The organism is Leucobacter komagatae (assembly GCF_006716085.1).
Classification (GTDB): Bacteria; Actinomycetota; Actinomycetes; order Actinomycetales; family Microbacteriaceae; genus Leucobacter; species Leucobacter komagatae.
The window spans coordinates 171,348-228,449 of the sequence record NZ_VFON01000001.1 but is presented as its reverse complement, the minus strand read 5'-3'; the positions used below and the strand labels follow the sequence as shown (position 1 = coordinate 228,449).

The window sequence follows — 57,102 nt, the reverse complement described above, 5'->3', positions numbered from 1 at the left end:
CGTTGCGCGCATCGATTTCCTCGGCCGTCGAGAAGCTCTCGTAGAGGTAGCCAGCGTCCTTCAAACGCTCGGCGATCTCGCGGTAAATGTCGCCGCGCTCAGACTGGCGGTACGGGCCGTGGGGGCCGCCGACGTCGATGCCTTCGTCCCAGGTCAGGCCGAGCCAGCGCAGCGAGTCGAGGATCTGGCCGTAGCTCTCCTCGCTGTCGCGCGCCGCGTCGGTGTCCTCAATACGGAACACGAAGGTGCCGCCCGTGTGCCGGGCGTACGCCCAGTTGAACAGGGCCGTGCGCACCATACCGACGTGGGGTGTACCCGTCGGCGAGGGGCAGAAGCGAACGCGAACGTCGCTGCCGGTTGCGGTTGAAAACTGGGGTTCGACGGTAGTAGACATCGCACCCAGTTTAGCCGTTTATGGCGGGCTCGGCTCAGTGCTGCCTGGCGACTCGCAGCTTCGGGTACATTGACGCGATCGCGCCGAGCGCCAGCACCGCGAGTGCGACCAGCGCAAGGATCGAGAAGTCACTCACGGCGAACACGATTCCGGCGAGCACACCGGCCGCCGCGCCAGAGGCGCTCATGAACGTATCCGCGCGCCCCTGCCACTTCGGGCGCTCACCAAGCGCGGTGAGGTCGGTGAGCAGCGCCGCTCCCGCAACGGTCACGGCGCTCCAACCGACGCCAACGAGCGTCATCGCGATCTGCACCCAGAGGCTGTTCTCACCAGACAGGTAGGCGAAGTAGATCGCGACGAGCAGGATCACCCACCCGCCGACGATCACCGGCAACCTGCCGATCTTCCCGGCAAGGATGCCGAAGACCGGCGACAGGGCGTACATGCCTGCGATGTGCAGGCTGAGCGTGATCCCGACGAGCGCGTCGCTGCCGCCGTGGTGTTTCAGGTGCAGCGGGGTCATCGCCATGAGCCCCACCATGATCGCCTGCGCGGTACCGATGATGACGATCGCCAGTACCTTGGCGCGGCGTGAGGCGAACACCTCGGCCGTCGTCTCGGGCGCGTCAGCGGGGCGCGCCGCGACAGCCGCCGCCTGGATCTCCCGCGCCGTGAGCAGCGGATCGGGCCGCAGGCCGAAGAAGTTCACGCACACCGCCGCGAGCTGGGCGAAGAACGTGAACACGAACACGCCGGCGAGCGACGGCACCCCAATCGCCTCCCCCACGACAGCCCCCGGGCCCATCAGGTTCGGCCCGATCACGGCGCCGACGGTGATCGACCACACCACGAGCGAGAGGTCGCGGGCGCGGTTCTTCGGCAGTGCAAGGTCAGTGGCGGCGAAGCGCGACAGCAACTGCACGGCAGACGCAACGCCGAGGATCCCGATCCCGAGCGCGAGAACCCACCACAGCGCGAGCGCCGCTCCTGAGATCGCGAAGAGCGCGCCGACCATCGCGATCGAGCTGCCGAGCACAACGGCGGTGCGGCGCCCCTTGCGGGCCGCGATTCTCGCGAGTGGGATCCCGGCCGCGGCAGCCCCCGCGTTTGACATGGCGGCAGCGAGACCCGAGATCGCGTCGTTGCCGCTCACCTCGGCGAGGAGCAGAGCGCCGACCGAGGCCGACGCGCCGAACCCGAGACCACCGAGAATCGTCGCCGTCGACAGCACAATGAGCGTGCGCCGCTGGAGTGGGCCGCCAAGTTCGCGCGGGAAGCGGTCGCGGTATCCCGTTGGCTGCGTGTTGCGTGCGGGCTGCGCTGCCGCGTTCGTCGTCACTCGACGTCTCCTTGATGTGGTGGTGCGTTCGGCGGGGTGATGCTGGGGTCGGCGCGGCTGCGGCTCGCGCTACTGCGGGGCCGGTGTGAGCCCCCAGCAGGCGCTGTCGATGCCCGACAGGAGGCGCCTCGCGAGGCGAACCTGCGGGCTCTCATTTGCGGTCGCCATCGCGATGAGGCCGATGGTGCGGTGGCGCTGCGGATCCAGCTCGACGAGCACCGCCTCCTCGGGCAGCGTGCGGGCCGCAGCGAGCGCGAGGCCCGGTACGAGGGCGACCGCGCCTCCGGCTGCCGCCATCGCGAGCATTGCGGGCACGTTGTCGGTTTCCTGGATGATCTCGGGATCGAAACCGGCGTCGCGGGCGGCCGCAAGCAGGTGCCCGCGGCATTTCTCGCAACCGGCGATCCAGTGGTCTGCGGCAAACTCGCCGAGCTTCGCCGGGCCGCCTTCTGCACCGAGCCCCTCGAGCTCCGCAGCCCTGCGCTCGGAGACGACGAGGTGCACCTCCTCTTCCCAGAGCGGGAAGAACGCGGAGCCCGCGGGGAGCTCTGCCGCCCCCTCGTAGTCGAAGATGAGCGCGCAATCGACCTCACCGTCGCGCAGCATCTCGGTCGCCTCGGGCGGCTCTGCCTCGCGGTACTGGAGCGCGACCTCGGGGGCCTCTGCGGCGAGCTTGCGCATGATCGCGGGAACGATCGTCGCGGAAGCAGACGGGAAGCCGACGAGCCTCAGCGTACCGGCCCGCTCACCCCGGAGGTCGTCGATCGCGGCGAGGGCCGCGTCGATCTCGCTCACGACCGTGCGGCCGTGGTCTGCGAGGATGTTGCCGGCGGTCGTCAGCCTGATGCCGCGGCCAAAGCGTTCGATGAGCGGCACGGCAAGGCGCGTCTCCACGCGCTTGATGCGCTGGCTGACGGCGGGCTGGCTCAGGCCGAGCGCCGCCGCGGTCGCGGTCAGTGATCCCGTCACCGAGAGCGTGTGCAAGATCCGAAGCTCGGTCGAGTCGATCGAGCCGAGGGGATCGGTGGTTCGTGTCGCGTTCACAGCACCCACTATAACCCAGGCGCAAGTCTTTCATAAGAATCATTCCCTATTCTTATGTTTGGGTTGGTCATAGCCTGGCAGCATGACCACTTCACCGGCAACGCTGCCCACGTCACCAGACTTCTCGAGCCACTTCGCACCGACCCGCGGATACCTCTCGGCGTGCACCGGCGGGCTCCCCACGCACGAGACGCTGCGAGCCAGCCAAGAGTTCAACGACGCGTGGGGTCGGGGCGCGCTCGACGCCCGCGCCATCGGCGACACCGCTGAGCGAGTGAGGGGGCTCTACGCCACGCTCGCCGGAGTTGCAGCCTCGCGCGTCGCGCTCGGGTCTCAGGTATCGCAGCTCGTGTCGATCGTGGCAACTGGAGTGCCCGCCGGTGGCGAGGTGCTCTGCGCTGCGGGAGACTTCGCATCGCTCTCCCACCCGTTCGAACAGCTCGCCTCACGCGGCGTGACGGTCAGGTACGCGCCTGTCGCGTCTCTGGCTACCGCGGTGACGGAGTCGACGTCGCTCGTCGCGTTCTCGCTCGTGCAGTCTGCGACGGGTGAGGTTGCTGACTACGAGGCGATCGCGTCGGCGGCGGCCGCGGTCGGTGCGCGCACCTGCGTCGACCTCACCCAGTCGCTCGGGTGGCTGCCCGTCGGCGCGGCCCACTTCGACTACACGGTCTGCCACGCCTACAAGTGGTTGTGCTCGCCGCGCGGCACCGCCTTCCTCACTGTGAGGGAGGGCCTCGACGAGACGCTCACGCCGCTCGCCGCTGGCTGGTGCTCAGCTGACGACGTGTGGAGCTCGTGCTACGCGGGCCACACCCCGCTCGCCGCGGGGGCGGGGCGGTTCGACCTCTCCCCACTGTGGCCGCTCGTGCCGGGAACCGCGGCGGCCCTTGAGCTGTTCGTGTCGCTCGACTCTGCCGCGGTTCACGATCACGCGGTGGGGCTCGCGAACGCCGCGCGCGCAGTGCTCGGGATGGAGCCCGGCAACTCCGCGATTGTGACCTGGCCAGACCCTGACGGAGCCGACCTCGCGGCAATGCAGCAGGCAGGGCTCGTCGCCTCGGGGCGGGCTGGGAACGCGCGGGTGTCGTTCCACCTCTGGAACACGCCCGAAGACGTGGAGCTGCTGGCGGGGGCTTTGGGGCGGTAGGTAGGCTGGGCGGGCTGCCGGCCCTGCCCGCCGTCGCCGGCTGCCAGCTGCCGGCTGCCAGCCCAGAAGACTTTCTCTTCGTCTTGACGTAGTTAGACCCACCCGAAGTACGTCAATCCGCAGACAAAGTTGCGGGCCTGGGCACTGGGGCTGGGCTGGTTGTGGGGTTTGGGGCTGGTGGTTCGTCCACATATGGTGATCCCTGAATTGGGAGACCCGATTCTCCACAGGTGTGCGCACTCGCTCGAGCTGTCAGACCCGAAGCCTGCAGGATTGCCGCATGGATCGACGCCAGCACCCTCTGCCCGCCACCCTCGGCAACGTGTTCACGGCCGGCGCTGCCCGCGCTGCCGGTGTTGATAGCCGCCGCCTGCACGGCGATGACGTGGTGCGGATTGCCCCGGGCACCTACGCCCGGGTTGATGGCGGGATTGCCGGATACCCTCCAGGCCAGGACAGCGGCCGTCAGCCCCACCCGCACGAACGATGGCGGCAGTCGATCGCTCTCCGAGCGACCAAGCTCCGTGAGGTGATGAAGCCGCACGCGTTTTTCTCGCACCACACAGCCGCGGTGCTGTGGAGGCTCCCCGTCGCCCCACCGTTAGGCGACGCCCAGCTTCGCGTTGACGTTGCCTCGTGCGAGGGAAAGCGGTCTCACGAACTCTGTGGCGTCAAGTACCGGACGCTGTCGCCCAGGCAGGTCAGAGTGGTCGTGCTCAGAGGCATCCCAGTGGTAGACCCAGCAACGACATGGGCGCAGCTCTCACCTGGCCTCCCGCGCTCCGACGCGGTTGCACTCGGTGACGCCGTACTCCGGCACCCGCGATATCCGGGAACCAGCCGGTACAAGCGCGACGCTTTGGCGACGCTCCCCCAGCTCGAACAAGCAGCCACCACGCCATACCGTCGCGGCGGGCACTCGCTTCGGGAGACACTGCCGGCGCTCACGCACCAGAGCGCCTCGCCGCCCGAAAGCCACATTCGCGTGTTGCTCGAGGCGTGGGGAGCACCGCGACCAATGCTCGACTACGACGTTTACTCCCCCGACGGGCGTTTGCTCGGCTGCAGTGAGTTCGCCTATCCGCACCTGAGGCTCGCGATCGAGTACGAGGGCGAGCACCACTTCAGTCTGGCGAACCAGTTCGTGCGCGACGTCGAGAAGTACCAGGCGTACGCCGAGCACGGGTGGCGCGTGCTCAGGGTCACGAGCTCACTGCTCTACCGCCAACCGCTTGAGCTCAAACGGCAGCTCTTCGCGGCCCTCAGCCAGCGCAGGGAGGTCAGCAGTTAAGCAGTGGTCTGGCGTCGCGAGGGCAGCGAAGCACTGACCAGGCGTTGGCAAGGCAGTGGCAAGGCAGTGGCTGGGCAGCGGCCGGGCAGCGAAGCGCTAGGCCGTGGCGAACGCCTCCGCGTCAGCGCGATCCTGCTCGGTTGCCACGAGCTGGCCGCACGCGCCGTCGATCTCTTTGCCCCGGGTGTCGCGCAGCGTCGTTACGACGCCGGCAGCGTTCAGCCTGTCGACGAACTCCCGCGTGACCTCCTTCGTTGAGGATGTCCAGATCGAGCCGGGCGTCGGGTTGAGCGGGATCGGGTTCACGTGCGCCCAGCCGCGCCCGCGCTGGTTCAGCCTGTCAGCGAGCAGGTCCGCGCGCCAAGCGTGGTCATTCATGTCCTTGATCAGCGCATACTCGATCGAGACACGCCTGCCGGTCTTCTCGTAGTAGGCGTACGCGGCGTCAAGCACCTCGTCGACCTTCCACCGGCTGTTGACCGGGATGAGCTCGTCGCGCAGCTTGTCGTCCGGGGCGTGCAGCGAGAGCGCGAAGGTCACCGGAATGTCCTCGTCCGCGAGCTTACGAATAGCGGGCGCGAGGCCAACAGTTGAGACCGTGATGCCACGTGCGCTCATGCCGAGCCCCTCGGGCGACGGCGCCACCATGCGACGCACAGCGTTCATGACGCGCTTGTAGTTCGCGAGCGGCTCGCCCATACCCATGAACACGATGTTGTTCACGCGCTCGGGCTCGGCACCGTTGCCAGCGCGGCGCTTGTGTCCAAGCCCACCCTCGGCGATGAAGCGGTTCGCCTGGACGATCTGGTCAAGGATCTCGGCGGTCGACATGTTGCGGGTGAGGCCAGCCTGCCCCGTCGCGCAGAACGGACAGTTCATCCCACAGCCGCACTGGCTCGAGACACAGAGCGTGATGCGCCCCGGGTACCGCATGAGCACCGACTCGACGAGCGCGCCGTCGAACAGGCGCCACAAGAACTTCACGGTGTTGCCGTCGTCGGTCACAAGCTTCTTCACCTCGCTCAAGAGCGGCGGGAAGAACGCCTCAGCGAGTTCGTCTCGCCGGTCCTTCGGCAGGTCGGTCATCTCTTCGGGAGACGTCGTCCGGTGCTCGAAGTAGTGCACCGAGAGCTGCTTCGCGCGGAACTTTGGCAGGCCCATTTCGACGACCTTCGCTTCGCGCTCAGCGAGCGTCATGTCGGCGAGGTGCGTGTCCGGCTGCTTCACGCGCGGGGATGCGAACTGCAGCGTCGGGCGACCGTCGGGGTTGGTGATCTGCGTCCACCCCTCGGTCTTCGGCCGCACCTGGGGTCGCCGAGCGAGCCCGCCAGTATTCGGGCGAGTCTTAATGAGCTTCGACTCGCCGGTGGGCGGGGTGTGGTTGAGCTTGTTCGGATCCATCGTGCTCCTATTGTCTCACCTCACAGCTGATGCTGCGCCCGGCCCCTAAAATGGGGGCAGCACCGATAGGAGGAGCCCCGTGGACCGCAAGACCATCAATGCCGAGTTCCGGCGGCAGTTCTTCCCGCTCTTGAACGCGGGCGGATTCGTCCGGTCGGGCGACGTCGCCCGCCGCGTGCTCCCCGGAGGCGTCACGCACGTCGTCGAAATTCAACATCGCCCTCGGGCCGACGTCTTCCAGGTCGGCCTTGGCGTGCACTTGAGCCCGCTCGACGAGGTCGCTGCAACTTCGAGCACCCCTGCCGACCAACTCCGGGAGCACGACTGTGCCTGGCGTAGCTCGATCATTTCAGGCTTCCGCAACGGCTCCGATGCCGAGTTCGCCTACGGCCAGAGCGCAGCCGAGGCTGCTGAATCTGTCGCGTTCTTTGTCTCGGAATGGCCGCGTCAGTCAGAGGAGCTCTTCGGCCCGCTCACCGCGTTCCCGGAGGATTTCCGAACCGGCGCCGAGGCTGCCGCATCGGACGAGAGCATGCACCCCGCGCACCTCCTCACCTGGGCCCGGGTCGCGGTGCTACTTGAGGACGGCCAACTTGCCCGAAGCATTTCCGCGCAGGCACTCCCCCGAGTCCCAGAGCGAGCGACGAGTTTGCGGGATGATCTGGAGGGCCTCAGCCAGGGCTGAAACAGCTGAGTCCCCCACGGATCAGTGAGGGACTCAGCCGGCACGCGCGGCGCGCTATGCGACGGTGTTGCGCAGGATCCCGATGCCCTCGACCTCAACCTCGACGACGTCACCGGCCTCAAGCAGCCCGACGCCCGCCGGGGTGCCTGTCAGGATCACGTCGCCCGGCAGCAGCGTGAACGCCTGCGACGCGTGCGCGACGATGCGCGCAAGCGAGAAGATGAGCTGCGACGTCTTGCCGTCCTGGCGCGTCTCGCCGTTCACTCGCGTCGTCACCCGCACGTCAGAAAGGTCGGGGTCCGTCTCGATGACCGGCCCGAGCGGGCAGAACGTGTCGAAGCCCTTGCCGCGCGTCCACTGGCCGTCGGCGATCTGAATGTCGCGGGCTGAGACGTCGTTCGCGCAGGTGAAGCCGAAGACGTACTCGAGCGCGCGATCCTCAGGGACGTCCTTCGCGATCGCACCGATCACCATCGCGAGTTCGCCCTCGTGCTCAACCCGATCCGAGATCGCGGGGCGCACGATCGTGCCGCCCGGGCCAATAACCGAGGTGTTCGGCTTCAGGAAGAGCAGCGGCTCTTTGGGCGCGTCGCCGCCCGTGACACCCTTCATCTCCTCAATGTGGTCGGCATAGTTCTTGCCGACGCACACAATCTTCGAGCGCGGAATCACGGGGGCGAGCAGCCGCACGTCCTCGAACCGGAAGCGCTTACCCGTCGTGTCGTAGCCCGCGACGATGGGGTCGCCTACGAGTTCGACGATCTCGACGCCGTTGCCATCCTCCGCTGGGTCGAGAATGCCAAACGAGATCTCGCCGTCAGCCTCAAATCGTGCGATCTTCACTGCCACTCCTCCAGTGCGTTAGGCGGCGACGCCGGCGGTCGGGATCTCGGTGAGCCAGCCGTGGCGATCCTCATGGGTGCCGTACTGAATCCCGGTGAGCTCCTCGCGCAGGGACAGCGTGAGCTCTCCCGGAGCCTTGTCGCCGAAGTCGATCGTGAAGTCGGGCGACTTCAGCTGCCCGATCGGCGTGATGACGGCCGCGGTGCCGCAGGCGAACGCCTCGACGATCGACCCGTCGGCGACTCCCTCCCGCCACTCGGTCACGGTCACGGCCCGCTCCTCGACGGCGTATCCGCGATCCTCCGCGAGCTGAATGAGGCTCTTGCGCGTGATTCCCGGCAGAATGTTGCCGTTGAGTGCCGGCGTGAGCAGCGTCTTGTCAGCGCGAACGAGGAAGAGGTTCATGCCGCCGAGTTCATCGATAACGTCGGGGTTGCCCGCGTCGGTGAAGAGCACCTGCTGGCAGCCGTTCTCTGCGGCGACGTTCTGCGGGAGCAGCGAGGCGGCGTAGTTGCCGCCGCACTTCGCGGCGCCGGTGCCGCCATGGCCCGCGCGCGCGAAATCCTGCGACAGCCAGATCGAGACAGGCTTCACGCCGCCGGTGAAGTACGGGCCGGCGGGGCTCGCGATGACCATGAAACGGGCGCGCTGGGCAGCCCGGACGCCGAGGAAGCTCTCATCGGCGATCATGAACGGGCGCAGGTAGAGCGACTGGTCGGCGCCGCGGGGCACCCACTCCGAATCGATCTCGACCAGGCGCTTCGTCGCCTCGACGAACAGCTCGACGGGAAGCTCGGGCAGGGCGAGGCGCACCGCCGACTCGTTCAGGCGGCGCGCGTTCTCCTCCGGGCGGAAGATCACGATCGAGTCGTCGGCGCGACGGTACGCCTTCATTCCCTCGAAGATCTCCTGGCCGTAGTGCAGCACTGAAGACGCGGGGTCCATGGCGATCGGGCCGTACGGCAGTACCTGCGCGTCGTGCCAGCCGTCTGCCGCGGTCCAGATGATTGAGACCATGTGGTCGGTGAAGTGGTCGCCGAACCCGGGGTTCGCGAGGATCGCGTCACGCTCTGCTGCGGGAAGGCGCTCGGCTTCGGTAAGGGTGAAGGTTGAGTCAGTCATGACACGCCTTTCTGGTCAGTGTGAGAAGTGTGGGTGGCTGTCGCCGGGGGTGTGGTTAGGCGCGGGCCGGGATCTGCGCGATGATCGCGTCGCCGACCTCGGTCGTCGAACGAGCCTGGGCTCCCGCCGCGGCGCGGTCGGCGCGGACGGCCGCGCGCAGGCGCTCTGCCTCGGCGTCAAGCCCGAGATGGTCGAGCATGAGACCTGCCGAAAGGATCGCGGCCGTGGGATCGGCCTTCTGCTGCCCGGCGATGTCGGGTGCGGAGCCGTGTACCGGCTCAAACATGCTGGGGAAGGTTCCGTCGGGGTTGATGTTGCCCGATGCCGCGAGACCGATGCCGCCGCCGATGGCGCCGGCAAGGTCGGTGAGGATGTCACCAAAGAGGTTGTCAGTGACCAACACGTCGAACTGTGCTGGGTTTTGCACCATGTGGATCGTTGCCGCGTCGACGTGCATGTAGTCTACTGCGACTTCGGGGTACTCCTCGCGCACCGCTTCGACAACGCCCTGCCAGGTGGCACCAGCGTGCACGAGCACGTTGGTCTTGTGCACCCAGGTCAACTTCTTGCGGGGGCGCGCCATCGCCGTCTCGAACGCGTAGCGAACGACTCGCTCGATGCCGAACGCGGTGTTCACCGACACCTCGGTCGCGACCTCTGCCGGGGTACCCGGCCGTAGGCGGCCGCCGTTACCGACGTAGGGGCCCTCAGTGCCCTCACGCACGACGACGAAGTCGACAGTGCCGGGGTTCGCGAGCGTCGATTCGACGCCCGGGAACAGCACGCACGGGCGCACGTTTGCGTAGTGCTCGAAGTCGAAGCGCAGCTTCAGCAGTAGGCCACGCTCGATGTTTGCGGAGCGGAGGCGCTCGTCTCCGGGCACGCCGCCGACCGCGCCGAAGAGGATCGCGTCGTGGCTCGCGATCGCGGCCTGCTCGATTTCAGGCAGCGTGTCGCCGGTCTCGAGGAAGCGCTCGGCGCCGAGCTTGAACTCGGTGCGCTCAATCGTAATGTCGCCCCCAGCTACGACCGCGTCAATGACGCGGTTTGCCTGCTCGATCACCTCCGGCCCAATACCGTCGCCTGGAATCACTGCAAGCTTGATCGTGCGGGTCACTACGTGCTCCTCGTTGTGCGTTGAAATGGTGGTTCAAGCATACTCCCGAGGGGCGCTACTCAACCGCGCTCCCCTTCCGCCGCGCGCGGCCACCGCCAGTCCCAGATCCGCGTGGCAGACGTTCCGGAGGGCTCCGCAAGCCCCGCACCCGTTTCGCCGGTCAGCACCCCTGTAGCAGCGCAGCATACTGAGCGTGGGGGAAGATCTCGGCGAAGTTGAGAGAAATCTCACCATTGACCTCCCCGAAGAACTCGGCGCCATCTTGCACGATGTCCGTAAACTCCGAGACAGCTTCTCTCTCTGAAGGGTACGAGCAACCCTCTACGAGTCCCTCCACCGCCGTATGCTCGACCTCCGAGTTGGTGACAACGAACCAGGCGGTACCGTCTTCAAAACCCGGCGCCGCGTCCTGGGACTCGTACACGCATGCTTGCCCAAGCAGCCGCCTCAACTGAGGCGGGTTGATCACACTCGGGGACACAGTTTGAAACGGCCCGTCGTCGAGGTCCATCAGGTCAGACTCGGAGAGCCCCATGCCGCTGGCCAGGAGAAGCGTGTTGAACCTCGAATTTACCTCAGAGGCCGGCGCACACCCAGCCGCAGATCCAAAGGGCAGCCCGGAGAGGCTCGTGCAGCCAGACACCCCAGTTAGCACAAGCAGAAATGCGGGAAGCGCTATAACAGTTTTCCGAAACATGACCGATCTCCTTGCCACACAACTCGGCGTACTCGAACTGGCTTTGACGGCGTTACACCGGCAGTCACGGGAGCAGGGCTACCGCTGGGTATTCACTGTTTGTGACGCAACAGTGGCGTCGCGATGCGCGCCATCAGTACCGAGCATCGAGGTCGATGTCAGCTGGGGTCTCCACACACGGGCTAAAACTCGACACCGAGACCGTTTTCAAACCTTCACGATTGGGCTCAGTGCTAACACGCACGTAGTACTGGTAGCCGTCCGGTGAAGTGAAGACGACCAGGGTACTCGTGAGTGGATCATCGAGCTGATCTCCCGACCGCGTGCTCCAGCCAGACTTTGCGGCGTAGTTTGCTCGGATCTCTTCGACTATCGTTTCCAGGTCCGTCTCGGCGGCAGCCAACGCACGCCAGCGGCCTGCAAGTTGCACTCCGCTATCCGAGGTAATCGGCTGAGCATCCAATACGTTGCACGACATCGCCCTGCGTGGTGGCGAAATGCCGTAATCCTTGACGATGATGTCGGACGGCACGAGCTCTCTAAACCGCTCAAGCTCAGCATCTTGGGTTGCGCGGAGTTCTGCGAGGCTGATCTTTGGAAGCACGTATTCCTCCTGGGGAGATAAGTCGGGAGCACACCCCGAAGCTGACAGCATGACACCACACACGAGCGCGACAAGAACCGCTGAACTACGGATAATCATCTTGACTCCTCAAGGATTCCTACAGCTCGTTCCAGCGGCTCGGCGTTGGTGCCAGGTCCTTGAGCGATGCGGTTATGCGCAGGAATCTTACCGGTGCCCTCACCGTCAAAGATGTGTTGCGTAAACACACCCGTCAGCTTATGCGGGGTGCCGTGAACCGCGAGATCGTCAAGCAGGTTGATCGCCTCGTTGTCGTACTGCATGTGATGGTATTTTGTTCCTTCGACCGGACTCCAGCCCGGCATGACATACGAGCCAGACAGCGAGATGACGTTGTCAAATTTCACCCGTTTACGCTCAGCGGCCGTGGTGATCGTCAGCCCGGCGCTGTGCGTGATCCCGTTCTGCGGAATCGCCCCACCGGTCGGGTCCAGCCCAATCACACCGTTTTGGAACGAAGCAACCTTGTCACCAAGCGCCTGCATTGCCGCAGCGCTGGAGTTGCGGCGGCTTCCGGCCCACGTCGCCCACGGGCCATCCTTGTAGACGAACGCGACCGTTTCGCCCGCGCTCTCTTCCACGAGGTGTTCTGCAAAGGCCTGGATACTGCGCCCGTAGAAGTCCTTCATGCTCGCTCCCGTGCCAGGGATATACGTAACTGTGTTTTTGGTAGCCGGGGTGAGTGTCCCTACCATCTCAATGATGCGATAGTTCGCCGGGTCACTCGACACGAGTATTCGGGAACCCTTTGCGACAGCCTCCCAGTAGGTTCGCTCGTTCTTCGTGAGGTCAGGTCTGCTTGCGAAGTAATTCGCGGTCAACGCGTTCGCCTCAATTCGGGTAGAGATCGGGATCCCGTCGAGGTTGCCAATCACTAATGGCACCGACGCAAGTAGCTTCGCACGCTGCGCTTCCGTCAGGCCTGCCCACCACAGCCCCACGGCTTCGGGCGTCGGAGTAGCTTTGAGCTGCCCGCCGGGCTTAAACGGGTCACCAAACAGCTCTTCGAGTAGCGGGTGATACCGGTTGGTCCCGATACGCGCGTCATACTTCGCGAGAGCGGTCTGAATGACCGTGTTCGGGAGGGATCCCAACCCCCCAGCCTTCTCGAACGCCTCCGCGATATGTCCCACCCAGACGACGTCGAGCTGGTTCTCGCGCAACATCGCGGTAAATCCGTTCAGAAACGAGATCGTCCCGAACCTCACCCAGCCGCAGTTTGCCGTAAATCCAGACCATGCGGTCTGCGTGCGCAAGATCAAGTCGTCCATTGCGGTGTTCAGGCCACGACTCTGTGTCGCAAACGCACGGAGCTTCTCTGGATCAGCGGAAGACTTCCCGGGGCTGCTCCCGCCGGCGCGGGAACGCTGTCCCTGTCGAAACACCGCCGTGATTGTCGGAGCCGCTACCCGCGGGGTGGAGGGCTCAGGATCACCTGCTGCCTCCGCCGCGTACTCGCTTCCAGTTGGATCTGCCGCCTGGGCCGCAAGCCTCTGCTCCTCACGAGCACGCCACTCAGCTCTTGCTTGCAGGCGTGACCGCTCCTCCTGCGCTTTCACGCGGGCACCATCTACCTGGTCCGCGACCGCGTGCAGCGCCCCAGCTAAGCGACCACGATCCTGCGATTCAGTCCAACATGCCAGGCCAAACGCTACCGCATACGCGCCCGCAAAATCGGTCGCAGCCGCATGCGCCGCATCACTACGAAGCACGGCCTGCGACCGCAGTTCATCAGCAACACTCCGAACTGTCTGAGAGAGCGCCCCAGCAAGCCCGTCATCGAATTCGATGTCACTCATCGTCCGCCCTTCAGCCCATCAGATCTGCAAACGGCCCACAGATACAAAAGGGAGAAACCGGACATCCGGTTTCCCCCACTGCCTGGCAACACTACACCAACGCCGAGCACAAACGAAGAAAGCCTCACCCGAAGGTGAGGCTTTCTTATCCGGTGACCCCAGCGGGATTCGAACCCGCGTTACCGCCGTGAGAGGGCGGCGTACTAGGCCGCTATACGATGGGGCCGGACGCTGTTGTCTCCTTCCGGCCTAGGCCGTCGTTGACAACTCATATATATTCCCACGTACCCCGCCCCTGCGCAAATCGAGGGCCCAAAACCGGTGCACCCGCGCGTGTTGCGCCGCCGCTACTTCTTGGAATGCGCAATTTTCCTCGCCAAATCGCGCTTCTCGAGCCTGCGGTCGATCACGAACTTTCCGACGATCCAACCGCCGAGCGCGGTGATGACCCACACGATGGCGGGCGCAAGCAGCCAGGCCTGCAGGCCGGAGATGACGATGCCTCCTTTGAACAGCGTCGCGATCCACAGCGCGAGCAGCGTAGCGACGAGGCCGACTCCCCCGGTCAGCGGCGCCGCGTAGCGCTCCGCGAGCTTCATCACGACCGGGCGGAGGATCGCGTGCGCGAGCGTGAAGACGCCGAGCGCGATGAAGAACCCGGCGAGGTGGAGCGTCACGCCGGAGAGCGCGAAGTGGATCACCACGAGCGCGATCGCGGCGAGCACGATCTGCGCGAGGATGTTGAGGAGAAAACGCATGGCGTCCTTTCGGGTGCGGCGGCGCACCGTGCGCCGCCGGAGATTACGCGCGCTGTTCGCGCGGGCGGAAGGGCTTCGCGGGGAGGTTCGGGCCGTCCCACACCTGGATGATGCCCCAGGCAACGGCGGCGATCGGCACGGCGAGCACCGCGCCGAGCACACCGCTGAGCACCGTGCCAATCGTCAGGGCGAGCAGAATCACGAGCGAGTGCAGCTTGAGCGCGCGCCCCATAAGTACGGGCTGCAGGAAGTTGCCCTCGAGCTGGTTCACGAGCACGACGACGCCGACGACGAGCACCGCGCTGATCGGTCCGTTCGCCACGAGGGCGACAAGGGCGGCGAGGATGCCGGCCACGGTCGCACCGACGATCGGGATGAACGCGAGGATGAAGACGAGCGCCGCGAGCGGCAGGGCGAGCGGCACGCCGAGGATCACGAGGCCGATCCCGATACCGATCGCATCGACGGCGGCGACGGCCGCCGTACCGCGCACGTACGATCCGAGCGTCGACACGGTCTTCGCGCCTGCGCGTTCCGCCCGAGCGAGAGCGTCGCCGCGGAACGGGCGGAGGATAAACTGCCAGATTTGCGGGCCGTCTTTGAGGAAGAAGAAGAGCACGACAATCATGAGCACGAGCCCCGTGACGAAGCTCGTGATCGCCCCAACGCCGGCGAGCGCGCCCGAACCGAACTGTGAGCTCGTGACGAAGTCAACGACGGCGTCCTGCCACTCAGAGATCTGCTCTGAGCTGGGTGCGAACGGCAGCGTCTGCACCCAGGCGACAACCTGTTCGAACCCGCTCTGCGCTTGCTCTGCGAGTTCGTCCCACTCATCGCGAACGGCCCAGACGATGAGCCAGCCGACGCCCGCGAGGAGCAGCACGATCGCGAGCAGTACGAGCACCGTCGCGAGCGCGGAGGGCACGCGCCGCTCCCGGAGCCAGCGCATCACCGGCGCGAACGTGCTCGCGAAGATCAGGGCGAGCAGGATCGGGATGAACACCGTGCTCAGGGTTCGCAGCCCGAACACCACGGCCGTCGTCAGCACGAGCACGATGATGACCTGCAGCGAGCGGGTCGCGATCATGCCGAAGGTGTCACCCCAGGCCCCGCCTGCGCGCGACCTGGCCTCGCTCGAGGTCGGATCGGGCTTCGATGGCTCGGTGGCGCCGTCGGACGGCACGCGAATGCCGCTCCGGCGCTCTAGTTCAACAATGCGTCGTGTGAGTACCTGCTCTGTGCGGCGTCCGAACACTGGAAACCCCTCCTAGGTGCGGTCCATGTGTTGTGGAGTCTACGCGCGCAGAGCCCTTGCCGCGACGAATTCGCGCAGCGCGCCCTCATCGTTACTCATTTCCACAACGTGCTGCGGCAGGTCGAGGAGGCCCGCGAGCTCCGACGGCATCCCCAGGCGCTCCCCCGTCGCCTCAAGCACGATCTCGGGGAACTTCTCGGGCTTCGCGGTCTCGAGCACAAGCATCGGCACGCCAGCCTCGACGTGCTCGCGGGCAACCTTCACGCCGTCGGCGGTGTGCGGGTCAATCATGACACCGCTTTCCTCGCGCACCGAGCGAATCGTCGCAACGCGGTCGGCGTGCGTGCTCGTGCCGCTCTGGATCCCGAACTCACCGACGAACCGCGGCAGTTCGGAACTCAAGTCGATCTTGCCCGTCTCCTCGAGCTCGCGCCACGCAGCGTTCAGGCGCTCAGGGTCGCGCCCGAGCAGGTCGAAGATAAAGCGCTCGAGGTTTGACGCCTTCGAGATGTCCATCGACGGGCTCGACGTGAGGTAGGTCTCTGCCGAGGCCCGCGGAGCGTAGACGCCGGTGCGGAAGAAGTCGTCGAGCACATTGTTCTCGTTTGCAGCGAGCACGAGGCGACGAATCGGCGCGCCCATCTCGCGGGCGTAGTGCCCGGCGAGGATGTTGCCGAAGTTGCCAGACGGAACCGTGACCGAGACCTTGAACGTCTCGCGCTCTTCTGCGGTGAGCGCGTCGCTCGCACGGAGCCACGCCCAGAAGTAGTACACCACCTGCGCGGAAATACGGCCGAGGTTGATGGAGTTCACCGCGCCAATGCTGTACTCGCGCTTGAACTCGAGGTCGCCCGCGATCGCCTTCACGAGGTTCTGGCAATCGTCGAAGACGCCGTCGACGGCGATGTTGTGAATGTTCGCGTCGTCGAGGGAGTACATCTGAGCGCGCTGGAAGTCACTCATGCGCCCCTGCGGCGAGAGCATAAAGACCGAGACGCCCTCCTTACCACGAAGCGCGTACTCGGCCGCGGAGCCGGTATCACCCGACGTTGCGCCGACGATGTTCAGCGTGCGCCCGGTCTTGCGGAGCACGTACTCGAGCGACTGCCCGAGGAACTGCATCGCCATGTCCTTGAACGCGAGCGTCGGCCCCTCTGAGAGCCCGAGGAGCGTGATCGAGTCGCTGATGGTCGTGAGCGGCACGATCCCGGGAGAGAAGGCCTCTTCGCGGTACGCGCGCTCACACATCGCGGCGAGTTCAGGGCCGGGGATGTCGGTCGCAAAGAAGCTGAGGATCTCGGTGGCGAGCTCGGCGTAGCTCAGGGAACGCCAACTCTCGATCCGGTCAAGGGTGATCTCGGGCATGGTCTCGGGAACGGCGAGTCCACCGTCGGTCGCAAGCCCTTCGAGCAGCGTCGCGCTGAAGGGTGCGGGGGACATCCCGCCGCGGGTCGAGATGTATTCCACCAAAGCTCCTTGAGTGCACTTCGAGTTTTGAGAGCGCTGCAATCTACGCAGCTAGGCTCCCTAGTCTAACGACCCCCGCGCACCCATCGGCCATATTCGCGGCCCGGAGGCGCCGCTAGGGGTTCGGGCAGAGCGCAACGGCGTCGTCAACGACGGCCTGCACGCCCGCACCCGCCGCGGCGATCTCGGTCATCGCGTACTCGCCGCCGAGCATCGCCTGGCTCATCAGCGCCACCTGCTTCGAATACTCGGTCGCAATCGGCGCCGCCTGGGGGTTGCCCACCTTCACGAACTCGGCTTGCGACTCCGAGACAATCCGCGGCAGCTCGCGCGCAAGCTCTTCTGTGTCTTTCAGGTTGAGCGCCGATGCGCCCTCCTGGTGGATTGCGGAGCCCGCGTACAGCAGCGTGCACGCCTCCTCGAGCGACTGGCCCGGGTCGCCCGCGGCGGCGGGCATCGGAAACTCAACTGGCTCCTCGGCAGCCGGCTCTGGCGTCGTCTCGACCGGAGCAGGCGAGCTCTTCGGCGGCTCCGACGCCTCAGGCTTCTCTGGCGCGGCCGACGAACAACCGACCAGGGCGGCTACCGCAAGCACAGTCAGTGACACCCCAAACGCCCGACGCAGCGCCCCTCTGCGCTGAATTCCGGACACTGTGGACGCTGATGCTCGTAGGCCTGTCATGTAGGAACGGTACCAAGAATCCGAGCTAAGGTCGAACGTCCGCTCTTTCTACCACGACACGGGCAGCGCCTTGCCCTCCTCGTACCCGGCGGCAGACTGCAGGCCGACGCGCGCGTTCACGTGGAAGTCCGCAAGCGACGCCGCGCCAGCGTAGGTGAACGACGACCGCACGCCCGACGTGATCATGTCGACCAGATCCTCGACGCTCGGGCGCTGCGGATCTAGGTAGATCTTCGACGACGAGATACCCTCGGCAAAGAGTTCCTTGCGCGCGCGCTCGAAGGCGTCAAGCTTCGAGAACCGGCCCTGCACTGCCTTCGTCGAAGCCATGCCCCACGACTCCTTGTACTGGCGGCCGCTCGCGTCGGCAAGCAACTCCCCCGGCGACTCGGCGGTGCCGGCGAACCACGATCCGATCATGACCGATCCCGCGCCAGCGGCGAGCGCGAGCGCGACGTCGCGCGGGTAGCGCACGCCGCCGTCTGCCCATACGTGGGCGCCGAGTTCACGAGCCGCCTGCGCGGTTTCGAGCACGGCGGAGAACTGCGGGCGGCCGACGGCCGTCATCATGCGGGTCGTGCACATCGCACCGGGCCCGACCCCGACCTTCAGGATCGTGGCGCCTGCGCCGACGAGGTCGACGACGCCGTCGGCCGTGACGATATTCCCCGCGACGATCGGGAGCCCGAGCCCGAGCGCGGAGATCTCGCGCAGCGCCCGAATCATGCCATCCTGGTGTCCGTGCGCGGTGTCAACGACAAGCACGTCGGCGCCCGCGGCCGCGAGCGCCTTCGCCCGAGCGGCCGGGTCGCCGTTGATGCCGACCGCGACAGCGACGGCGAGGCGCCCGCCCCCGTCAACGGCCGGGCGGTAGATCGATGCCCTGAGCGCTGACCTGCGCGAGAGCGTGCCGCGCACCCGGCCTTGCTCGGCGATAATGACGGCCTCGGCGCCGGTATCGCCGCTCCCCGTGAGGGCAGCATCGACGGCGTCGAACATCGCGCGGGGCTCACTCGCAGCCGAGCCAAGCTCACCGAGCTCAAGCACCGGGACCCGGCCAGTCGCAAGATCGCCAAGCTTGGCGTCGCCGGGCAGCTCGGCGAGCCGCGTCGCGGCGAGGACGCCGAGCACGCGCTCCGCCGGGAATGTCTGCCCGGGCTCGGAGCCGCCGGGCAACGCACCCGCGTAGGCCGAGCCGCCCTCGACGACCACGACAACCTGCCCCTCCGCCGCGGGTACCTGGCGGAGGGCATCGGCTGCGGTCTGCTCGGGCCCGAGCACGATCGGGGTGTCGAAGCCCACGGGCTGCGCCTTTACCCACGCGATCGCGTCAATGAGTCCCGTCTCGCTCATATCCTGCGGCAGCACCCCGAGGCCGCCGCGGCGCGCGAGCACCGCCGCGAGCCTCGGGCCCGTCACCGAGTTCATGTTCGCGGAGACGAGCGGGACCGTGGCGGGCGTGCCGTCGGTGGGCGCCAGGTCGACCGCGAGGCGGCTCCCGACCGCCGACCTCCGAGGCACGAGGAAGACGTCTGAATAGGTGAGATCGAGCGTGGGCTGGGCACCGATGAAGTCCATAGGCACAGCGTACCCCGGGCCCCGGCGGCGTGGCTGGGTCTGCGACATGAAGCGAATATGCTCGCGCGCGGCCAGGATTCGCAATACATTAGGTGCGAAACACCTGCACTGGTTCACGGTTCACGCAAAGGGGAAGCACATGTTTAAAGGTTTCAAGGAGTTCCTGCTCCGCGGCAACGTCATCGACCTGGCGGTAGCTGTTGTCATCGGTGCAGCGTTCAACGCGGTCGTCGAGAAGGTCGTGTCGTCGCTCATCACGCCGCTCATCGGCATGTTCTTCAAGGCTGACTCGCTCGACACCGCGCTCATGGTCGAGCTGCCCAACGGCGGCACCATCGCTTTCGGCGCGCTGCTCGGCGCCCTCATCAACTTCATCATCGTCGCGGCGGTCGTCTACTTCGTCTTCGTCATGCCGATGAACGAGCTCCGCAAGCGCACCACGACCGCGGTCGAGGAGCCCGTCGTGGAGACTGAGCAGGAGCTGCTCAGCGAGATCCGCGACCTGCTCAAGGCCCAGAACGGCGCCTCGGCGGCCGCTCCCCTCGCCGCACCCGCTACCCCGGCTGACCCCGCGGGCCCGGCTCACGCGGAGTAACACGCGCCCGGGCTCAGCGTCCGAACAGCGAGAGGGGCTGGTGGATCATGATCCACCAGCCCCTCTCGCTGTTTCCGGTCGCGCGGAGGCTACAGCCCGTCGTTCATGCGGGCGAGGAAGATCGCCTCGGTCGCGAGTGCCTTCTTGTACGACGCGAGGTGCAGCGACTCGTTCGGCGAGTGCGGGCGCCCGTCGGGGTCCTCGACGCCGGTGACCAGGATCTCGGCCTTCGGGAACTCGTCAACCAGATCAGCGATGAACGGGATCGACCCGCCGATGCCCATGTCGATGGGCTCGCGGTCGAAGCCACCCGTCATCGCCGCGCGCATGTGCGCGACCGCGGGGCCCGAGGTGTCGACGCTGAATGCCTGGCCGAGGCCCGGATCCTCAAACGTCAGCTTCGCGCCGAACGGCGCGTGCTTCGTGAGGTGGCCCGTGAGCGCGTCGTAGAACTCCTGCGGGTCTTGACCCGGCGCGACGCGGGCCGAGATGCGCACGAGCACGCTCGGGATGAGGGTGTTCGAGGCGTTCGCGATGTTCGGCGCGTCGATGCCCGTCACCGTGATCGCCGGCTGCGCCCACATGCGCGATAGGATCTCGCCGCGACCGATGGGCGAGACGCCGTCGAGCAGGCCCGACTCCTCACGCAGACGCGCTTCGTCGTACTCAGGGGTGGTGAGGTCGGCGCTCGTGAGGCCCTCGACGGCGACCGAGCCGTCCTCGTCCCACATCGTGCCCAGCAGCTTCACGGCCGCGAGCATCGCGTCGGGAACGGCGCCACCGAACATGCCCGAGTGGGTCGCGTGCGCCATCGTTTCGATGCGCACGTTGAACGCGACCGCGCCGCGGAGCGCGACAGTGAGGGCTGGGGTGTCGACATCCCAGTTGCCCGAGTCAGCGACGATGATCGCGTCGGCCTCAAGCTCCGAGCGGTTCTCGCGCAAGAAGTTCGCGAACGACTGCGACGCCCACTCCTCTTCGCCCTCGATGAAGACGGCGAGGCCGAGGTCGAAGTCCTCGCCCTTCGCCTCGATGAGCGCGCGGATCGCAGCGACGTGCACCATCACACCCGCCTTGTCGTCGGCTGCGCCGCGCGCGTAGAGGCGGCCGTTGCGCTCCGTCGGCTCGAACGGTGGGGTGTCCCACTCCTCTTCCTTGCCGGGAGGCTGCACGTCGTGGTGCGCGTAAAGCAGCACGGTCGGGGCGCCGTTCTTCGCAGGGCGGCGCGCGATCACCGCGGGCTGACCGAGCTCGGGGTCAGCCTCGTTCTCCTGCCCGGCCACCGGCGCGCGCCTGATGTCGACGAACTCGAAGACGCCGGTCGAGCGCATGAGCTCGGCGACCTTCTCTGCGCTCTCCTGCACGTGCGCGGGGTCGAACGCGGGCCATGACACCGACGGAATGCGCACGAGTTCGCACAGCTCCTCGATCGTGGTTTCGAACGCGGTGTCAACGTGCTGCTTGATGACTGTTTCGAGCTGTTCGCTCATCGGGTCTCCTTCGTAGCCGGTGGCGGCACGCGTCTTCGCGGCTCGCCCTCTTCAATCCTTAAGCCTATCGATGCGCCCGTCTGGTTTGATGGTGTGGTCGGACAGTGTTGGCTGCCGTCCACCATTCAGAATCACTCACACAAAGGACACATCATGTGCGCACGCGTAACCTGCGAGAACTGCTCGAAGCCGACCTGGGCCGGCTGCGGCGAACACATTGAAGATGCGCTGCAGGGTGTGGCGCTCGCCGACCGCTGCAGCTGCGCACGGTAGCAGAGAGGCGCGCGAGCCCCGCAAGCCCCACGACCCTCGAGCCCCTCGAGCCACAAACCCCCGAGCCCACCTTCCTCGCCTCAACACACCCTAAAGTGCGGGAGGAAGGTGTGCTCACGCGAAGAACGTGTGCAGGCCGGGTCTAGCCAGGGGCCCGGTCTAGCCGGGCCCGCCAGCCCCTAGGGTCGAAGCGCCGCGACCGCGAGGTCGGTGCGGTCGGTGATGATGCCGTCGACCCCCAGCTCAACGAGTTCGCGCATCTGGGTAGCCTCATTGACCGTCCAGATATGCACCTCAACCCCTCGCGCGTGAGCGGCGCGCAGCAGGCCGGGGCTCAGCACCCTGACAGGCCCCTGGCGCACTGGAATCTGCAGCGCGTCAAGCCCGGCGAACGCCCGGTCGAGCAGCGAGGATGAGCGCATCGCGACGGCGGCGAGCACCTTCACGGTGGCGGTCTGCCCGGCCCCCGTCGCCGGTCTTCCGCCCGCGGCGTCCGCTGCGGCGAGCGCCTCAAGCCGCAGCCTGTCGGAGAAGCTCCCGACAAGCACGCGCTCGGGCCCGAGCGCGCCAATGAGCGCTCCGGCGGGAGTCGCCACTTCTGCCGACTTCATGTCAATGTTGAACCGTGTGCCCGGAAACTCTGACAGCGCCTCTTCGAGCGTGAGCAGCCCGCCACGGTCGGCCATGAGCGAGGCGAGCTCGGCCTGGGAGACGCTTGAGATGCGGCGCGGGTCGCCGAGCGTGCGCTGGAGCGTGCTGTCGTGAAAGAGCACGACCGTTCCGTCTGCCGTGAGCTGGCAGTCAGACTCGATGAGGTCAGCCCCAGCGCCGAGCGCCGCTGCGATCGCAGCCCGCGAGTTCTCCGCGACGCCCTGCGCGGCCGCGCTCTCAGACACGTACCCGCGATGCCCGAAGATTCTAGGCTTCGGGCCCTCCGCGAAGAATGGGTGCAACATGACTCCAGCTTAGGGCGGGCCGCCCTCCTGGCGAAGCGTTAGCGCAGGATCGCGGAGGTCTTCGCAGCGCCTCCGGCGTCGGCCCCGTTAGCGCCCGTGCCCGCGTCCACGGACGTCGAGACGGCTCCAGCCCCGACGGGCTTCACGGTGAGCGCCGTGCGCGTGGCGCCGTCGATGAGCAGGAAGCCGCCGATCGCAGTGAGCAGAGCGACGAGGCAGGCGGTAACGAGTGCCGCGGCGACGAACGTGGGCGGCTGCTTCAAGACCTCGGGGAAGTTCATGCTTCCATACTTCCGGGGCAGGGCGCCGAGCGCCTCACCCCGGAGTATGAACCGCGTGGTACCCAGGTGCCACGTGCACCCCGAGGTCGCTCAGGGGTGGCGCGGCGTGGACGGCAAGCCCCAGACCTACGCGAGCGCTTCCTCCTCGATGATCACGAGGTCGTCTACCGAAGCAACCGCGGGGGTCGTGACGCGACCGAGCTCGGCGAAGAACCGCTCCGGGTGAATGGCGCGTTCGGGTGGGAGTACGCCCGTCTCAGTGATGTCACCGCGGAGCACGAGGAGCGCGGCGATCGCGGCGGGGTATCCAGTGGAGCCGCCCATTCGGTGCGCGGGCAGCGCCGCCATCCGCACGGCCGTCGCGACCTTGCGCCCGTCTTTCGACCCCTCGGCCATCGCCCAGACGCTGGGCAGCCTGAGCCGCTCCTCGCGGGTCTCGGGTGGGGTGTTGTTCGCCATCCGTTCGACCCCACCAGCGATGGTGAGTTCGCCCGAGTTCACCCGGTCTGCGGTGTCGCGAAGCGCGTCGAAGACCCACTCGGGGCCCGTCATGACGTTGAGCGATTCGCGCACCCCGCCGATGACGGGTGGCAGCGTGATGGGTTCGGGGTGCCCCAGGGTGTGCACGGGTGCCTCCCCGAGCTCGGGGTAGCGCACGACGAGGCGCTCGAGCGGCGGTACGTCGGCGAGTGCGCCGTCGCGCCAGACTCGGATCGTGCCGGTCGCCTGCTCGATCCAGTGGTACATGGCCGCTGAGCCTGGCGGGCGGTGCCCGTCGTAGGCCTCTTCGAATTCGACGGAGGCCCCCGAGAGCGACCACGAGGTGAGGAGCCTGTCGACGGATTCGTACCCGCGCGCGGCGAGCACGGCGAGGAGGTTGGTGATGCCCGGGCTCAGGCCCGCGCCGATGATAGCCGTGACCCCGGCGGCTCGCGCGTGGTGGTCGAGCGCAAGGAATAACTCCGTCGCTTCCCAGTCGTCGCAGATGTCGACGTACGGCACGCCGTTCTCGATCGCGGCGGTGAGGATCGGGAGCCCGAAGCGGTTGAAGGGCCCGAGCGCGTTGAGCACGAGGTCAGACTCGGCCAGTGCTAGGTCAAGCTGCGCCCGGTCGGTGGCGTCGAGGCGCACCATGCTCCCCCGGTCGCCGAGCTCGGCGGCGAGGAGTTCGGCCCGGGTCGTGTCGACGTCGCCGATGGTTACGCTCTGCACTTCCGGAAAGGTGCCGAGGAGCCGCACGGCGTGCCTGCCGATCTGGCCGACACCACCGATGACAAGTACGCGGCCGCCACTCACGAGCGCACCCCCTGCCATGCCTCGGTCGCGAGCGTCACGAGGCGCTGCTTATCGATCTTTCCGGTGGCCCCCTGAGGGAGTGCGTCCATGGTGATGACCTCTCTTGGGTATTTGAATGCTGCGAGGCGTTCGCTGCTGAACGCGATGAGCGCGGCGGCGTCGATGCCGTCTGGGCCCGCGACGACGAAAGCGACGACCTCCTCGCCGTGGTGCGGGTCTGGCCTACCGACGACAGCGGCGTCGATGACGGCGTCGTGGAGGCGCAGCACCTCCTCCACTTCGCGGGGGTAGACGTTGAAGCCGCCGCGAATGATGAGCTCTTTCGCCCGGCCGACGATGTAGACGTAGCCGTCGTCGTCGATCCAGGCGAGGTCGCCCGTGTGCATCCAACCGTCGCACAGCGTCTCACGCGTCGCCTCGGGGGCGTCGAGGTAGCCCTTCATGACGTTGTGGCCGCGCATGACGAGCTCGCCGACGTGCTCGGGGCCGAGTGGCAGCTGCGTCTCGGAGGCGTCAACGACCGCGAGTTCGATACCCCACAGCGGCCGGCCGATCGACCCTTCACGGAACGGGTAGGGCCCACCGTTGACCGTTCCCGATGAGCACGTCTCCGTCATGCCGTAGCCCTCAAGGTAGGTGATTCCGGGGAACAAGCCGTCGAGGGCGCGGATCGTCTCGCTCGGCATCGGCGCACCCCCGCTCACCGCGATCCGTGCGCGCGAGAGGTCGCGGCCGGCGCGGTCGCCGGTGACCATCGCGTGGTACATGGTCGGCACGCCAATGAGCACGGAAACACCGTGGTGCTCGATCGCGTCGAAGACCGCGGCCGTCGAGTAGGCGTCCATGAGGTAAATCGCTTGCGCGCGCAGCGTCGCCGAGTGCAGGATCCCGGAGAGCCCGTACACGTGGAAGAGCGGGAGAACACCGAGCGTCACGTCTTCCGAGGTGATACCGAACTCGTCACCCTCGAGGAGCGCGGTGAGGAAGAGCTGCTGGTGCCCGAGCTCTGCGCCCTTCGGGCGGCCCGTCGTGCCGCTCGTGAAGATGACGAGCGCGGTGTCGTCGCCGTCGACGAGGGCGGCGGGGGTTGTCTCGTCGCAGGTGGCCTCCTCGGCGAGGAGCGCGCCGAGGTTGAGCCGCACGACCGAGGTGGGCAGTTCGACCGCGTCTTCGTCTTCGACGACCGCGAAGCGCACCCCGGCCTCCTCAGAGATGACGTCGACCTCACGTGCGCTCAGGCCGGGGTTCACGGGCACGACGACGGCACCGAGCCTAAGTAGGCCGTAGTAGTAGGGAACGAAGTCGATGCGGTTCGGGAGCCGCAGGATGACGCGGTCACCGAGCCTGATCCCGTGCCGAGCCAGCACCGTTGCGGCGTGGCCGGCACGTGCCTCCATCTCCGCGAAGGTGTGGCGCGTCTCGCTGGTGACAAGGAACGCGTTGGTCGGGTTGCGCCGCGCCGAGTTGCTGAGCATTGACGAGAGGTTGAATTGCATGAGAGCTCTTTCGAAGTGGCTGAGTTAGTTGCTGGCGCCGACAACCGACAGCAGTCGGCGCTTGAGCACGGCGGCGGCGATGAGGCCGGCCGCAATCGTTGCGACGATGAGCAGCGTCGAGATCGCGGTGATCGTCGGGTCGATCTGGTTGCGCAGCGTGGTGAACATCTTGACCGGCACCGTCGTGTTGGCACCCGCGATGAACGACGAGATGACGACCTCGTCGAAGCTCACGATGAACGCGAACAGCCACGCGACCGCGAGGTGCGGCAGCAGGGTCGGAAGCAGCACGCGCAGCAGCACGGTCGGGCGGTTCGCCCCGAGGCTCGCGGCCGCCTGCTCGATGCGCGGGTCGACCGCGCCCACGGCGTTCACCATGATCATGAGCACGAACGGCAGCGCGACCGTCGCATGGGCAATGATCAGGCCCGGCAGGGTTCCGATGATCCCGATCGCTGCCCACAGCAGGTAGATCGCGACCGAGAGCACGATCGTCGGCACGACCATCGGGCCCATGGAGAGCGAGCGCAGCGCGTTCGACAGGCGGCCCGGCCTGCGCGCGACGGTGTGCGCGAGCAGCGTGCCGGCGATGACCGCGAGCAGGCTCGAGCTGAGGGCGACGACGGCCGAGGTGCGCAGCGCCTCGAGCCACGACTCGTCAGTAAAGAGCCGCTCGTACCACTGCAGGGAGAACCCCTGCGGCGGGAACGAGACGCCCGTGCCCGCCGAAAACGACATCGGCACGACGATTGCGACGGGCGCAACGAGCCAGACGAGCACGAGCACCGACCAGAGGGCGAGACCGAAGCGGGCGATCATTTGGTCCTCCGGGTGACGAGTTTGGCGAGCAGCCCGATGAGGCCAGCCCCCACGAGCAGCACGATCGAGATCGCGGCGGCGAGTGCCCAGTCGGGCGACGTGTTGATGAGCCCGGAGAGCACCGTCGGCAGCATCTGCACGCGGCCACCGCCGAGGATGGCGGGGGTGATGTAAAACCCGAAGCCGAGCACGAACACGAGGAACGACGTCGCGACGAGCGTGGGCACGGTCTGCGGGAAGAAGACCCGCCAGAACGCTTGCGTCGGTGAGGCGCCGAGGCTGCGGGCCGCCTGGCCGAGACGCGGGTCAATGCCGCTCATGGTTGCGATGAGGGGCAGGATCAGGAACGGTGCGAGGAGGTTGACCGTGCCGATGAGCACCCCCACGTCGGTGTAGAGAAGCGACAGCGGTTCGGTAATGAGCCCGAGCTTCAAGAGCGCCGAGTTGATGACACCCTCCTTGCCGAGCAGCACCGTCCAGCTGTAGGTGCGCACGAGGATACTCACCCAGAACGGCAGCACGACCGCAACGATTGCGATGATCCTTCCGCGGGAGCCGAGCCTGCTGATCCAGAGCGCGAGCGGGTACCCGGCAAGGATCGAGAAGAGGGCGGTGAGCCCGGCGATTCGCGCCGTGTTGCCGATGACCTCAAGGTAGATGCTGCGGGTAAAGAAGCGCTCGTAGGCGCCCAGCGTGAACCCCGAAGCGTCCGTGAAGCTCTGCGGAATGAGCAGCGCGAGTGGCGCGACGAACCCGACGAGGAGCAGCAGGAACACCGGGGTGATGAAGGCGAGCCGCTCCCCGCGGCCCGCCCGGCCGGTACGAGACCGGCCAGAGGGGGCGCGCGTGGGAATGAGGGTTGTGGTCATCCGAGCTTCTCGAGTTTGAAGGCGGCCCAGCGCTCGCCGACCTCCGCTGCGTTGTCAGCCCACCACTGGTAGTCGTAGGTCGCCTGTGTGTCGGCGAACTCGGGAGCGGCCGGCATTTCGGCGACGATCTCGGGGCTGAGCTTGCTCATGAGGTCGGGGCTCGGGCCCGCGATCGGCAGGAGCTCTGCAGACACGGCCTGGTTCTCGACCTTGCTCATTTCGTGGAGCAGCTGGTTCGCCTGCTTCACGTGCTTCGCGCCCTTCGGAATCACGAAGAACGACATCTCGCGCACGGCGTTGTCGTAGCTCACCTGGAAGCCGTCGGCGACACGCACGTTGTCCCACGTCGCGGCGTAGACCGCCTCGTTTGATTCGAGCATCTGCGGCGTCTGCGACGCGGCCTCCCAGAGCAGCAGGTCGTCGGCGACGGTCTCGAGGAACGCGAGGGCCCGGTCGACGTCAAGCGGGTACAGGTCCTCTGGCTTCACGCCGTCGGCGAGCAGCGCGATGGGCAGGGCGTAGGTGGAGTACGCGGGGATCGCGCGCTTACCCGGCTGCCTGTCGGTATCGAAGAACTCGGCCCAGGTCGTCACGGGCTTCGCGTCAGCACGGGCCCCCATGTAGAGGGCGAACGTCTGGTAGCCGAAGGCGTACTCGAGCTTCGACTCGGGGTTCATCGGGTCGGGGTCGATGTCGTCCCAGTCGAGCTTTTCGATGAGGTCGCGTTCGATCGCCATCTGCACGCTCGCCCCGCCAAGCTCGAGCAGGTCGGCGGTGACGTTGCCCGACTTCACCATCGCCTCGAGCTTGCCGAGGTCGGTCGGCGTCTCTTGCACGAGTTTCACGCCGGTTGCCTTGGTGAAGGGCACCCCGTACGCCTCCTTGATGGATTCGCCGCTCGTGCCGCCCGACTCGACCATCGTGATCGAAGCGGGTACGTCGCCGTCCCCTCCCCCGCCCGAGCCCGGAGAGCTGCAGCCGACGGCGGTGAGGGCGAGTGTCGCGGCGAGGCCGAGGCCCGCGATTCGGGTGAGTTTCATTGGTTTCCTCCTGCTGGGGTGGGGTCGAGAAGCCACACTGCTTCTGGCGGCCACGTAAGTACGACGTGTTCGCCGCGTCCGATGGGTGGGTGGTCTGGTCGTGAGAGCGCGACCCACTCGTGGCCGGACTCAAGCGCGAGGTGGTAGCGGGTCACGCCGCCGAGGTAGATCGCATCACGAATGCTCGCGGCGATCCCATCCCCCGCGGCAGCAAAGGCGCCCGCCGCCGGGTCGACGCGGATCGCCTCGGGTCGGATCGTCGCGATCGCTTCGCTTCCTGCGAAGGCGGGTTCACCGCACTCAAAGCTCAGGGCACCGTCAGTGAATCGTGCGCTCCCGCCTGTGCGGTCGATGGTGCCCCGCACCTCGTTCGAGGTGCCGAGGAAGTTTGCGACGAATGATGACACGGGCCGCGCGTAGAGCTCGTCGGGCGTGCCGATCTGCTCGATCCTGCCGTTGTTCACGATCGCGATCCGGTCTGAGAGCGTGAGCGCTTCCTCCTGGTCGTGGGTGACCATGACCGTCGTGATACCGAGTGAGCGCTGGAGCTCGCGAAGCTCGACCTGCACCTCCTGCCGCAGTTTTCGGTCGAGCGCGCCGAGCGGTTCGTCGAGCAGCAGAACTGTCGGGTTGATCACGATTGCGCGGGCGAGCGCGACGCGCTGCTGCTGGCCGCCCGAGAGCGCCTGGACGCGCCGGCCGCCGTAGCCTTCGAGCCGCACCATCGCGAGCGCCCGCTCGACCTCTGCGTCGATGACCTCGCGCTTCTCGCCGCGCACTTTCAGCCCGAACGCGACGTTGTGGGCGACCGACATCGTCGGGAAGAGCGCGTAGTTCTGAAAGACGAGGCCCATCTTTCGCTGGTGGGTCGGAAGCGCGGTGATGTCACGCCCACCAACCTCGATGCGGCCTGAGCTCGGCTCCATGAGGCCGGAGACAACGCCGAGCAGCGTCGACTTGCCCGAACCGCTCGGGCCAAGCACGGTGAGAAACTCACGCGCGTGAACCTCGAGGTTCACGCTGTGCAGGGCTTGGACCTGGCCGTAGCTCACGCTCACGTTTCGCACGTCAATTGCGCTCATCGGTGCCTTTTCCTTCGTCGTTGAGGGATTTTGCTTGCCTGACTTAACGTTCATTCAGGCGTGTCAGCTATGATTACTTACACCCGGGCGCCGTGTCAAGCGCGTCGCCCCGAGCGGATCGGATTGCAATGACCAGCACCCAAACGAGAGCGAACACCACACGCTCCGCAGCCGAAGCGTCCCACCCCCCGGGAGGCGCCACCCCAGACTTCACGCGCGAACGCATCGTGCGCGCGGCTGGCAAGCTGTTCTCCGAGCAGGGCTACGCCGCCACCTCGGTGAAGCAGATCGCAACCGCGGTGCAGGTCTCGGCCCCCGCGCTGTACTGGCACTTCGAGTCGAAGGGCGACCTGCTGCACGCCGTCATCCACAGCACACTCACGCGCTTCCTCGCCGCGGCCACCGAGGCGATCAGTGGCGCAGGCGACGACCCGCGGGATCAGCTCGCCGCCCTCGTGCGGATGTATGTGAGCACGCAGGTCAACGAGGTCGATGACGTCACGGCCTACTCGTCGCTCTACGCCCCCGGCCACCTGTTCAAGAACCTCTCGCCTGCCGCCCACGATGAGCTCAAGGCGCTCGAGGTCGAGGTCTTCAATACGATCCGCGAACCGATCCGCGCAGGCATCGCGTCGGGGGTGTTCGACGCGCCGAGTGCGACCGTGGCGACCCACGCGATCGTCGGCATTATCGAGAACCTCCCCGGCTGGGCCGGCCAGCTGAGCACGCCCGACGACGAGCGCCTCATCGAGACCCATTGGCGCATCGTGGAGCGCATCGTCGGAGCCCGGCCGGCGGGCGCGTAGCGCCGCCCTGTTGACACGGGTGCAGGGTCACCCCTAGCCTGCCTGAATGAACGTTAAGTCAGGATCGGGCGCAACGACGCACCCCACGCCAACCCCAAGCCCACTCCCCGCAACCCCGCCCGCGCGAGCGCGCCGCGTCGTCGTGCTCGGGGCCGCGGGCGCGATGGGTCGAGCCGCCGTCGCCTCGCTCGCGGCGATGCCCGAGTTCACGGAGATCATCGCCGCCGACCTCGACGGCGCCGCGGCCTCGCGGGTCGCCGAGGTCGCGCCCCACGTTCGGGGCGTCGCACTCAACGTGCTCACCGACGACCTTGACGCGGCGCTCGACGGGGCCTGGGGCGTGCTCAGCGCGCTCGGCCCGTTCACCACCTTTGGCGAGCTCACACTCACCGCAGCGATCGCCGCGGGCTGCCACTACGTCGACATCAACGATGACTGGGAGCCGACCCTCACCGCGCTCGAACACAGCGAGGCCGCGGCCGCGGCAGGCGTCACTGCGCTTATCGGGATGGGCGCGAGCCCCGGCGTCTCAAACCTGCTCGCCGCCCGCGCAGCGCGCGAGCTCGACGAGCCCCGCGAGCTGCTCACGGGCTGGCCGATCGGCACGCTCGACGCCCCGGCTCCCGGCGGGCCGCCGAACGCGGCAACGATGCACTTCATCCACCAGACCACGGGCACGGTGCGCGTACACAGAGACGGCGAGGCGCGGCTCGTCGCGCCGCTGCAGCAGCGCACGGTTCCCTACCCCGGGTACGGGCCTCTCGAGGCCCGGCTCATCGGCCACCCCGAGCCCGTGACGCTCCCGCGCACGTTCCCGGGCCTGAGCGTGAGCGAAAACCTCGGGATCGGCCCCGGGTGGGTGTTCGACGCGATCCGGGCGGTCGCTGCCCGAGTCGACAGCGGCGAGATGACGCAGGAGGACGCGGCGCGCGCGGTTGAGGCGGGTTTCGAGAAGCCCGCGGACGCCGCCCCGTATGTGCGGCGGTCACGCCGGGCCCCGGGCCTCTGGGCGTGGGCAAGCGGGCTCCGGGCGGGCATCGAGACGCACGTCTCGGCCGAGCTCACCCGGTTTCCCGACGGAGGCATGGCGGGCGCGACGGCTATCCCCGCCGCGCTCGGGCTGCAGCTCATCGCGCGCGGAAGCGTGAAGGCCCGGGGCGTCGTGACCCCAGAGGAGGCCGTCGACCCGGGCGAGTTCTTCGCGCTCTTCGAACCCTTCTGCGTCAATCCAGCGCTCTCGGACGATGCGGCGCCGTTCCTGCTCGTGGCGTCGGAGCCTTCGGCAACCGGAACCGCTGGCACTACGCCGTTCCTCGGCCGCGGGGAAGCAGAAGCGCTGCCGCAATAACCCCCGCAACGGCGAGCCCCGCGGCGACCAGGAAGCCGGCTCGGAATGACGAGAATTCGGGTATCCCTGCGGCGCCCGAAAGCATCGAAGCGACGATCTGCGTGGCAAATGCGCCGCCAATCGCGCGGGCAATGGTGATGAGCGCGGTCGAGACGCCGACCTCATGCTCGCTCGCGCCTACAGCCGCGGCCGAGTATACGACGGTCGACGCCGCCGCCGCACCCAGACCAGCAAGCACGAGCGAGCCAACGACGAGACCCGGCGACGCTCCGACCGCTCCGAGCAACGCCCCTGCGGCAAGCAGCAGCATCGCAACGGCCCCGAGGATTTGAGCGGAAGCCCGCGCCGCAAGCCTCCCGGCAAGCACCGATGCGACCACGCCCGCCACGTAGGCCGCGGTGAGAAAATATCCAGTCTCGGTCGCGGTTGCGCCGAGCCCGTAGCCGCTCTCGACGGGTTGGCCGATGAGCTGCGGGATCAGGAAAACAAGCGGAGCGTACCCCGCGCCGATGGCGATGCCGACAGCCACCGCTCCGCCGACCGAGCGTGAGCGCAGTGTGGTCACGTCAACCATCGGCTCCGCGACACGCGATTCGATCCACACCCACAGCGCGATCAGGAGCGACGCAGCGACGAGGTACCCGAGCGTGACGGGCGATGCCCACCCGAGTGCCGACGTGCTCGATAGGGCGACCACGAGCACAAGAAGCGCGGCGGCAAACACGCCGGCCCCGAGCCAATCCACACGAGTCGGGCCTGCACCCCCGCTCACCGAGCGAGGGGCGGGCCGCACTGCCCTTGCGCTTCCGCGCTCAGCCGCATAGTACGCAGCCCCGCCAAGCGCGACGAGCCCGGTCGGCACCGCGTACAGCACGGCGCGCGAGGAAGAGTCAATGATCGGCCCGGCGATGAGCACGCCGAGCCCGGCCCCGGCGATGCTCATTGAGACCAACACGCCCGACGCGGTCTTCACCTGTTCAGCGTTGAACAGCCGTCGAAGCGCCACGAACCCGACGGGAATGATGCCGAGCGCGAACCCTTGGAGCGCCTGGCCGGCGATGAACCACGGAAAGGTCGGGCCGAAGGCCGAGATCAGGCCACCGGAGATCACAATGCCGACGAGCCAAGCGAGGGTCTTGTTTGCGCCATACACGTCGGCGAGCCGCCCCGCAAGCGGCGTAACGATGACCGTAATCACCGTTGGCACGACGCTCGCGAGCGCGCCCGTCGCCGCCTCGACACCAAAGTCGCGCTGCAACTGCGGCAGCACGGGCAGCACAAACCCTTCAAGCGACGCAGCTGCGAGCACGATGAGGGCAAGGCCAGTGAGCGCCAGGGTGCGTCCCGCACCGCTTGAACCTCGCGAGCTGGGGGTGGGGCGTGAATCACTCAAGGTGGTGTGTGCGACTTCGTTGTCGGCTGGAGGGTGCATGTGCGTCCTTGCGTCGTTGAGTGGTGAATGATGGAGAATCTGTGGGCGGATCGGGCCCGGGTTGCTTACGGCAGCCCGATGGGCCGTCGCCACCGCCAGGGCACCGCGGCTTCGAGCTGAGCGCTGACCGCGAACAGCAGGCTGTCCATGCCCCACTTCGCTGTGAGGGTGACACCGATTGGTACCCCGCCGTCGGTCCAGCCGAGCGGCAAGCTAATGGCAGGGAAGCCCGTGGCGTTCGCGAGCACCGTGTTGCCCGTGAACGCCGTCATCGCTGCGAGCTCTGCGGCAGGGTCGTGGTCGTTGCGGAGCGAGCCCACGACCGCCGGCAGCTGCGTAATCGTTGGCTGCACCACAATGTCGGCGGCGCCGAACCGGCCTGCCCAAGCCCCTGCCGCGGCTTGCACCCGCATGAGCGCCGCTCCGAGAGTTGCACTGTCGGTCTTCGCCGCACGCTCGCGAAGGTGGCGAACGATGGGGCGAAGCATGACTTCCTTGCCAGCTGGCACAGGTTTTGCCCCGGCCAGTGCACTGAACAGCGCGGTGAACGCGTCGACGAATTCGAGGTCGGTTGGCTGCGTCATAGCAGTGACGCTGTGACCAAGGCTTGCAAGCTGGCGGCCCGTTTCTTCGCAGGCCGCGGCGACGAGCGGGTCGACGTCACCGCCCGACACGGATTCTGTGGCGACGGCGATGCGCAGCCCGCCCGGCTGGTCGTCGCACGCGGCAAGAAACCCTCCACGCACGGCCGGATGAACGGTGCCGACGGGTGGCGCGCTCGCCAACACGTCAAGCAGCGCGGCAGTATCGCGAACGGTCAGCCCGATCGGGCCCTTCGTTGAGAGCCCGAAGCCGTCTGAGCCGGCAAGGCCGCCCGTCAACAGCCCGCGACTGGGTTTGAGCCCCACCACGCCGCAGGCACTCGCGGGCGACCGCAGCGACCCTGCAGTATCGCTGCCCTGCGCGACGGGAACGATTCGGGCAGCAACCGCAGCGGCCGCCCCGCCGCTTGAGCCTGCTGCCGAGCGCTCGAGCGCGTGTGGCGACCGACTCGGGGCCGCCACCTCGGGCTCGGTGTAGCAGGCAGCGCCGAACTCTGGGACGGTGGTCTTACCAATCCAGACGAGCCCGGCATCGTCGATAGCTCTCACGACGGTGTCATCGAAGTCAGGGATCCAGTCTCGGTAGCTGGCCGAACCCAACGTCGTCAGCACGCCAGCGGTCGGTTCGAGGTCTTTGATCGCAGTGGGCACGCCTGTGAGTGGGCCGCCATCGCCCGCGTCAACAATGCGCTGCGCCGCGCGTGCCGCACCGTGAGCGCGCGAGTGCGCGAGCGTCGTGAACGCGCCGACGACCGGCTCGAGCTGCTCAGCGCGACTGATCGCAAGGTCGGTCATCTCCTCGACACCGAGCTCGCGGCGCCGAAACGCCGCGGCGAGTTCTAACCCCGTGAGTTCTTCAAGCGGATTCATGATTCCTTTTCGTTACGCGTAACGGTATTGTGGGATCATGGTAGCCCATTCCTCCTCCGGCGCAAGACCGGGTCGCCCGCCAGCAGTCTCCATCGCCGAAATTCACGCCACAGCTGCCCGCATCGCCGACGACGCCGGCCTCGAAGCCGTGTCATTCCGCACACTCGGCGAAGCGCTCAACGTGTCAGCAATGTCGATCCACCGCGCAACCGGCGGCATCGACGCACTCAGGCACGCCCTCATCGCCGAGCTCGTCGAAGAGGCGGTTTCGGCGACAGCGTGGCCAGAACACGACTGGATCGCAACCGTTGAGACGTTCGCCTTCGGCCTCCGCGACCTGCTCATGCGGCACCCCCTTGTGCTCGAAGCTCACCGCAAAGCCGCCCTCGATACGCCCGGGGCCAACGACGTCGCTCATCGTGTGGTCGCCGCACTCCGTCAGGGCGGGCTCTCCGCGGAGGAGGCGGCGTACGGCTACGCGGCGGTGCACGACTTTGTGACGGGCCACGTCGCGATCAGGCTCGGCAGGGGCGAGCTTGAACTCCTCATGGTTGACCCTCGGCACCGCGAGGTCTCGGTGTTTGCCGAGCACCACGACAGCGAACGCCGATTCGCCACCGGCCTCGGCTTCATCCTCGCCGGCCTTGCCGGCTCGGGCCGCTCTCAGGCGCCCCACACCAGCACACCGCGCAGCGCCAACGGAGGCACGCATGCAGACAGATAGTACGTGGGCCCCACCCACACGCACCCTCACCCGTGGAACCCGTACCGTGGCGTTCACCGAGTTTGGCGACCCCGCGGGCTCCCCCGTTATCGCCGCGCACGGTTCCCCCGGCTCACGGTTTCAGCTGCTCCCGCTACACGCATCACTGTTCGCCGCAGGGCTCCGCCTCATCGCGCTCGACAGGCCCGGAGTCGGCTCAACTTCCCCTGCGCTCACGTCGGGTGGCTTCGGCGGCGACTGTACCGATGATGCGCTCGCCGTTCTCGACGAACTCGGCATCACGACAGCGGTCGCACTCGGGTTTTCCGGGGGCGCGGGCTACGCGCTCGAACTCGCTCGCAGCGCGCCCGCGCGGATTTCTCGCGTCGTGCTCGCGTGCGGCGCCGTCCCCGGGGCGCCGCGGCAGGCGACACGCGGTCGAATTCGGATCGTGGCAATCCTCTACGCAATCGCGCGGATTGCGCCGGGACTCGCTACGGCAATGCTCGACGGGCGCGGGCCGTTCCGCACCACCCGCGCGGCAAACGTCGACGCCTGGCCCGCCGCGGACAGGGCAGTGATGGCCGATGCCGACGTGCAGGCGGTTCTCTCGCACGACAGAGAAGCGAGCGCGGCGCAGGGCGCGCGCCCCGCAGTCGAAGATCTGCGGCTCACCCGAACACGCTTCCCGCTCGCCGACGTACGGCAGCCCGTGACACTGCTGCACGGCACGGTCGATGGGAACGTGCCGATTGACGTCGCCCGCTGGGCTGCGGCCAAGCTCACCGACGCGACGCTCACCGAGTTTCCCGACCTCGGACACTACTTCGCGGTGTCACGGCCGGACGCGGTCGTCGCCGCATTGCGCTAGCGCGCCGGCGCGCTAGTCAGTGCGGCCGGTGAAGCGATCCATCGACGAGTAGACCTTGAACACGCGGTCGCCGAGCACGTCCCAGACCCTGGTCGGCAGGATGCCGCGCATCGCCATCGCGAGCTTCACCGTCCAGGGCCGCAGCACCATCGGGGTGCCCTTGAGCATCCCGGTCCACGCCGCCTGCACGGCCTGCTGCGGGCGCATGATGGGAGTGAGCAGCGGCCCCCGCGCACCGGCAAACATGCCGGTCGAGATGTAGCTCGGGCAGAACGTCGTGACAGCGACGTGCGCGTTGTCGGTTCGCGTGAGCTCGAGCCTGAGCGACTCGCTCCAGCCGATCATCGCCCACTTCGACGAGGCGTAGACGCTCATGCGGGGGTTCGCGAGCGTGCCCGCGGCCGAGGCGATGTTCAAGATGCGCTTCGGCCGCGTCCGATCCGCGATCATCGCGGGGAGAAACTCGCGCGCGATCCACATCGGCGCGAGCGCGTTGACGCGCATCGTGAGCTCGATGTCGCGCTCGGCGTCGTGTTCCCAGAACAGTGCGCCGCGCACGATGCCAGCGTTGTTGACGACGACGTCGGGGTCGCCGAGCTCGTCACGCACGAGGGCGGCGGCTTCGGCCACGGCCTCGCGATCCGACACGTCCACGACGTAGACGCGCACCTCGGGCGCCGCCGAGCGACCGCGCGCGCTCGCGAGCTCCGTCGCGAGCGCCTCGGCCCGTTCAGCGTCGAGGTCCCACAGCGCGATCTTCGCGGCGCCCTCGCGCGCGGCGCGGCGCGCGTACAGCTCCCCCATGCCGCGGGCGGCGCCCGTGATGAGCACTGTCGCTCCCGGGATAACTCGCGGTCGCGTCGTTGCGTTTGCCATGGTGTCTCGCTCTCTCTCGCCTCGGCGAGTCAGATCAGCTTTCCGGGGTTCATGATGCCCGTCGGGTCGAGCTCGCGCTTCACGGCGCGGAGGATGCGCACGCCCTGTTCCCCGATCTCGGCGGGCAACTGCGCGGCGTGCTCGGTTCCGACGGCGTGGTGGTGGGTGATGGTCGCGCCCGAGGCGACGATCGCCTCGTTCGCGGCCCGCTTCACGCGCTCGTACTGCGCGATCGGGTCGGCCTCGGCCCTCGCGATGAACGTGTAATAGAGCGACGCTCCGGTGCGGTACAGGTGCGACACGTGCCCCTGCACGGCGCTCGGGGCGTCGCCGCCCGGCCCAGACGCGAGCGCCCCGCGGATCGCCGTCGCGACCGCCTCGTGGGTTGCCGCGAGGTTCGTCCACGTCGCGGCGGTCTCAAGCGTGTCGACGAGCACGCCGATCGTGAGCAGCTCATCGCGGAGGCGGGGCGAGCTGAACCGGCCACGATCCCACGCTGCGGCCGGCGCGCTCGTCGCGGAGACGGCGCCGTGCGCGCGGAGGATGCGCCGCGCCCGCTTGAACCTGTCCTTGGGCTCCGAGCCCGACCCTTCCCACACGCCGAGAAGCAGCGCGGGGGTTTCGATGCCGCGCGAGCGCAGCCAGCGCCTGAGCAGCTCGACCGGGCGGCCGCCGCTCTGCGCGAGCGTGAGCTCGGTCTCTTCCTCATCGCTCAGGCGGCAGACGTCGGGGGCGTCGCCGGCCGCGCCGTCTTGCGCGAGCGCACGGATCGCCTCGGCGCCCGCCTCAAACGAGGGGAACGCCCACGCTCCATAGGCTTTCGCGGTGGGCTTCCGCGTAATCGCGACGGTCATCTCGGTGATCACGCCGAGCGTGCCCTCGCTGCCGATCACGACGTGGCGCAGGTCGGGGCCGGCCGCCGAGGCGGGAGCGTGCCCGCCGAGGGCGAGCGGGCCGGTGGGCGTTTCGAGCCGGATCGCGGTGATGAGCTCTGCGATCGCGCCGTAGCCGGTCGAGGCCTGCCCCGCCGAACGCGTCGCGGCGTACCCGCCGAGGGTGGCCTGCTGGTGCGATTGCGGGATGTGCCCGAGCGTGTAGCCCCGCTCGGCGAGCGCGCGCTCGAGCTCGGGCCCGCGCACTCCCGCCTCAAACGTCGCGGTGCGGTCGCGCTCGTTGAGGTCGAGGAGCGCGCTCAGCCCGGTGAGGTCGAGTGCGATGACCGCGTGGTGGTCGCCCGCGAGCGGCGTCACTCCCCCGACGACACTTGACCCGCCGCCGAACGGCACGACGGCGACGCCGTGCGCGACGCACGCGGCGAGCACGGCCGGAATCTCGGCGCGAGTGCCCGGGCGCACGACGGCGTCGGGCAGCGCGAGCGGCGTTCCGGCTCGCTGCCAGAGGAGGTCAGGCGTGTGCTTGCCAGCGGCGTGAGCGACGCGAGTCGCGGGGTCCTGCGCGACGGCACCGGCTGGAACCGCTGCGGCGAGCGCGGCAAGCGCCTCACCCGAGAGCGCTGGCGGGGTGAGGTCGCTCTCTCCCGGCGGTTCGGCGGGCGGGGTGTCGAGCACCCCGGGGCGGCGGGCGGCTGCGGCGTCGACCCCGAGGCGCTCGGCGAGGACGGCGAGGGTGCCGTCGCTCAGCGCCCCGCCGGGGGTTGGGGGCGCCCAGCCCCACCACGGCGATACGGGAACGCTCTCGGTAATATCAGCAGCCATACGTTACAGTGTGACACATGAGCGCACATAGTCACAGGAGTTCTTCGGTCATCGCGCGTGACGAGGCGATCCTCGACGCCGTTTCCGCAGGGCTTCGCCGCTACGGGCCCCGCAAGCTCACCGCTCAGGACGTCGCCGACGCGGCCGGGATCTCGCGCATGACGCTGTACCGCGCGATGGGCAGCATGGACAACGCGATCCTGCTCGCGCTCACCCGCGAGTTTGGGCGCGCCGTAGCGACCCTGCGGGCCGCCCTCCCGCCGCTCGACGTCAGCACCGGGGCGACCCGGCTCGCGACGTTCCTGGGGGCGGCCGCGCGCTCGTTCGTCGATTCCGAGCTCATCGCCTCCGTGCTTGCGCAGCAGCCGGATCTCATCGAGCCGTACCTCAGCGGCAGGCTGGGCCGCAGCCAGGAGCTCGTGCTCGACGCGATCGAGGAGCTGCGGCGGGAGGGCCTCGCCGACTGCTCGATCTCGGAGCCCGCGCCGTCGAGCCTCACCCTGCTGCTGCTCGTGCGCGGTGTCGCCCTCGGCGCCCCGCTCCTCTCGGGCGAGGCCTTCGCGCGCAGCACGAGCGAGCTCACGGGCCTCGCGCTCGCCGCGCTCGGCGCGGGCCTCCCAGAGCCCGTGGACCCGCCAACCTCACCTGCCACGATCGCGTAAACAACCGGTCGGGTGCGCCCGGCCAGAAACGGGGCGACATGTTCGACGCACTCCCAGGAGACCTGAACCGGGCACGTCGCGCCAGCGCGCTCGCGCACATCACCGAGCACGAGGTTGACGTGCTCGTTATCGGCGGCGGGGTCACCGGCGCGGGCGTCGCCCTCGACGCCGCAACGCGGGGGCTCTCGGTCGCGCTCGTTGAGGCGCGCGACCTGGCGAGCGGCACGAGCGGGTTCAGTTCCAAGCTCGTGCACGGGGGCCTGCGCTACCTCGCACAGGGCGACGTTGGGCTCGCGTGGGAGTCCGCCGTCGAGCGCGAGGCGCTCATGCGCAGGATCGCGCCGCACCTCGTTCGCCCTCGCGCGTTCCTCGTGCCGAGGTTCGCGCACGGCCCCGAGCAGTCGGCCCCGCGCGGCCCGCTCGACGGCTGGCTCGGCGACGCGCTCACGGAAACCGGGGTGCGCATCGCCGACGGCCTGCGTTCCCTGAGCGGCATGCCCGCGCGGGTGCTCCCGCGGCCGAAGCGGGTGAGCGCGCGCGAGGCGCGACTCCTTGCGCCAACGCTTCGCGAGCGCGGGCTTCGGGGCGGCCTGGTGTACTGGGACGGCACCGTGGAGGACGACGCCCGCCTCGTCGTTGCGCTCGCGCGCACCGCAGCGCGCCACGGCGCCCGCGTCGTCACTGGGCAGCGGGTGGTGCGCGCAACCGATCGCGAGGCCTGGCTTGCGGATGGCACGCGGCTCCGCGCACGCGCGGTCGTCAACGCGACCGGGGTGTGGGCGGGCGATCTCGCTCCGGGCGTCGACCTCGCCCCGAGCAGGGGGACGCACCTCGTGTTTCGCGCGTCGGTGTTTGGTGACCCGCGCGCCGTCGTCACGGCCCCCGTGCCCGGTCACTTCGGCAGGTACGTGTTCGTGCTGCCACAGGAGAACGGGCTCTGCTACCTCGGGCTCACTGACGAGCCTGCGCCAGGCGCCGACGGCTACGAGCCGGGCGTGCCCGAGGGCGACATCGACTTCCTGCTGCGCACCGCGAGCGAGTCGCTCGCCGTGCCGCTCACCCGCGCCGACGTGCTCGGCGCGTTCTCGGGGCTCAGACCCCTCATCCGGGCCGTCCCGCGCGGGCACGGCGCCGAGCGGCCATCGGCCGCGGTATCGCGCCAGCACCTGGTGCTCGATACCCCCGGCGCCCCGATCACGGTGACGGGCGGCAAGCTCACCGTGTACCGCCGCATGGCCGAAGACGCGGTCGACGCCGCCGTGCGGAGGTTCGGGGAGGATCCGCGGCACCGGCCGGCAGTCACCAAGCGTGTGCCGCTCTTGGGCTCACCGGGAACCGAGCCGGGGGCCCGGGCCGCGGTGTCGGCCCGCGAGCGCCCTTCACCGGGTGCGGCAGGGACCGCGTCGGCTCGGGTCGCCGCCGCACGCTGGCCGGGCGCCGACCCTGACCGCGAGGTCGCCCGCAGGCTCGCCCGTGTCTACGGCTGGGAGGCCGAGCGCGTGGCAGATCTCGCGGCGGCAGACCCGGAGCTCGCAGAGGAGGTCGCGCCCGGCGCAGGGGTCACGCTCGCCGAGCTGGCCTTCGGAATTCTCGCGGAGGGCGCGGACACCGCCGCAGACCTCCTCGAGCGTCGCACCAGGCTCGCTCTCGACCCCGAGCTCGCGCGCGCCACCGAGGCGGCGGCGTCAGCGCTCGTCGACCGACTCGCGTAGGCGATGGAGCTGCAGCGCGAGAAAGATCATCGAGCTGCGCCTCGCCGACTGCCAGTCGTCGCCGAGCAGCGCCCCCACCCGTTCAAGGCGCTGGCGTAGCGTGTTCGGGTGCACGTGGAGCAGCTGCGCGGTGCGCGCCTGGTGGCGGTCGCTCCCGAAGAACACCCACAGCGTCTCGACGAGCTCAGTTCCTCGCGCGGCATCGTAGTCGAGCACGGGCGCGAGCTCTACTGCCACGATCGAGCGCACCTGCGCCGGGCTCGCCGATGTCATGAGCATGCCAACGGTGCCGAGTTCAGCACTCGTCGCCGCCTGCCCAACAAGCTCGAGTGCGATCATCGCGGAGAGCGTTGCAGCGGCCGCGCGATGCGCGTCGCTGAGCGACCCCACGAGCTCGGCCGCGCGCTCGACGCCGACAGTCGCCGCGATCTGCTTCCGCGCGAGCGCCTGCACGAGCTGCTCACCGACGTTGTCAGCGCGCAGCACGACCGCGTGGCCCGCGTACTCCGCGACGACCCCCGTCCCCCCAAGATGCGCGCGCAGCGCGTCGGCGACGAGCGCCGCGCTGTTGTCGGCCGCGACAACATGCACGTGGACTTCGTCGCCGGGGGCGAGCCCGAATCGCGCGGCGCGCTGCAGCGCGACCGGTTCGAAGCTGGCCTCGGGCAGCAGGAGGGAGTGGACGAGCTCACTTTGCGCCTTCACGCTCTCCTCGCGACTGCTCTCGTCCATGAGCCGCATGACGCTGAGCATCACCCCGGAACGGCGCAGCACCCGCTCCGCGTCATCCGTGGCCTCCCCCGAGACGAGGATCCCGCCAAGACTGCGCGCGGCTGCCCCAACCGAGAGCAGCGAGAGCCGCTCGCCCGCCGCGTCGGCCAGTACCTCGACATCCCCGCTCAACCTGGCGCGGGTGAGCGCCTTCTCGACCGCGGCCTCGCCGAGGGGTAGCGGGCCGTCCCCGCGGAGCGGTCGGCCGATGTCGTCGAGCAGCCAGATGCCGCCGCCGCGCTGCTCGCGCAAGATCGTCAGCAGCCGCCCGTACGGGTCGTCGCTCACGGCGCAGTCCACGAGGGCGCGCTCGAACTCCTGTTCGTTCGCGAGCCGGCTCCGTTCGACCTCCAAGCGCCCCTGAAAGCGGTCGCGCTCAGCCAACGCGGCCTTCATGTCGCCAATCAGCCGCGCGTTCGAGAGCGCGACGCAGGCGAGGGCGCTCATCGACTCGACAAGCCACACCTCCTCAGCCGTGTACCGCCGCTGATAGCGCTCGGCAACGAGCAGCGCTCCGAGCAGCACGCCGTCGCGGAGTAGGGGCGCGCCCATGATCGATCGGACGCCCTCGAGCTCGACGGTCTGGTCGATCTCAGCGACGTGGATGATGTCGGGGTCACCGATGTAGTCGAGCGCCTGAGCCGACCCCGTTCCCGCCGCAATCTTTCCAAGCACGCCCGAGCCGAGCTCCATTCGAATGTTGCGGTACGCCTCGGTTGCCACGCCATCGGTCGTGTGCACAAAGGTTTCGCGAGCGTCATAGTCGTTCAGGCTGATGTACGCCATGTCGCTCCCAAGCAGCATGCGTGTGCGTCGAACGATTGCCTGCAGCATCGCGTCGAAGTCAGTGATCGCGACGAGGTCGGTCGTGGTTTCGAGCAGCACCCGCAGCAGGCTCTCACGCCGCCTACCCCGCACGAGGTTCGCATCGATGCGCCGCAGCAGCTCCGCTTCCCCGGGCGTGAGCGCTCGAGCGACGGAAGCGGCGTCGAGCTCGCGCTCGAAGAGTTCGCCCGGTCCGTTCGATTCGAGCGCGGTGAGTACCGCGAGAAGCGGCGACGAATCAGCATCGATCATGTGGCAAGCATACACATCCAAGATTCCATCATGGCAACCAGCCACATAGCGAGAAACTCGCCCCGCTGGCATGCTGAATTGCACCCACGGCAACATACGAAGAGGTAACACGTGAAGATCACAGGCGCGGTTCTCGAGACCTGCGACGCAGAGCGGCCGTTCTCTGGCAGCCTGCCCATCACCGTCGGCGAGCTCGAGCTCGGCACCCCGGGCCCCTCGCAGATCCTCGTGCGGATCGAAGCCGCGGGCGTGTGCCACTCGGACCTCTCCGTCGTCGATGGGAACCGTCGCCGCCCAACCCCGATGCTCCTCGGGCACGAGGCCGCCGGCATCGTTGAGGCGCTCGGCGACGGCGTGGAGGGGTACGGCATCGGCGATCGCGTCGTACTCACGTTCCTCCCCCGCTGCGGCGAGTGCGACGGCTGCGCATCGGGCGGCAAGCTACCGTGCGCGCCCGGCACCGAGTCGAACAACGCCGGAACGCTCTTCGACGGCAGCGTAAAACTCGCCCGCGAGGGTGAGCCCGTGTTCCACCACCTCGGCGTCTCTGGCTTCGCGACCCACGCCGTCGTCGACGTCCGCTCCGTGGTGCGTGTGCCGCACGACGTGCCTCCCGAGATCGCGGCGCTGCTCGGCTGCGCGGTACTCACCGGGGGCGGCGCAGTGCTGAACGAGGGGCAGCTTGCAGCGGGCGACGCGACCGTCGTCGTTGGGCTCGGCGGGGTGGGCATGGCCGCCCTCATCACCGCGGTCGCGCTCGGGCTCGGCCCCGTCTACGGCGTCGACCTCTCGCCAGAGAAGCGCGCGCTCGCGCGGGAGCTTGGGGCCGCTGGAGCCTACTCCCCCGAGGAGGCCGTTGCCGAGGGGGTGCGCGCCGCGTGCGTCATCGAGGCCGCGGGGCACCCGCAGGCGCTTGAGACGGCGATCAGCCTCACCGCGGCGGGCGGCCGCACCATCTCGGTTGGGCTGCCACACCCCGACGCGCGCATCTCGCTAACGCCGCTCGGGCTCGTTGCTGAGGCCCGCACGGTCTCGGGTTGCTACCTCGGATCAGCAATTCCCGAGCGCGACATTCCGATCTTCGCCGACCTGTGGCGCGCGGGCCGACTACCGCTCGAACGGCTCGTCTCCTCGTACATCGAACTCACCGACCTCAACGTGGCAATGGACCTGCTCGCTGAGGGCAAGGCGCTGCGGCAAATTATCCGATTCCCCGAGACGCCCCAGAACGGAGCAGCAGCATGAGTGACGCCCGCACACCCGTCATCGTCTCCGCCGTACGCACCCCGATTGGGCGCCGCGCGGGCGCCCTCGCTGGGCACGAAGCCTCGGAGCTCGGCGGGCTCGTGATCGCTGAGGCCGTGCGCCGCGCCCAGCTGTATCCCGCAGACATCACCGACGTGATCTTTGGAAATACCCTGTCTCACCAGGGCAACGTTGCCCGGGTTGCGGCGCTGCACGCCGGCCTCGGCGAGACTGTGCCCGGCGTGACAGTCGACCGGCAGTGCGGCTCAGGTATCAACACGGTCGCCCTCGCAGCCCAGGGCGTCGTGGCAGAGGGCGGCGTGTTCGTCGCGGGCGGCGCCGAAAGCATGTCGCGCGAACCGTTTCTCCTTGAGCGCAGCCAGCGCCCCTTCCCCGCCTCGCCCCCGAGCTTCCTGCGGCGCGAACTCGCCCCTCGCGAGGCGGGCGACCCGCCGATGGGGATCACGGCCGAGAACATTGCCCGAGCGTACGGCGTGACACGAGACGAGCAAGACCGTTTCGCGCTCGAAAGCCAGAAGCGCATGGCCGCGGCCGTCGCACGCAACGCGTTCGATGAGCACCTCATCGCGGTGCCCCTCGCAGACGGCACGCTCTTCACGCGCGACGAGCACCCGCGCCCGGATACGACAGCTGAGGGCCTCGCGCGGCTGAAGCCAGTGTTCGAAGCGAACGGCACGGTGACCGCGGGCAACGCTTCAGGCATCAACGACGGCGCAGCAGCGACGGTCGTCATGAGCCTCGCTGATGCGACGGCCCGCGGGCTCGCCCCGCTCGCCCGCATCACTGGGTGGGCGGTCGCGGGCGTCGACCCGAACCTCATGGGGCTCGGCCCCGTACCCGCAACGCGCCGACTGCTTGAGCGCACCGGAATGACGATCGACGACTTCGATCTCGTCGAGCTCAACGAGGCGTTCGCCGTGCAGGCGATAGCCTGCTCAAGCGAGCTCGGGATCGACCCCGAGAAGCTCAACGTTGTGGGCGGCGCGATCGCCCACGGCCACCCGATCGCCGCCACCGGCACGATGCTCATCGCAAAGCTCATCACCGAGCTGCGCCATCGCGGCCTGCGGCGCGGTCTCGTCACCGCATGCATCGGTGGCGGCCAGGGCATCGCGCTGTCACTCGAGTGCGACTAGCGCGCCGCAACAGCCCCCATCCCCCGTTTCAACATCAAGGACGATACACATGACTGATCCACGCCCCCTCACTCTCACGGTGTGCGGAAGTGGCGCAATGGGCTCACAGATCGCGCTCGTTGGCGCGCTCGCCGGGCACGACGTCACCCTGTACGACATCGACGCAGACCGGCTCGACGTGGCGATCGGCGAGCTTCGCACGCAAGCGGAACGGCGCGTTACGAAGGGGAGGATCTCGCGGGAGGAGGCAGACGCCGCATTCGCGCGCCTCGCCGTGACGACGTCGCTGGAGCGCGCCGCAGCGGGCGCTGACTTCATGATCGAGGCGATCGTCGAGAAGCTTGAGGCGAAGCAGTCGCTGTTCCGCGAGTTTGAGCTGCTTGCCCCGGCCCACTGCATCCTTGCGACGAACAGTTCGAGTATCGTGAGCTCGAAGCTTAAGGAGGGGCTCGCGCGCCCGGAGCTCGTCTGCAACATGCACTTCTTCAACCCCGCGCTCGTCATGGAACTCGTCGAGGTCGTTGAGGGCGAGCACACCGCGCCGGAGACCGTCGCACGGGCCATGGCCCTCGCGGCGTCAATGGGCAAGCACCCGGTGCACATCACCCGGGAGATCTTCGGGTTCGTCGTCAATCGCGTGCTCACCGCGATCTTCGACGAGGCGATCAGCCTCGCTGAGGCGGGGATCGCGTCCGTCGAAGACATCGACGTTGCGGTGCGGAAGGGTCTCGGGCACCCGATCGGGCCGTTCGCGCTGCTCGACCTCACCGGCATCGATGTGAACTACCACATCAAAACACTACAGGCGGCCGAGTCGGGGCGCCCCGAGGACGGCCCCTCGCAGAGCCTCACGAGCCTCTACGAGGCCGGCAAATTCGGCCGCAAGACCGGCGAGGGGTTCTTCACCTACGACGGGGCCGCTCAGTGAACCGCGAGTTCGTGGCCGCCGACGTCGCCGACGGGGTAGGAACGCTCACACTCAACCGACCCGCTGCACTCAACGCGCTGAACGAGCAGGTGCTGCGCGAGCTCCGCGAGGTGCTCACCGGCTGGGTCAACGACCCCGACGTTGACGTGGTGGTGCTCACCGGCGCAGGCGAGAAGGCCTTCGCCGCTGGCGCCGATATCGCTGAGCTCGCCGCCAAGGGCGCGATCGAGATGGCTGCCGCGACCGGGATGCAAGAGTTCTTCACCTGGTTGCGAAACTACCCCAAGCCGACGATCGCCGCGGTCAACGGTTTTGCGTTCGGCGGCGGCTTCGAGCTCGCGCTCTCGTGCGACATCAGGATCGCGAGCGAGCGCGCGAAACTCGGTCTGCCAGAGCTGTCGCTCGGCATCATCCCCGGCGCTGGCGGCACGCAGCTCGTCACCCGCATCGCCGGATCCGGCACCGCGCTCTTCCACATCCTCACCGGCCTCCCGATGACGGCAGCTGAGGCGCGCGACCGCGGCCTCGTCTCCGAGGTGTGCGAACCCGCGCAGCTCACCGCACGCGCGAGCGAGCTCGCGCAGCTGATCCGCGCCCGCGGCCCCCTCGCGGCGCAACTCGCGAAGCTGTCGGTCGGCGCCGCCCACTCAGACCCCGCGACCGGGCTGGTCGTCGAGAAACTCGCGCAGGCAGTGCTGTTCGGCACCGCCGACGCCCGCGAAGGCATGGCAGCGTTCCTCGACAAACGGCCCCCACAGTTCTCCGACCACATCGCTAGAAAGGATGGCACCGTTGCCTAATCCACCCAAGCCCAAGGGGTTCTTCCCCATCTCCAAGTACAGGCTGTACTCGACGATCGGCATCCTCGTCGTGTGCGTGCTGTCAATCAACCCCTTCACGTTCTACACGCAGGTTTCGGGCACCGCGCTCATCAACTGGCTGCTCATCGGCATCATGCTGCTCGCGCTCGTCGTGATGATCGTCGACCTGCTCATCACCCCGTCCGATGACCTCAAGCGCGACGCTGACAGTGAGGTGAAGTAGCCATGACCAGCACACAGATCGTGCCCCTCGTGGTACTCGCGGCGTACATGCTGCTCTCCGTCGGCATCGGCGTCTACGCCTCGCGCAAGCAGAAATCCGGCACCGCGAAGGAGTACCTCACGGGCGGCGGCGGGGTCGGATTCTGGATCAACGGCTTCGCGATCTTCGCGGCCTTTGCAACCGGTGGCACCATGCTCGGCAACATTGGCCTGAGCTACGCGGGCGGCTGGGGCTACATCACGGCCTACAACGCCGGCGTCGCCGTCGGCTACCTGCTCACGACGTTCTTCCTCGCGAAGACGCTGCGCAACATGAACGTCTCGACGGTGCCCGAGTTCATCAAGGCCCGCTTCAAGAACAAGGGCCTGAACATCATCGTGCCCGTCGTCATCGTCGTGACGCTCGTCGCCTACCTCGTCGCGCAGATGAAGGTCGGCGGCATGATCGGCGAGCGCCTCTTCGGCATCCCCTACACCTGGTCCGTGATCCTCATCGGGCTCGTCTACATCTTCTACACGTTCATCGGCGGCATGAAGGCAGTGACCCTCACTGACTTCATGCAGGGTCTGCTGATGATCGGCGTGATCGTCGCGACGGGAGCGATCGCGCTCTCGACGAACGGCGGTGGCGTGGACTCGTACCAGCTGGCACAGGAGCTCCGGCCGCAGTGGACGGCGGGTGGCGACGACACCCCGTTCCCGTTCGTGGCCTACGTCGGCGGTTTCCTTGTCTGGGCAACCGTGAACGCGGTGCTCCCCCACACCGTCATGCGCCTGTTCGCGGCCAAGACTGAGCGCACCGGCCGCGCGTCGCTGTCGCTTGGCTTGGGGCTGTACGTGCTCACCGCGATCCTCACCTGCGTCGCGATTGTCGCCTCGACGATCATCATCACGGGCGGCGGCGACCTTGAGAACGCCGACGAGGTCTTCCTCATCTTCCTTGAAAACGTGCCGAAGTGGCTCATGGCCGTCGCGTTCGCGGGCATCTTCGCCGCGGTCATGTCATCGGTGAGCGCCATGCTGCTCGGCCTGAGCGCGGCGTTCTCGTACGACTTCCTCGGCGAGGTTCGGCCGAACATGACCGACGGCGCCAAGCGCGCCGCGACCAAGTGGGGCGTGCTCGTCTTCGGCGTCATCACCCTGCTGCTGTCGATGAACCCGCCCGCGCTCCTCACCCTGCTCTACACCGCCGCGATGGGACTGCTCGCCTCAGCGCTGTTCTTCCCGACGCTGCTCGGCGTCTGGTGGAAGCGGATGACGAGCGTTGGTGCGCTTGTCGGCGCGATTGCGGGCGGCGCGTCGTACCTCGTGCTGCTCTGGGGATTCTCGCTCCCTGCGCTCTCCCAGATCCTGATCTCGCTCCCGATCTCGCTCATCGCGTGCATCGTCGGCAGCCTGCTCAGCAAGCCGCCGACGGCGAAGGATCTCCACAGGATCGCGATCGCCCACGAGCGCGAGTACACAGACGCTGACGCGGCCGAGGCGGCCGCGACGTACGGCAGCTAACCTGATCGCGTGGGCCGGCGCCCAGGCACCGGCCTACGCGGCGTCACCAACCGCACCCACCACCCCACGAAACCCTGAACCGGAGAGCAGTGTTCGAGACAGTCATTCACCCCCGCGTCTCTGAGACCGACGCGGTCGGCCACATCAACAACACGGTCGTGCCCGTCTGGTTTGAGGCGGGCCGCCGCGACTTCTTTGCGCTGTTCGGCCCGCCCGAGGATTTCTCGCAGTGGCGCATGATCGTCGCGAGCTTCACCGTCGATTTCGAGCACGAGCTCACCTACCCGGCGCCGGTCACCGTACGCACCTGGGTCGAACGCGTCGGGAATTCGTCGCTGACACTCTACGAAGAGATGCACCAGCACGGCAGGCGTTGCGCCACGGGCCGCACCACCTACGTCAACGTCAACCCGCAGGAGAAGCGCTCGGAGCGCATCTCCGACGACATCAGGGCCGAGCTCGCGAAGCACGCGGCGCCCACCACAGACTCGCAGAAGGAGACCCGATGACACCCCAGGTTCGCTATGCCGTCGATGGCGCCGTCGCCACGATCACGCTCAACCGGCCCGAGGCTCTCAACGCGCTGAACAACAGCATGATCGCCGCGATCCGCGATGGCATCAGGCGCGCCGCCGATGACGTCGCAGTCCGCGTGCTCGTGCTTGAGGGCGAGGGCAAATCGTTCTGCGCGGGCGATGATCTCATTGACATGGGCACCCCCGAACACCCGAAGTCGGACGACCTGCTCGAGGAGTACATGCGCGGGTACCCGGTACTTGTCGAGGAGCTGCGCCGCATCGAGAAGCCGACCGTCTGCAAGGTGCAGCGGCACGCCCTCGGCGCTGGCTTCGAAATGGCGCTCGCGTGCGACTTCGTCATCGCCGACGAACAGACGAAAGTGGGGCTGCCGTTCGCGCTTCGTGGGATCGCGGCTGGCACCGCGCTCCTGCCGACGCTCGTGCCCCGCCAGGTCGCCGCTCGCATCCTCTACACCGCCGAGTTCGTGACCGCGGCCGAGGCACACTCGTGGGGCGTGCTCACGCGAGTCGTGCCGACTGACGAACTCGACGAAGCCGTCAAAGCGCTCACCCAAACGCTCGCGGGCAGCGCGACCAGGGCCATCGGGCTCATGAAGGGCGCGATCACCGCGACCGCGGAGGCTGGGCTCTCTGGCGCGCTCCGTATGCAGGCCGCGGCGACGGTCTCCTCCGCCCTCACGGCAGACTTCCGCGAGGGAGCCGAAGCGTTCGAAGAGAAGCGCGCCCCCGAATTCACCGGCCGCTAGGCCGGTACCAGCTGGCCGCCGCGGCCGCTCACACGCAACGACGCACACAAAGGAAGACAGCTCATGGCATCAGCAACCGCTCCGACGACGGGCCGCCCGCTCCACCGATACCTCCGCGATCACGCGGCAGCGAAGCCCGACCACACCGCGCTGAACTTCTACGGTGAGACGACGAGCTATCGCGAACTCGATGAGCGCTCGGACGCGCTCTCCGTCGCGCTCGCCGAGCGCGGCATCGGCAAGGGCGACACGGTGGCGCTGTACCTGCAGAACTCGCCCCAGTTCGTTATCGCGTTCTTCGCGATCCAGAAGCTCGGGGCCGTTGTCGGGCCGTGCAACCCGATGTTTAAGGAGTGGGAGCTCGAATACCAGCTCAACGACCTCGAGGCGCGCGTCATCGTGACGAGCGACGATCAGGTCGACACGGTGCTCGCCGTGCGGCAGCAGACCCAGCTCAAGCACGTCATCTCGAGCGGGTACGAAGAGTTCCTGCCCACGGGCGGCGCGGCAGGCTTCCCCGGGCGCACGGGCCTTCCGGTGCCGGCCGGCACAGAGCGGATGGTGGATCTCATCGCTCAGCGGGTCACCGCTCCCGACGAGCCCGAGATCAACATGCTCACGGACCCCTCCCTCGTGATCTACACCTCGGGAACGACTGGCCAGCCGAAGGGCGCGCAGCTGTCGTACGGCAATGCCGAGTTCAAGACCGCGTGCATGCTCGGGGTGTACGGCTTCCGCGGAGACGATGTGTTCGGCAGCGCGATGCCGGTCTTCCACATCGCGGGCATGCTCGTCGGAATGACCTCGCCCATCATGGTCGGCGCGACGATCGTCTTGTTCCACCGTTTCGACGCCGGCCAGGTGCTCGAGCGCATGCGCGACGAGCACATCAGCGTGTTCTACTCGACACCGCCGATGGTCAACCAGATGATCGCTCACGAGCTCTTCGTCCCCGAGACGTTCCCGGCGCTCCGCCTGAACCTCGGCACGAGCTTCGGCTCGCAGATTGACCAGGAACTCTCTGACCGCTGGGCAGCTGCCTCTGGCACGCCGCTGTTCGAGTTCGCGTACGGCATGAGCGAGACACACACGGGCGACGCGCTCATGCCGCCCGAGGCGATCAGGCACGGCAGCCACGGGAAGCCGGCGTTCGAGACGCAAATCAAGATCGTCGACGCCAACGACCGCAGCGTGACACTGCCGACGGGCGAGCTCGGTGAAATCGCGGTGAACAGCCCGAGCGTCTTCATCGGGTACCGCGGTCGCGACGCCGAGACGGCGAAGGTGAAGGTCGACGGCTGGTACTACTCGGGAGACATGGGACGCATCGACGCAGATGGCTACCTCCATTTCGAGGGCCGCACGAAAGAGATGATCAAGTCGAACGGCTACTCGGTCTTCCCCGAGGAGGTCGAGCGGATGCTGGTGCGCCACCCCGCGGTCAAGCAGGCCGCGGTCGTCGGCTACGCCGACGAGCAGCGCGGTGAGTCGGCTCGCGCGTTCATCGTGCTCCGTGAGGGCAGCGAGGGCGCGCTCACCGAAGACGAGCTCATTGCGTGGGCCCGCGAGCATATGGCAGCCTACAAGTACCCGCGCTCCGTGCGATTCATCGACGAAATCCCGCAGACGAGCACTGGCAAGATGCTCCGCGCGAAACTCACCGAGCTGGCCTAGCGAAAGGGCGCCGCACGCCATGACCGTTTCCCTCCCCAAGCTCGCAACCCCGTGGGCCCTCACGCGGCTGCCAGGCGATGACGACAGTCGCGACCCCGGCGAGCGCTTCGAGCGGTGGGAGGGGCGCACCGTGCCGACGCCCTGGCCGGCCGCCTACGGTGGCGATCTCTCGGTCGGCACGCTCGCGGCCGCAGTGGGCTCGGCGGCTGAGGGGCAGCTTCCCCACAGCATGCAGATCGTGTTTCTGCTGCCCGGCGACCGCGACGGCAGCCTGACCTACGAGGTTGAGCGGGTGCGCGACGGGTTTCGGTACGCGAATCGCTCGGTGCGGCTCATCCAGGGCGGCAACGAGATTGCGGAGGGAAGCGTGTTGCTGCGCGCGCCCCGGCCAGGCGAGGTTCACGTCGCCCCGAAGCCGCAGTTGGCGGGGCTACCGGATCCTGATTCGCTGCCGTCGGCGGCCGACGCGATTGCGGCCCGCGGCGCGCTGTCTGACGATGGCGGGCTCGAGCAATACTGGGGCGCGGACCGCCAGCTCGACACCCGGCACATCGACCCGCCGCTCTACGGCGAGGCCGTCGCGCCCCGCGAGCGCAACCGCGTCTGGGTCCGTTTCACGGGCGACGACGGCGCGCAGCGTGAGCTCCTCGCAAGCCCTGCTGGGCGCTCAGGCCTCATCGCGTACATCGCCGACGACACCATTCTCGAGTCGGCGGCGGCCTCCCTCGGTCATGGCTGGCTCGCGCCCGGCCTCTTCAGCACGACCATCCAGCAGAGCATCTGGTTCCACGCCGACTTCGACCCGGCCGACTGGCTGCTCTTCTCGCAGCGCCTCGTGAGCCGCGCGGGCGACCACGTCGTGTGCCAGGGCGACATGTTCACCCGCGAGGGCGCGCTCGTCGCCACCGTGGTGCAGGAGGGCATTCTCAGGGTTCGCCGCCCACAAGCGTGATGAGGTTCGGCTTGATGTCGAGTTCTAGAGCTTCGATGATCCCTTGAAACTCCTCCAACGTATGGCGCTCTGAAGCGGTTGCCACGCAGAGAAGCTCGCCGCGCCCCTCGCGAGAACCGCCATTGACGGATGCGAATGAAGCAACAACATCATCGGCTGGGTCAAACAGCTGCAGTTCTGGGGCGACACGCTTAAACTCCCCCGCCAACCACGGAAGGTGTGTGCTGGAGAGCGTGAGTGCGCGGATACCCTCTTGGGTCGCGCGCAGGCGTGCGAGAAAGCCTCGGACCTGTTCGGACGCCACAGCCGGTTTGAGAAACTCCCCCGATTCGACCAGGTCAATGAGTTCATCGGCACGAACCCGCACAACCCTCTGTTCGTCAGCGCCGACGTTGGCAGCCTCGCTCGCCACATACCCAGCGAGCGCTGAGCTGTCGATCATCATGCCGGCCCCCAGAACGGCGACCCGACCGTCAGGCTGCACCGCCCGAAGCGCCTCGGCGATCGGCGGCTTTACCCCGAGCACCGGCACGGGCGACCTCTCTGCCAGTTGATCGAGAATGGTCACGCTCGGAGCGTTCGAGGCGAGAATCACGCTGCGAGCGCCGAGGCCCACGAGCGCATCGACCGCACGGGAGACAGATTCGAGCAGCTCATGCTCGGTGAGACTGCCATAGGGAAAGCTCGCTCGGTCAGCCAGATAGATGATGTCTTGCTTCGGGTATGCCGCCCGGAGCCTGCGCACCATGTCAAATGAGCCGATGCCCCCGTCAAAGACCCCAACAGGACCTGCGTGCGGCAGCCCTGCTAGCGCCCTATCCGTTCCCATAGCGGCCACTCTACGCCGGTCTCCAGACCAGCTGGAAGACATGTTCACTCCCCGTTCATGAAAGGTTTGGCGAGCGAACCCCCAGTCTCGTAATTGCCCGTCACCTTCGGGAGTTTGAATACAGGTGTTCTCGGAATTCTTCGAGGGCCACTCTCTCCGAAAGGTCACCATGCGTCGCAACGTCATCACCTCGCTTGGCATCGTCGGCATCGCCGCGCTCACCCTCACCGGTTGCCAGGCCGCAGACCCCGCGGGCGCCGAGTCCGCCGCTGCGGATGCGCCGATCACGATCGCAACCATTCCCATGTCAGACGACCCGACCGCAGAGAACCCGGTCGACGTGCTCGTCGAACTGCTCGAAGCAGAAACCGGCCGCGAGGTCGAGGTCACCGATGTGCCCGACTACCTCTCAGTCGTCGAGGCGATTCGCGCCGACCACGTCGACATCGGCATCATGAGCGGCTTCCCGTCTGCCCTCGCGGTGAACACAGGCGAGGTCGACGCGCTGCTCGCCTGGCCCGGCGACGACAAGCCGGTCTCGACGTGCGTCGTACTCAATGACTCGCCGGTGAAGACCCCCGCCGACCTCAAGGGCAAGACGATCGCGTTCGCCGACCAGGCGTCGAGCTCCGGCTACTTCATGCCGGTCTCCATGCTCCACGAGGCGGGCCTCGAACAGGGCACCGACTACGAGGCGATCTTCGCCGGCGGCCACGAGGGCAGCTTCGCGGCGCTCGAGCAGGGCCAGGTCGACGCGGCCTGCACCGCGTTCATGCTCACCGAGATGGGCGCCCCCATGTTCCCGTTCGAGGACGGCGAGTGGCGCGCGGTCGGCGAGAGCGCCCCGATGGCAGTCATGGGCTCGGTGCTCGCTCGGCAGTCGCTCGACGCCGAGACGCGCACCCAGCTCGAGGAGGCGCTGCCGAAGGTCTTCTCCGCAGAGAACAAGGAGCGCCTCGCCGGCTACGGCGGCTTCGCGGGACTCGAGCCCGTCATCGCTCCGAAGCCCGACTTCTTCTCGTCGTTCGCCGATATCGCGGCGATCGCGGGCGTCGAGCTCGAGGACCTCAAGTGATCGACCCCGCGCTCATGACCACCGCAGAACTGCGCCAGGCGCTCCCCCTCGTCACTGCCCGTGACCTGCGCGTCGCCTACGACGGCGGCCCCAACGTGCTCGATGGCGTCGACCTCGACCTCTTCCCCGGCGAGATGGTCGCGCTGCTCGGCTCGTCTGGTTCGGGCAAGTCAACGCTCATGCGCTCACTCACCGGGTTCGCCCCGGTCTCGGGCGGGCAGGTACGGGTTGCCGGGCACGACGTGACGAACCTGCGGCGCGGCGAACTGCGCACGCTCCGGTCCGAGGTCGGCCAGGTGTTCCAGCAGTTCAACCTCATCCCGCGGATGAGCGTGCTCACGAACGTGCTCACCGGCGCGCTCCACAGCGCCGGCCCCATCAACGTCGCCTACGGGTTCACCTCAGCGCACCGGAAGCGCGCGCTCGAATTGCTCGACAGGGTCGGCATCGCGCACAAGGCGAAGGATCCTGCCCGCTCACTGAGCGGCGGACAGCAGCAGCGCGTCGCGATCGCGCGAGCGCTCATGCAACAACCGAAGCTCATCCTCGCGGATGAGCCGGTCGCCTCGCTCGACCCGAAGCTCGCCGACTCGGTGCTCGAACTACTGCGGGAGATCGCGGTGCAAGACGGGATCCCGGTGCTCGTGAGCCTCCACGTGCTGCCGCTCGCGCTCACGCACACCGACCGCATCGTCGGGCTGCGTCACGGCGAAATGATCGTGAGCGGCCGCACCGTCGACCTCGACGCAGCCAAGCTCGCGCCGCTGTACTCCGACGACGTCGACCACGCCGACGGCTTCGAGGGCTACACCGCTTCGGAGGAGGTGACGCCGAATGTCCACGCAAGCGCCTGAGCGCCCGAAGGCGCAGCAGCCCGAACTGCCCGCGGCAGATCGTGCACGCCTCGAGAAGGCTGTTTCGCTGCCCCGCGCCCGATTCCTCATGGGCCTCCCGGTCGCGGTGATCGTGCTGATCTGGTCGTTTAACGGCGCCCAGTTCAACTTCGCGAAGCTCGGCGAGGGCGCGGTCAACATGGGCGAGTTCCTCTCACGACTGTTCCCGCCGGACTTCTCAAAGTTCGGCAAGATCGTCGAACTGCTCATCGAAACCTTCCAGATGGCCGTCGTCGGCACTGTGCTCGGCGCGGTGCTCTCGCTGCTCGTCGCGTTCGCCGCCTCGTCGAACATCTCGCCGAAGTGGCTCTACTACGCGGCGCGCTGGGTCATGAACGTGATCCGTTCGGTGCCCGACCTGGTGTTCGCGCTCATGTTCGTCTCGGCGGTCGGGCTCGGCCCCTTCGCCGGCATCCTCGCGATGACGCTCGGCTCCCTCGGCTCCATCGGCAAGGTCTTCGCTGAGGCGATGGAGTCCGTGGACCGCGGCCCCATGGTCGCCATGCAGGCGGTCGGCGCGTCCAAACGCCAGGTGATCCAATACGGCGTGCTGCCGCAGGCCGCCCCGCTGCTCGTCTCGTACACGCTGCTCTTGTTTGAGGGCAACGTGCGCGGCGCGACGATCCTCGGCCTCGTTGGCGCGGGCGGCATCGGCCTCGAACTCACCACCGCCATGCGCATGTACGACTACGGACACCTCAGCGCCATCATCATCTGCATCATCGTGCTCGTCACGGCAATCGACCAGGGCAGCGCCCTCATCAGAAAGAAGATCACATGACCGCCACACTCGAGCTCGAGCTCAGCACGCCCGTCAACCTCCGCGACCTCGGCGGGACCCCGATCGAAGGCGGCACGGTGCGCGCCGGCCTCGCGATTCGTACCGACGACCTCGCGACAGTCACGCCCGAGTTCGCGGCCCAGCTCGTCGAAGACGGCCTCACCGCGATCATCGACCTGCGCTCACCGCACGAGGTGCAGGTCACTGGCCGCGGCCCCCTCGCTGACTACCCCGTCGCGTACCACCACCTGCCGTTCATGGGCTCGATCGAGGCGCCCGTCGGCGACGCCCCCGAGCTCACGCACGAACTCATGGGTGAGATGTACGTTGGCATGATCGACCGCGCCGCCCCGCTCATCGTGACCGCGCTCGGCATCATCGCGAACACCCCGGGAGCCACGGCGTTCCACTGCGCTGCCGGGCGCGACCGCACGGGCGTGCTCGCAGCTTCCCTGCTGCTCGTGCTCGGAGCCGACGACGACACGATCGTCGCGGACTACGCGAAGACCGGGCCGAACATGCCCGCAATCATGGCGCGCACGCGAACCGCGATGAGCGCCGTGTTCGCGAAGCTCGGCCTCGACCCCGAGGCGTTCGACGGCAAGGCGCTGACTGACGACGGGATGGACGTGTCAATGCGGATCCTGCTCGATACGCTGCGGGCGCGCCACGGCGACGCTCTCACCCCGCTTCGTGCGGTGGGCCTGAGCGACGACACCGTCGCGAAGCTCCGGGCGCGGGCACTCGCGTCGTGACGATCGCTCCTGCAGCATCGGCCGGGGCCGCGGTTCGCCGCGGCCCCGGCCGGCCGCGCGACACCGACATGG

Annotated in this window: 55 protein-coding genes and 1 tRNA gene (2 of these 56 running past the window's edge); 25 read left to right on the top strand and 31 right to left on the bottom strand. The window is 67.9% G+C overall.

The window, feature by feature from the left end; all coding sequences use genetic code 11:
* The 3 genes from gltX to FB468_RS01025 form a co-directional block, all read right to left on the bottom strand.
* Positions 1–394, bottom strand: the 5' end (the start) of a protein-coding gene (gltX, locus tag FB468_RS01035; RefSeq protein ID WP_141885717.1) for a glutamate--tRNA ligase. Its footprint begins 1,130 nt before the window's first position; the window shows 394 of its 1,524 coding nt (coding positions 1–394); it begins with the start codon at positions 392–394; its stop codon lies off the left edge, out of view.
* A 34-nt stretch (positions 395–428) separates the two neighbouring features.
* A complete protein-coding gene (locus tag FB468_RS01030) occupies positions 429–1,733 on the bottom strand; it encodes an MFS transporter (RefSeq protein ID WP_141885716.1) in 1,305 nt (434 codons plus the stop codon).
* A 69-nt stretch (positions 1,734–1,802) separates the two neighbouring features.
* Positions 1,803–2,777: a LysR family transcriptional regulator gene (locus tag FB468_RS01025; RefSeq protein WP_141885715.1), complete on the bottom strand. Its 975-nt coding sequence runs from the start codon at positions 2,775–2,777 to the stop codon at positions 1,803–1,805.
* Positions 2,778–2,859: 82 nt separating this feature from the next.
* Between FB468_RS01025 and FB468_RS01020 the strand changes: the two genes are divergently transcribed.
* On the top strand, positions 2,860–3,927 hold the full coding sequence (locus FB468_RS01020) for an aminotransferase class V-fold PLP-dependent enzyme (RefSeq protein ID WP_141885714.1): 1,068 nt from the start codon (positions 2,860–2,862) through the stop codon (positions 3,925–3,927).
* A 280-nt stretch (positions 3,928–4,207) separates the two neighbouring features.
* Positions 4,208–5,218: a hypothetical protein gene (locus tag FB468_RS01015; RefSeq protein WP_141885713.1), complete on the top strand. Its 1,011-nt coding sequence runs from the start codon at positions 4,208–4,210 to the stop codon at positions 5,216–5,218.
* 96 nt (positions 5,219–5,314) lie between these two features.
* Here the strand turns inward: FB468_RS01015 and rlmN are convergent, their stop codons facing one another.
* The gene (rlmN, locus tag FB468_RS01010) at positions 5,315–6,619 is read right to left on the bottom strand and encodes a dual-specificity RNA methyltransferase RlmN (RefSeq protein ID WP_141885712.1); all 1,305 of its coding nucleotides are present in this window, start codon (positions 6,617–6,619) and stop codon (positions 5,315–5,317) included.
* A gap of 79 nt (positions 6,620–6,698) precedes the next feature.
* On the opposite strand from rlmN, the gene FB468_RS01005 reads away from it, so the two are divergent.
* Entirely contained in the window at positions 6,699–7,304 is a 606-nt protein-coding gene (locus tag FB468_RS01005; protein ID WP_141885711.1) for a hypothetical protein, read from the top strand.
* 54 nt (positions 7,305–7,358) lie between these two features.
* On the opposite strand, the gene FB468_RS01000 is transcribed toward FB468_RS01005, so the two are convergent.
* The 12 genes from FB468_RS01000 to FB468_RS00945 form a co-directional block, all read right to left on the bottom strand.
* Positions 7,359–8,147: a fumarylacetoacetate hydrolase family protein gene (locus FB468_RS01000; protein WP_141885710.1), complete on the bottom strand. Its 789-nt coding sequence runs from the start codon at positions 8,145–8,147 to the stop codon at positions 7,359–7,361.
* Positions 8,148–8,165: 18 nt separating this feature from the next.
* Positions 8,166–9,269 carry a branched-chain amino acid aminotransferase gene (locus FB468_RS00995; protein ID WP_141885709.1) on the bottom strand — a complete coding sequence of 368 codons (1,104 nt, stop codon included), beginning with the start codon at positions 9,267–9,269 and terminating at the stop codon, positions 8,166–8,168.
* 55 nt (positions 9,270–9,324) lie between these two features.
* Positions 9,325–10,386, bottom strand: a complete 1,062-nt coding sequence (locus FB468_RS00990; protein ID WP_141885708.1) for a 3-isopropylmalate dehydrogenase — start codon at positions 10,384–10,386, stop codon at positions 9,325–9,327.
* A 160-nt stretch (positions 10,387–10,546) separates the two neighbouring features.
* Positions 10,547–11,083, bottom strand: coding sequence for a hypothetical protein (locus FB468_RS00985; protein WP_141885707.1), 537 nt, complete (start codon positions 11,081–11,083; stop codon positions 10,547–10,549).
* Positions 11,084–11,216: 133 nt separating this feature from the next.
* Positions 11,217–11,687, bottom strand: a complete 471-nt coding sequence (locus FB468_RS00980; RefSeq protein ID WP_141885706.1) for a hypothetical protein — start codon at positions 11,685–11,687, stop codon at positions 11,217–11,219.
* Positions 11,688–11,782: 95 nt separating this feature from the next.
* Entirely contained in the window at positions 11,783–13,111 is a 1,329-nt protein-coding gene (locus FB468_RS00975; protein WP_141885705.1) for a hypothetical protein, read from the bottom strand.
* A gap of 567 nt (positions 13,112–13,678) precedes the next feature.
* A tRNA-Glu gene (locus FB468_RS00970) sits at positions 13,679–13,751 on the bottom strand.
* A 121-nt stretch (positions 13,752–13,872) separates the two neighbouring features.
* Positions 13,873–14,283, bottom strand: a complete 411-nt coding sequence (locus FB468_RS00965; RefSeq protein ID WP_141885704.1) for a phage holin family protein — start codon at positions 14,281–14,283, stop codon at positions 13,873–13,875.
* Positions 14,284–14,326: 43 nt separating this feature from the next.
* Positions 14,327–15,538, bottom strand: a complete 1,212-nt coding sequence (locus tag FB468_RS00960) for an AI-2E family transporter (protein ID WP_246055668.1) — start codon at positions 15,536–15,538, stop codon at positions 14,327–14,329.
* A gap of 39 nt (positions 15,539–15,577) precedes the next feature.
* Positions 15,578–17,005: a threonine synthase gene (gene thrC / locus FB468_RS00955; RefSeq protein WP_141885703.1), complete on the bottom strand. Its 1,428-nt coding sequence runs from the start codon at positions 17,003–17,005 to the stop codon at positions 15,578–15,580.
* 115 nt (positions 17,006–17,120) lie between these two features.
* Entirely contained in the window at positions 17,121–17,612 is a 492-nt protein-coding gene (locus FB468_RS00950) for a hypothetical protein (RefSeq protein WP_141885702.1), read from the bottom strand.
* A gap of 123 nt (positions 17,613–17,735) precedes the next feature.
* A complete protein-coding gene (locus tag FB468_RS00945) occupies positions 17,736–19,265 on the bottom strand; it encodes a GuaB1 family IMP dehydrogenase-related protein (protein WP_141885701.1) in 1,530 nt (509 codons plus the stop codon).
* 139 nt (positions 19,266–19,404) lie between these two features.
* Here FB468_RS00945 and mscL point away from each other — a divergent pair, with 139 nt between their 5' ends.
* Positions 19,405–19,860, top strand: coding sequence for a large-conductance mechanosensitive channel protein MscL (gene mscL, locus FB468_RS00940; RefSeq protein WP_141885700.1), 456 nt, complete (start codon positions 19,405–19,407; stop codon positions 19,858–19,860).
* Positions 19,861–19,949: 89 nt separating this feature from the next.
* On the opposite strand, the gene FB468_RS00935 is transcribed toward mscL, so the two are convergent.
* The 9 genes from FB468_RS00935 to FB468_RS00895 form a co-directional block, all read right to left on the bottom strand.
* Positions 19,950–21,350: a dipeptidase gene (locus FB468_RS00935; RefSeq protein ID WP_141885699.1), complete on the bottom strand. Its 1,401-nt coding sequence runs from the start codon at positions 21,348–21,350 to the stop codon at positions 19,950–19,952.
* 452 nt (positions 21,351–21,802) lie between these two features.
* Positions 21,803–22,579, bottom strand: a complete 777-nt coding sequence (locus FB468_RS00930; RefSeq protein WP_141885698.1) for a glycerophosphodiester phosphodiesterase family protein — start codon at positions 22,577–22,579, stop codon at positions 21,803–21,805.
* A gap of 38 nt (positions 22,580–22,617) precedes the next feature.
* Positions 22,618–22,860 (bottom strand): hypothetical protein, encoded by a 243-nt coding sequence (locus FB468_RS00925; protein WP_141885697.1) that lies wholly within the window; start codon positions 22,858–22,860, stop codon positions 22,618–22,620.
* Between the two features lie 126 nt (positions 22,861–22,986).
* Positions 22,987–24,174, bottom strand: coding sequence for a saccharopine dehydrogenase family protein (locus FB468_RS00920; protein WP_141885696.1), 1,188 nt, complete (start codon positions 24,172–24,174; stop codon positions 22,987–22,989).
* Positions 24,153–25,652 (bottom strand): class I adenylate-forming enzyme family protein, encoded by a 1,500-nt coding sequence (locus tag FB468_RS00915; protein ID WP_141885695.1) that lies wholly within the window; start codon positions 25,650–25,652, stop codon positions 24,153–24,155. Before FB468_RS00915 ends, FB468_RS00920 begins: the two co-directional genes overlap by 22 nt.
* 24 nt (positions 25,653–25,676) lie before the next feature.
* Positions 25,677–26,471, bottom strand: a complete 795-nt coding sequence (locus tag FB468_RS00910; protein ID WP_141885694.1) for an ABC transporter permease — start codon at positions 26,469–26,471, stop codon at positions 25,677–25,679.
* Positions 26,468–27,340 carry an ABC transporter permease gene (locus FB468_RS00905; RefSeq protein WP_141885693.1) on the bottom strand — a complete coding sequence of 291 codons (873 nt, stop codon included), beginning with the start codon at positions 27,338–27,340 and terminating at the stop codon, positions 26,468–26,470. Before FB468_RS00905 ends, FB468_RS00910 begins: the two co-directional genes overlap by 4 nt.
* On the bottom strand, positions 27,337–28,380 hold the full coding sequence (locus FB468_RS00900) for an extracellular solute-binding protein (RefSeq protein ID WP_141885692.1): 1,044 nt from the start codon (positions 28,378–28,380) through the stop codon (positions 27,337–27,339). The genes FB468_RS00905 and FB468_RS00900 overlap by 4 nt, the downstream gene beginning before the upstream one ends.
* Entirely contained in the window at positions 28,377–29,462 is a 1,086-nt protein-coding gene (locus tag FB468_RS00895; protein ID WP_141885691.1) for an ABC transporter ATP-binding protein, read from the bottom strand. Before FB468_RS00895 ends, FB468_RS00900 begins: the two co-directional genes overlap by 4 nt.
* A 128-nt stretch (positions 29,463–29,590) precedes the next feature.
* Between FB468_RS00895 and FB468_RS00890 the strand changes: the two genes are divergently transcribed.
* Positions 29,591–30,268, top strand: a complete 678-nt coding sequence (locus FB468_RS00890) for a TetR/AcrR family transcriptional regulator (RefSeq protein WP_141885690.1) — start codon at positions 29,591–29,593, stop codon at positions 30,266–30,268.
* 46 nt (positions 30,269–30,314) lie between these two features.
* On the top strand, positions 30,315–31,616 hold the full coding sequence (locus tag FB468_RS00885) for a saccharopine dehydrogenase family protein (RefSeq protein ID WP_141885689.1): 1,302 nt from the start codon (positions 30,315–30,317) through the stop codon (positions 31,614–31,616).
* On the opposite strand, the gene FB468_RS00880 is transcribed toward FB468_RS00885, so the two are convergent.
* Positions 31,570–33,009 (bottom strand): MFS transporter, encoded by a 1,440-nt coding sequence (locus FB468_RS00880; RefSeq protein ID WP_170219597.1) that lies wholly within the window; start codon positions 33,007–33,009, stop codon positions 31,570–31,572. The genes FB468_RS00885 and FB468_RS00880 overlap by 47 nt on opposite strands.
* A 104-nt stretch (positions 33,010–33,113) precedes the next feature.
* Complete coding sequence (locus tag FB468_RS00875) at positions 33,114–34,520, bottom strand: amidase (protein WP_141885687.1); 1,407 nt, start codon at positions 34,518–34,520, stop codon at positions 33,114–33,116.
* Positions 34,521–34,557: 37 nt separating this feature from the next.
* On the opposite strand from FB468_RS00875, the gene FB468_RS00870 reads away from it, so the two are divergent.
* Positions 34,558–35,244 (top strand): TetR/AcrR family transcriptional regulator, encoded by a 687-nt coding sequence (locus FB468_RS00870; RefSeq protein ID WP_141885686.1) that lies wholly within the window; start codon positions 34,558–34,560, stop codon positions 35,242–35,244.
* Entirely contained in the window at positions 35,231–36,094 is an 864-nt protein-coding gene (locus FB468_RS00865; protein WP_141885685.1) for an alpha/beta fold hydrolase, read from the top strand. Before FB468_RS00870 ends, FB468_RS00865 begins: the two co-directional genes overlap by 14 nt.
* A 12-nt stretch (positions 36,095–36,106) precedes the next feature.
* Here the strand turns inward: FB468_RS00865 and FB468_RS00860 are convergent, their stop codons facing one another.
* Positions 36,107–36,970, bottom strand: a complete 864-nt coding sequence (locus FB468_RS00860) for an SDR family NAD(P)-dependent oxidoreductase (protein ID WP_141885684.1) — start codon at positions 36,968–36,970, stop codon at positions 36,107–36,109.
* A gap of 29 nt (positions 36,971–36,999) precedes the next feature.
* Positions 37,000–38,685, bottom strand: a complete 1,686-nt coding sequence (locus tag FB468_RS00855) for an FAD-binding oxidoreductase (protein WP_141885683.1) — start codon at positions 38,683–38,685, stop codon at positions 37,000–37,002.
* A gap of 17 nt (positions 38,686–38,702) precedes the next feature.
* On the opposite strand from FB468_RS00855, the gene FB468_RS00850 reads away from it, so the two are divergent.
* Both FB468_RS00850 and FB468_RS00845 read left to right on the top strand, forming a co-directional pair.
* Positions 38,703–39,347: a TetR/AcrR family transcriptional regulator gene (locus FB468_RS00850; protein ID WP_141885682.1), complete on the top strand. Its 645-nt coding sequence runs from the start codon at positions 38,703–38,705 to the stop codon at positions 39,345–39,347.
* A gap of 38 nt (positions 39,348–39,385) precedes the next feature.
* A complete protein-coding gene (locus FB468_RS00845) occupies positions 39,386–41,059 on the top strand; it encodes a glycerol-3-phosphate dehydrogenase/oxidase (protein ID WP_141885681.1) in 1,674 nt (557 codons plus the stop codon).
* Here FB468_RS00845 and FB468_RS00840 read toward each other — a convergent pair.
* Positions 41,033–42,907 carry a helix-turn-helix domain-containing protein gene (locus FB468_RS00840; RefSeq protein WP_170219596.1) on the bottom strand — a complete coding sequence of 625 codons (1,875 nt, stop codon included), beginning with the start codon at positions 42,905–42,907 and terminating at the stop codon, positions 41,033–41,035. The genes FB468_RS00845 and FB468_RS00840 overlap by 27 nt on opposite strands.
* Before the next feature lie 111 nt (positions 42,908–43,018).
* On the opposite strand from FB468_RS00840, the gene FB468_RS00835 reads away from it, so the two are divergent.
* From FB468_RS00835 to FB468_RS00790, 10 genes are all read left to right on the top strand, one after another.
* Entirely contained in the window at positions 43,019–44,152 is a 1,134-nt protein-coding gene (locus FB468_RS00835; RefSeq protein ID WP_141885679.1) for an alcohol dehydrogenase catalytic domain-containing protein, read from the top strand.
* Positions 44,149–45,309 (top strand): thiolase family protein, encoded by a 1,161-nt coding sequence (locus tag FB468_RS00830; protein WP_141885678.1) that lies wholly within the window; start codon positions 44,149–44,151, stop codon positions 45,307–45,309. Before FB468_RS00835 ends, FB468_RS00830 begins: the two co-directional genes overlap by 4 nt.
* 49 nt (positions 45,310–45,358) lie before the next feature.
* Positions 45,359–46,237, top strand: coding sequence for a 3-hydroxyacyl-CoA dehydrogenase family protein (locus FB468_RS00825; protein ID WP_141885677.1), 879 nt, complete (start codon positions 45,359–45,361; stop codon positions 46,235–46,237).
* On the top strand, positions 46,234–47,037 hold the full coding sequence (locus tag FB468_RS00820) for an enoyl-CoA hydratase/isomerase family protein (RefSeq protein ID WP_141885676.1): 804 nt from the start codon (positions 46,234–46,236) through the stop codon (positions 47,035–47,037). Before FB468_RS00825 ends, FB468_RS00820 begins: the two co-directional genes overlap by 4 nt.
* Positions 47,030–47,281: a hypothetical protein gene (locus tag FB468_RS00815; protein WP_141885675.1), complete on the top strand. Its 252-nt coding sequence runs from the start codon at positions 47,030–47,032 to the stop codon at positions 47,279–47,281. Before FB468_RS00820 ends, FB468_RS00815 begins: the two co-directional genes overlap by 8 nt.
* A 2-nt stretch (positions 47,282–47,283) precedes the next feature.
* Positions 47,284–48,786, top strand: coding sequence for a sodium:solute symporter family protein (locus FB468_RS00810; RefSeq protein WP_141885674.1), 1,503 nt, complete (start codon positions 47,284–47,286; stop codon positions 48,784–48,786).
* 89 nt (positions 48,787–48,875) lie between these two features.
* Positions 48,876–49,295, top strand: a complete 420-nt coding sequence (locus FB468_RS00805; protein ID WP_141885673.1) for an acyl-CoA thioesterase — start codon at positions 48,876–48,878, stop codon at positions 49,293–49,295.
* A complete protein-coding gene (locus FB468_RS00800) occupies positions 49,292–50,071 on the top strand; it encodes an enoyl-CoA hydratase/isomerase family protein (RefSeq protein ID WP_141885672.1) in 780 nt (259 codons plus the stop codon). The genes FB468_RS00805 and FB468_RS00800 overlap by 4 nt, the downstream gene beginning before the upstream one ends.
* A gap of 63 nt (positions 50,072–50,134) precedes the next feature.
* The gene (locus tag FB468_RS00795) at positions 50,135–51,745 is read left to right on the top strand and encodes a class I adenylate-forming enzyme family protein (RefSeq protein ID WP_141885671.1); all 1,611 of its coding nucleotides are present in this window, start codon (positions 50,135–50,137) and stop codon (positions 51,743–51,745) included.
* Positions 51,746–51,764: 19 nt separating this feature from the next.
* Positions 51,765–52,697, top strand: coding sequence for an acyl-CoA thioesterase (locus FB468_RS00790; RefSeq protein WP_141885670.1), 933 nt, complete (start codon positions 51,765–51,767; stop codon positions 52,695–52,697).
* Here the strand turns inward: FB468_RS00790 and FB468_RS00785 are convergent.
* Positions 52,672–53,526 carry a glutamate racemase gene (locus FB468_RS00785; protein WP_170219595.1) on the bottom strand — a complete coding sequence of 285 codons (855 nt, stop codon included), beginning with the start codon at positions 53,524–53,526 and terminating at the stop codon, positions 52,672–52,674. The two genes, FB468_RS00790 and FB468_RS00785, sit on opposite strands and share 26 nt — an antisense overlap.
* A 169-nt stretch (positions 53,527–53,695) precedes the next feature.
* Between FB468_RS00785 and phnD the strand changes: the two genes are divergently transcribed.
* The 5 genes in view from phnD to FB468_RS00760 are tightly spaced (each overlapping or abutting the next) and all read left to right on the top strand, a layout consistent with a single transcriptional unit that may run on beyond the window.
* A complete protein-coding gene (gene phnD / locus FB468_RS00780) occupies positions 53,696–54,601 on the top strand; it encodes a phosphate/phosphite/phosphonate ABC transporter substrate-binding protein (RefSeq protein ID WP_141885668.1) in 906 nt (301 codons plus the stop codon).
* Positions 54,598–55,455, top strand: a complete 858-nt coding sequence (locus FB468_RS00775) for a phosphonate ABC transporter ATP-binding protein (RefSeq protein WP_246055667.1) — start codon at positions 54,598–54,600, stop codon at positions 55,453–55,455. Before phnD ends, FB468_RS00775 begins: the two co-directional genes overlap by 4 nt.
* Positions 55,436–56,275: a phosphonate ABC transporter, permease protein PhnE gene (phnE, locus tag FB468_RS00770; protein WP_141885667.1), complete on the top strand. Its 840-nt coding sequence runs from the start codon at positions 55,436–55,438 to the stop codon at positions 56,273–56,275. Before FB468_RS00775 ends, phnE begins: the two co-directional genes overlap by 20 nt.
* Positions 56,272–57,030 (top strand): tyrosine-protein phosphatase, encoded by a 759-nt coding sequence (locus tag FB468_RS00765; RefSeq protein WP_141885666.1) that lies wholly within the window; start codon positions 56,272–56,274, stop codon positions 57,028–57,030. Before phnE ends, FB468_RS00765 begins: the two co-directional genes overlap by 4 nt.
* A protein-coding gene (locus FB468_RS00760; protein WP_246055665.1) for a TetR/AcrR family transcriptional regulator crosses the window boundary here: on the top strand, positions 57,027–57,102 show its beginning. It continues 548 nt past the right edge of the window; 76 of the gene's 624 nt are visible here — the first part of the coding sequence; its start codon is at positions 57,027–57,029; its stop codon lies beyond the right edge, outside the window. Before FB468_RS00765 ends, FB468_RS00760 begins: the two co-directional genes overlap by 4 nt.

Coding starts and splice junctions, on each gene's coding strand:
- FB468_RS00900 (WP_141885692.1), bottom strand. CDS start 28,380: ATGAAACTCACCCGAATCGCGGGCCTCGGCCTCGCCGCGACACTCGCC.
- FB468_RS00875 (WP_141885687.1), bottom strand. CDS start 34,520: ATGAATCCGCTTGAAGAACTCACGGGGTTAGAACTCGCCGCGGCGTTT.
- FB468_RS00920 (WP_141885696.1), bottom strand. CDS start 24,174: ATGGCAGGGGGTGCGCTCGTGAGTGGCGGCCGCGTACTTGTCATCGGT.
- FB468_RS00790 (WP_141885670.1), top strand. CDS start 51,765: ATGACCGTTTCCCTCCCCAAGCTCGCAACCCCGTGGGCCCTCACGCGG.
- FB468_RS00945 (WP_141885701.1), bottom strand. CDS start 19,265: ATGGACTTCATCGGTGCCCAGCCCACGCTCGATCTCACCTATTCAGAC.
- FB468_RS01015 (WP_141885713.1), top strand. CDS start 4,208: ATGGATCGACGCCAGCACCCTCTGCCCGCCACCCTCGGCAACGTGTTC.
- FB468_RS00865 (WP_141885685.1), top strand. CDS start 35,231: ATGCAGACAGATAGTACGTGGGCCCCACCCACACGCACCCTCACCCGT.
- FB468_RS00850 (WP_141885682.1), top strand. CDS start 38,703: ATGAGCGCACATAGTCACAGGAGTTCTTCGGTCATCGCGCGTGACGAG.
- FB468_RS00785 (WP_170219595.1), bottom strand. CDS start 53,526: ATGGGAACGGATAGGGCGCTAGCAGGGCTGCCGCACGCAGGTCCTGTT.
- FB468_RS00860 (WP_141885684.1), bottom strand. CDS start 36,970: ATGGCAAACGCAACGACGCGACCGCGAGTTATCCCGGGAGCGACAGTG.
- FB468_RS00930 (WP_141885698.1), bottom strand. CDS start 22,579: ATGTTGCACCCATTCTTCGCGGAGGGCCCGAAGCCTAGAATCTTCGGG.
- FB468_RS00910 (WP_141885694.1), bottom strand. CDS start 26,471: ATGATCGCCCGCTTCGGTCTCGCCCTCTGGTCGGTGCTCGTGCTCGTC.
- FB468_RS00935 (WP_141885699.1), bottom strand. CDS start 21,350: ATGAGCGAACAGCTCGAAACAGTCATCAAGCAGCACGTTGACACCGCG.
- FB468_RS00810 (WP_141885674.1), top strand. CDS start 47,284: ATGACCAGCACACAGATCGTGCCCCTCGTGGTACTCGCGGCGTACATG.
- mscL (WP_141885700.1), top strand. CDS start 19,405: ATGTTTAAAGGTTTCAAGGAGTTCCTGCTCCGCGGCAACGTCATCGAC.
- rlmN (WP_141885712.1), bottom strand. CDS start 6,619: ATGGATCCGAACAAGCTCAACCACACCCCGCCCACCGGCGAGTCGAAG.
- FB468_RS00925 (WP_141885697.1), bottom strand. CDS start 22,860: ATGAACTTCCCCGAGGTCTTGAAGCAGCCGCCCACGTTCGTCGCCGCG.
- phnD (WP_141885668.1), top strand. CDS start 53,696: ATGCGTCGCAACGTCATCACCTCGCTTGGCATCGTCGGCATCGCCGCG.
- FB468_RS00845 (WP_141885681.1), top strand. CDS start 39,386: ATGTTCGACGCACTCCCAGGAGACCTGAACCGGGCACGTCGCGCCAGC.
- FB468_RS00800 (WP_141885672.1), top strand. CDS start 49,292: ATGACACCCCAGGTTCGCTATGCCGTCGATGGCGCCGTCGCCACGATC.
- FB468_RS00905 (WP_141885693.1), bottom strand. CDS start 27,340: ATGACCACAACCCTCATTCCCACGCGCGCCCCCTCTGGCCGGTCTCGT.
- FB468_RS00885 (WP_141885689.1), top strand. CDS start 30,315: ATGAACGTTAAGTCAGGATCGGGCGCAACGACGCACCCCACGCCAACC.
- phnE (WP_141885667.1), top strand. CDS start 55,436: ATGTCCACGCAAGCGCCTGAGCGCCCGAAGGCGCAGCAGCCCGAACTG.
- FB468_RS00985 (WP_141885707.1), bottom strand. CDS start 11,083: ATGTTTCGGAAAACTGTTATAGCGCTTCCCGCATTTCTGCTTGTGCTA.
- FB468_RS00995 (WP_141885709.1), bottom strand. CDS start 9,269: ATGACTGACTCAACCTTCACCCTTACCGAAGCCGAGCGCCTTCCCGCA.
- FB468_RS00825 (WP_141885677.1), top strand. CDS start 45,359: ATGACTGATCCACGCCCCCTCACTCTCACGGTGTGCGGAAGTGGCGCA.
- FB468_RS00830 (WP_141885678.1), top strand. CDS start 44,149: ATGAGTGACGCCCGCACACCCGTCATCGTCTCCGCCGTACGCACCCCG.
- FB468_RS00965 (WP_141885704.1), bottom strand. CDS start 14,283: ATGCGTTTTCTCCTCAACATCCTCGCGCAGATCGTGCTCGCCGCGATC.
- FB468_RS00795 (WP_141885671.1), top strand. CDS start 50,135: ATGGCATCAGCAACCGCTCCGACGACGGGCCGCCCGCTCCACCGATAC.
- FB468_RS00855 (WP_141885683.1), bottom strand. CDS start 38,685: ATGGCTGCTGATATTACCGAGAGCGTTCCCGTATCGCCGTGGTGGGGC.
- FB468_RS00765 (WP_141885666.1), top strand. CDS start 56,272: ATGACCGCCACACTCGAGCTCGAGCTCAGCACGCCCGTCAACCTCCGC.
- FB468_RS01020 (WP_141885714.1), top strand. CDS start 2,860: ATGACCACTTCACCGGCAACGCTGCCCACGTCACCAGACTTCTCGAGC.
- FB468_RS00870 (WP_141885686.1), top strand. CDS start 34,558: ATGGTAGCCCATTCCTCCTCCGGCGCAAGACCGGGTCGCCCGCCAGCA.
- FB468_RS00895 (WP_141885691.1), bottom strand. CDS start 29,462: ATGAGCGCAATTGACGTGCGAAACGTGAGCGTGAGCTACGGCCAGGTC.
- FB468_RS00840 (WP_170219596.1), bottom strand. CDS start 42,907: ATGATCGATGCTGATTCGTCGCCGCTTCTCGCGGTACTCACCGCGCTC.
- FB468_RS00915 (WP_141885695.1), bottom strand. CDS start 25,652: ATGCAATTCAACCTCTCGTCAATGCTCAGCAACTCGGCGCGGCGCAAC.
- FB468_RS00890 (WP_141885690.1), top strand. CDS start 29,591: ATGACCAGCACCCAAACGAGAGCGAACACCACACGCTCCGCAGCCGAA.